This window comes from Actinomycetota bacterium, from assembly GCA_004297305.1.
GTDB lineage: Bacteria > Actinomycetota > Actinomycetes > S36-B12 > FW305-bin1 > FW305-bin1.
On the sequence record SCTR01000001.1, the window covers coordinates 1 to 57,470 of the forward strand.

The following is a 57,470-nucleotide window of genomic DNA, read 5'->3' on the forward strand; positions in this document are numbered from 1 at the left end:
TCCTGCTCACCGAATGGCGCGACTACCGCGACCTGGACCCCACCACCACCGCCACCTGGGTCACCCACCCCCGCATCCTCGACGCCCGCAACGCCCTGAACCCCCACACCTGGCGCACCGCCGGCTGGACCTACAAAGGCATCGGCCGCCCCTAACGCTGCAGCGCGGGCGACCGTGAGCCGAACTATCGTGCGAGCCGGAATAGCCTGAGGGAGAACGGGTGTCAGGCCGTCGCCGGTTTGGCCAGCGAGGCGACCCAGGCGCGGCTGGCGTCGTACGACGGCAGCAGACCGCGTTCGGCCGCCTCGGCCAGCGTCGGTGCGGCGGCGTCCTTGGCCGACAACACCGGCTCGAGGTCGGTGGGCCAGGCGATGCCGATCGCGGGGTCGAGCGGATGCACTTCGTGTTCGCGTTGCGGGGCGTACGGCGTACTGCACAGGTACACCACGGTCGAGCCGTCCTCTAGGGCGCAGAACGCGTGGCCGAGACCCTCACCGAGATAGATCGCGCGGCGATCGGTGGTGTCGAGCAGGACGGAGTCCCACTGGCCGAAGGTCGGTGACCCCACCCGGATGTCGACGACGACGTCGAGCACGGCACCGGCGACACACGTCACGTACTTCGCCTGGCCTGGCGGGACGTCGGCGAAGTGGATCCCGCGCAGGACCCCACGGGCCGAGACCGAGCAGTTCGCCTGCGCCAGTGAGAACTCGTGGCCCACGGCAGCGCTGAAGGACGGCGAGGTGAACCACTCGAGAAAAGCGCCTCGCTGGTCTCCGAACACCTGCGGGGTGACCGAATAGGCGCCCTCGACGGACAGCGCGGTGATCTGCACGGGCGGCAGGTTACTTTGCGTCCGGGCCGGCGAAACCCACCGGTCCCAGCCGGCGGCGGGCCAGGGCCTCGCCCTTGGCGACCGCGGTGTCCCGCAGTTCGAGCGCAAACGCGTCGAGCCGTTGTCGCAGTTGCTGATCGCTCACGGCCAGGATGCGGGCGGCGAGCAGGCCGGCGTTGCGCGCGTTCCCGATTCCGACGGTGGCGACCGGGACCCCCGCCGGCATCTGCACGATGGACAGCAACGAATCCAGCCCGTCGAGTCGTTCCAGCGGAACGGGGACGCCGACCACCGGCAGCGCGGTGACCGACGCGAGCATGCCGGGCAGGTGCGCGGCGCCGCCGGCACCGGCGATGATGACCGCCAGCCCACGGGCGGCCGCGTTGCGGCCGTAGGCGATCATCTCGTCGGGCATCCGGTGCGCCGAGACCACAGCGACCTCGTTGCCGATTCCCAACTCGTCGAGGGCAGCGGCGGCGGCGGACATGACGGGCCAGTCGGAATCGCTGCCCATGACGACGCCGACCACGGGCGAACCGGCCAGCGGGGAACGGTCATTCATCGATGACTCCGGTGAGGTAGTCCGCGGCGTGGTGCGCGCGGGCCAGCAGGTCGTCGAGCTGATCGCCGAGGACGGTCACGTGCCCGACCTTGCGGCCGGGCCGAACCTCCTTGCCGTACATATGGATCTTCAATTCGGGATCGCGTGCCAGGCAATGCAGGTACGCGTGGTACAGGTCCGGCTTGTCACCGCCCAGCACGTTGACCATCACGGCATACGGCGCGAGCATCCGCGGCGAGCCGAGCGGCAGGTCGAGCACCGCACGCAAATGATTCTCGAACTGGCTGGTCACCGCGCCTTCGATCGACCAGTGCCCGCTGTTGTGCGGGCGCATCGCCAGTTCGTTGACCAGCAGTTCGGTACCGGTGTCGAACAACTCCACCGCGAGCATGCCGACCACGCCGAGCGCGGCAGCGATCTGCAGCGCGATCTGCTGCGCGGCAGTGGCTCGCTCGGCCGGCAGCTGCGGACACGGCGCCACCACCTCGGTGCAGATCCCGTCGGTCTGCACCGTCCGCACCACCGGATAGGCGACGGCCTGACCGTGCGGCGAGCGTGCCACCTGCGCGGAGAGTTCACGGACGAACGGCACTCGCTGCTCGATCAGCCAACGGGCGCCCGGAGCCAGCGGGACGTCGTCAACCAGCGCGACCGCGGCAGCCGGGGAGTCCAGGGTCCACACACCGCGCCCGTCGTAGCCGCCGCGGGAGGTCTTGGCCACCACCGGCCACCCGGTGCGCTCGGCGAAGCCGACGATGTCCGCCGCCGAGGACGCCACGGTCCACGGCGGGCACGGCACACCGGCAGCCGCGAGCGCCTCCCGCATGACGACCTTGTCCTGGGCGTGCGCGAGCGCCGCCGGCCCGGGCCGCAGCACCACGCCCGCGGCGCTCAGGGCGGCGAGCTGATCCGGCGGTACGTGCTCGTGGTCGAAGGTGACCACGTCGCAGTCGCGGGACAGCGCCTGCAGCGCGACGAGGTCGTCGTGGCTGCCGATGACGACCTCGGGGATCACCTGGGCGGCGCTCTCCTGCGCCGACAGCGCGAGCACCCGCAGCCGCACGCTGAGCGCCTCGGCCGCGGGAGCCGTCATGCGGGCGAGCTGGCCGCCTCCGACGAGGCCGACGCGTGGCCAGCGACTCGTCATGGGCCGACCCTATCGACGGCCGGGACGTCGCAGGAATGTCGCAGAATCATGAGCGGCGGGTCGCGGGGCTGCCCGGCCCGGCCGGATCCCGTGCGTAGACTCGGCGTCCTCATGACCACCTCACCGCCGACCGGCCCCGCCGACGCGAATACCGACGACGGCGGCCACGGTCCGGTCGCCGCGTCCCCGGCGGCGAGTGGTCCGGCCGCCGGCCGGCCCGCGGCCGCCGCGAAACCCGCGCCCCGCTCGGCGGCGAAGAAGCCTCCACGGCTGGTGAGCATCGTCACCGACGGGGTACGCCGGATCGGGCACGAAGCGGCCAAGTTCGGTGTCGTCGGGATCGTGGCGTACATCGTCGATATCGGGCTGTTCAACCTGCTGCGCTACGTCGGCTCCGGCCATTTCTACGAGAAGCCGCTGACCGCGAAGGTGATCAGCACGGTCGTCGCCGCGACGGTCGCCTACCTCGGCAACCGGCACTGGACCTGGCGTCACCGGGAGCGGACCGGATTCGCCCGCGAATACACGCTCTTCTTCCTGTTCAACGGCATCGGGCTGCTCATCAGCGTGAGCTGCCTGTGGGTGTCGCACTACGCCCTGGGCCTGACCTCGGCGTTGGCGGACAACATCTCCGCCAACGTGATCGGCGTCGGGCTGGCCACCCTGTTCCGGTTCTACGCTTACCGCCGGTGGGTGTTCCCGCAAGCGGTGGGCGAGGACCTCGAAGCCGTCGAGCGCGACGCGGTCACGCCGTACTAGCCGCCGTCACGCCGTACCACCTGCTCGACCCGGTCACGCCGTACTGGCCACGAGCCCGCGGTCCTAGCAGTCAGTCTCGCCCTCCTGCGGAGCGACCGGCAGGAACAGTCCCAGCACCGGCGGCGCGGTCGACAGCAGCTCGAGCCGCCCGCCCTCCGCCTCGGCCAGCCGCCGTGCCAACGACAGTCCCAGCCCCTGGCCGCTCCCCGTCGTCACACCACGTTCGAAGACCCGGCCGCCGATCGCGGTAGCGATTCCCGGACCCTGGTCGGACACCTCGATCACGACCCATCCCGCGCTACGGCGGGTCCGCACCACGACGGTGCCCGCGCCGTGCTGCAACGCGTTGTCCACCAGCGCGGACAGCACCTGCGCGGCAGCCCCACCGCGGGCACGTGCCCGCAGCTCGGTGACCCCGGCCCGCAGCAGGGTGCGGCCCCGAGCCAGGTACAGCGGCGCCCACTCCCGAGCCACGCTGATCACCAGGTCGTCGACGTCGATCACCGCGTCGCCGGCCGCGGCCCCCTCCCGATGCAGCGCGACCAGGTCCGCCACGACGGCGGTCAGCCGCTCCACCTGACGTTGCGCCGCGGCAGTCTCCTCCCGCACGACTGTTGCGTCGTCAGCCTGCGCGGCCAGCTCCTCCAATCGCAGGCCGAGCGCCGTCAGGGGCGTCCGCAGTTGGTGGCTGACGTCCGACACCAGCCGCCGCTCCGCCTCGACCACCCGGGCCAGCCGCTCGTTGCTGTCCCGCAACCGTTCCGCGACGCGATCGACCTCGGCGATGCCAAACGTGGCCGGTGCCGGCACGACCGGGAAGGACCCCATGCTGGCCGCGACACGCTCGAGTTCGTCCAGCGCCGCGACGACCCGGCGGTCACGTCGGCGCGACGAGCCGACGACGTACGCCACCACCGCCCCGCTGACCAGCAGAATCGATCCGACGGCGACGTAGTACATCCAGACGCCGCTCAACCGGGCATACGCGGTCACCCGCGTGCCGTCGGTGGCGACCGCCTCGTGGGCGTACACCCGGCCGCCCTCGGCCTGCGTCGCCACGACCGTCCGGCCGTCGGGCAGTCGCACCACGACGTCGACGCCGGGACCGGCCACGGCCAGCAGGAAGGCCGCGGTGATCGGCGCGGAGCTCCGGGCTACCGGATCGGACAGCCGCGCGGTCACCGCGACGAGGACCCGGTCGGCCGCTGAGGTCGCGGAGTTCTCGCCGCGCCGCTGGACGTACAGCCCGGTCGCGATCATGCCCGCGACGATGAGCGTCACCACGACGGCGACGACTGCGGCTCGCTTCCTCATTGCTGCGCCAGCGCCTGCGGTTGGGCGGTCACAGCAGAGCCGTCGGAGGGGACTCGCCACTGCGGGTACGGCGACCCGACGGGGTCAACCCGTCGACGTCGAGGCGATACCCGATTCCCCGCACGGTCGTGATGACCGGATTGCCGCGCCGGCCCGGTTCCGCGCCGTACGCGAGCTTGCGCCGCAAGGCCGAGACGTGCACGTCGACGGTCTTCGTCGCCCCCGCCCACGTCACGTGCCACACGTCGTGGACGAGCTGCTCCCGCGAGATCGTCGTGCCGTGCTTGGTCGCCAGCACCAACAGCAGCTCGAACTCCTTGGGCGTCAAGGCGATCTCGTGGTCGCCGATACGCACCCGCCGAGCCGCCGGATCGATCCGCAGCAGTCCGGTCTGCACGACGTCCGGAGCGGTGGAACGGCGAACCAGGGCCCGCACGCGCGCCAGCAGTTCGGGCGTACGGAACGGCTTGCTCACGTAGTCGTCGGCCCCGGCGTCCAGGCTGACCACCAGGTCGGCGGGGTCGGCGCGGGCAGTCAGGATGAGGATGGCGATGTCGTCCCCGGCCCCCCGCAGCCGGCGGCAGACGTCCAGGCCGTCCATGTCGGGCAGGCCGAGATCGAGCAGGACGACGGCCGGGCGGGCCCGGCGAACGGCGGCCAGGGCGGCTCCCCCGGTGGCGACGACGGCTACTTCGTAGCCCTCGCGCTGCAGGACCCGAGTGAGCGGTACGGCGATGTCCGGATCGTCCTCGGCCAGCAGGACCCGCGTCACGGGCCGATGCTAGGACCGCTGCAGCCGGCTGTCCGCCAACGCACCGGTGGTCAGTTGTCCGGCGTCCAGCCGCCGCGACGCCGCCTCATTTCATCGTCCTCCTCGTGCAGCCGGTTGACCTCCCGCTGGATCGTCTCGACGCTGGGGACGTCGTTGATCACGAGGGGTTCGTCGCTGGCTGAGACCACAGACAGCCGGCCGTAGTTCAGGATCCGCCCCAGCACCGTGATGTCGAAGGACACGTTGTTCACCTTCGATAGCGGCATGTCGCGGCCCTGCCGGGCGATGAACCCGGTCCGCACGATGATCCGGCGGTTGGTGAAGACGTAGTCGGTGGTCAGCCAGTAGATGAACGGGCGGGCCGTCCACACGATGAGGATGAACACGGCGACGCCGAAGATCGCCCAGCGCCCGACCGACCGGACGGCGTCGCTGTCGGAGAACCAGTCGCCCCACTTGGTCCACAGGAACACGCCGACGAAGATCACGCCGAGGAGCCAGCACAGCGGCGGCAGCAGGGCGCGCCAGTGCGGCTTCATCTCGAACTCGATCGTCTCGCCCTCGCCCAAGAGCCGCGCCGGATAGCCCATGCGCGCATCGTGGCACGGACCCGCCACGCCGCGGGTCAGCCACGACAGCCCGCGGCAATCGGCTCAGTCAGGTCGGCCGGCTCAGTCGCTTGGCCGGCCTGGTCGCTCGGGCCGGCCCAGTCGCTGTGCCGGCCCAGTCGGTGCAGCCGCTCAGTCGGCCCGCAGGTGGACCACGTCGCCCGCGGCGACGACCACGGTGCTGCCGGCCGAGTCGACCAGCAGCGACCCGTCCCGGTCGAGGCCGACTGCGCGGCCACGAAGCGGCGGCGCCGCGGGACGGCTGACCTCGACCAGCACGCCGAGCGTGCGGCACGCGGCGAGGTACTCGTCGTGCAGCCCGCTGGCCTGCGCGTCGAAGTCGTGTGCAGCCCACTGCTCGTACGCCGTCAGCAGCGACGCGACGGCGGCGGCCAGCAGCTGTTCCCGCGGCAGCGGGCTGGCGCCGGCCAGGACCAGGGACGTGGCGGCGGGCACCGGCAACTCGTCGGCGCGCAGGTCGACGTTGATCCCGACACCGAGCACCGCCGCCACCGCCTCGGGCTCCGGCGCGGGCAACGCCTCGCAGAGGATGCCGCCGAGCTTGCGTTGCTGCCCGTCCTGTTCGACCACGAGATCGTTCGGCCATTTCAGGCCGACGTCCACCGCCGTCTCGGCCCGGACGGCGGCGGCGACCGCGACCCCGGTCAGCAGCGGCAGCCAGCTCCACGCCCGGGCCGGCAGCCCGGCAGGTCGCACCACCACGGAGAACAGCAGCCCCGAGGACGGTGGGCTGTCCCATCGCCGGTCCAGCCGGCCTCGGCCGGCCGCCTGATGGTCGGCAGCCACAACGGTGCCGGCAGCCGCGCCCGACCGGGCCGCCGCGGCGGCCTCGGTGTTGGTGGACCCGGTGCTGGCTAGCAGCCTCACCGGGATTCCGGCCCGATCCCGTGCGGCGAGCGCCTGACGCAGCGCCGTGGCGTCCAGGGGCGACCGGGGTGGCGGGGGCACGTCGCTAAGGTACGACCGACCGTCGAGAGGATGTCTGATGAGCGCGACCGCGCCCGATCCCACCGCACCGGATCCGCACAGCACCCGGGGCAAACTCGCCGAGCTGGACCGGCGACGCGACGAGGCGCAGGGTCGCCGCCAGGCGGCGATCGACAAGCAGCACGCGCGCGGCAAGCAGACGGCGATGGAGCGCATCCTCGCGCTGCTCGACGAGGGGTCCTTCCAGCAACTCGACGGCCTCGCCCGGCACCGGTCGTATGCCTTCGGGCAGGAGAAGAACCGGCCGTACGGCGACGGCGTGGTCACCGGCTACGGCACCATCGACGGCCGCCCGGTGTGCGTGTTCGCGCAGGACTTCACCGTGTTCGGCGGCTCACTCGGCGAGGTCTTCGGCGAGAAGATCGTCAAGGTCATGGACCTGGCGATGAAGACAGGCTGCCCGGTGATCGGCATCAACGACTCCGGCGGCGCCCGCATCCAGGAGGGCGTGGTCTCCCTCGGCCTGTACGGCGAGATCTTCCACCGCAACGTCCTGGCGTCCGGCGTCGTCCCGCAGATCTCGCTGATCATGGGTCCGTGCGCCGGGGGGGCGGTCTACTCGCCGGCGATCACCGACTTCGTCGTCATGGTCGACCAGACCTCCCACATGTTCATCACCGGTCCGGACGTCATCAAGACCGTCACCGGTGAGGACGTCGGATTCGAGGAACTCGGTGGCGCCCGGGCGCACAACACCCGTTCCGGCGTGGCGCACTACATGGGTCACGACGAGGCCGACGCGCTGGACTACGTGCGGGCGCTGCTGTCGTACCTGCCGAGCAACAACCTCGAACAGCCCCCGACGGTCGCTACCGCAGTCGATCTCGAGATCACCGACCACGACCGCGAACTGGACACCCTCGTCCCGGATTCGCCCAACCAGCCGTACGACATGCACAAGGTCATCGAGCATGTCTTGGACGAGGACGAGTTCCTCGAGGTGCAGCCGCTGTTCGCGCCCAACATCATCTGCGGGTTCGGTCGCGTCGAGGGCCGACCGGTCGGCGTCGTGGCCAACCAGCCCATGCAGTTCGCCGGCACCCTGGACATCGAGGCGTCGGAGAAGGCGGCGCGCTTCGTGCGCACCTGCGACGCGTTCAACCTCCCGGTCCTGACGTTCGTCGACGTACCGGGCTTCCTCCCCGGCACGTCCCAGGAGTGGAACGGGATCATCCGCCGCGGCGCCAAGCTGATCTACGCGTACGCCGAGGCGACCGTCCCCCTCGTCACGGTGATCACCAGGAAGGCGTACGGCGGCGCGTACGACGTCATGGGCTCCAAGCACTTGGGCGCCGACGTCAACCTCGCCTGGCCCACAGCGCAGATCGCGGTCATGGGGGCTCAGGGTGCGGTGAACATCCTCTACCGCAAGGAGATCGCCGAGGCGGCCGACAAGGAAGCGGCCCGGGCTCGGCTGATCACCGAGTATGAGGACCACCTGGCCAATCCCTACATCGCCGCCGAGCGCGGCTACGTCGACCGGGTGATCCATCCCCGGGAGACCCGCACGTCGATCATCCGCGCGCTGCGCACCCTGGCCACCAAGCGGGCGAACCTGCCGCCGAAGAAGCACGGGAACATCCCCCTATGAGCAGCGGAGACGAGCCGGGCCGGCCGGTGCTGCGGCTGGTCCGGGGGTCCGCGACGCCGGAGGAGATCGCCGCGCTCGTCGCGGTCGTGACGGCCGCCGCCCGCGCCCCGCAGCCCGAACCGGCAGCACCGGCCTCCCAGTGGGCGTCGCCGTGGCGCCAGGTGCGCAGGCCACTGCAGGTGGGACCTGCCGGCTGGTGGGCATCCACGCTGCCGAGGTGACGGGTCGCGGCGAGGCGTCCGTGCTTGTCCTCGCGAGCGCGTCACCGGCGCGTCTGGCCGTGCTTCGCGCGGCCGGGCTCGACCCGCTGGTCCGGGTGAGTTCCGTCGACGAGGCCGCGGTAACCGCGGCCGCCGATGCCGCCGTACGGCGTGACCCGCGCCGCTTGGTCGCCGTCCTCGCCGCCGCGAAAGCCGACGACGTGGCCGCGAGCGGCGCCGCCGATCCTGCGCTGGCCGGCAGTCTCGTCCTGGGCTGCGACTCCATGCTCGACCTCGCCGGCACGGCCTACGGCAAACCGGCGACTGCTCGCCTCGCGATCGAACGGTGGCGCGCGATGCGCGGCCAGCGCGGGCTGCTGCACACCGGGCACGCGCTGATCGACGTCGAGTCCGGTCGGCGGCGGGACGCCGTACGGTCGACCGTCGTCCGGTTCGGCTCCCCCGGTGATGACGAGATCGCGGCGTACGTCGCCTCCGAGGAGCCCTTGGCCGTCGCCGGCGCGTTCACCCTGGACGGCCTCGGCGCCGCGTTCATCGACGGCATCGACGGCGACCCGTCGAACGTGCTGGGCGTGTCCGTTCCATTGTTGCGCAGCATGTTTGCCGACCTGGGCCGCTCCTGGACCGCGGGCTGGCCCCGCCGATCGGCGTAACCGAGTCCGCGCAACTACCCGGTCAGTGACGAGGCAGTCAGCGGTGGCGGCCCGGCCGCAGCCGCGACACCGCCAGCAACACGGCACCGGCCACCAGCAGCGTGCCGGCCAGCAGTCCGGCGCCGAGTGCGCCGGAGCCACCGGTCTGCGGCAGCACCCCACCGGCCGCGGTCTGCGCGCCGCTCGGGGTCGCTGCCGCGCCCGACGTCTCACCTGAGGTCGGCACGACCGCTGGTGACGAGGACGTGGTCGGCACCACTGTGGCCGGCGCGGTCGTGGCCGGGGCGACCGGCGTGGCGGTGGTCGTGGTGCCCGAGGGAGTCGGCGTCGCCGTGCTCGTCGTCGCACTGGGAGTGGGGGTGGACGTGGCGGTCGGCGACGGTGTCGTGGCGGTCGGCGTGGGAGTCGGGCTCGGCTTTGGGCAGCACGTGCCCGACAGCGGCACGCTGCCGACGCTGCTGCCGGTGTGACCATCCGGCCACGCGGCGGAGACCGTGAGGGTGGCGACCTTCGACGTGCCCGGGACGGCGGTCTGCAGCACGGTGATAGTCGGGTACGTCGAACCCGTGGCGGCGGGGACCGGCGTGGCGGTGGCCGCGCTGCTGCCGATCCCGCTGAGCGTCGTCCCGCCCGGCGAGACACCCGTCGCCCAGACCGTGCCGGGCAGCGACCGGTGATTGGCCAGCGTCCAGGTCACGACATACGTACCCATGGTCTCGTCGCAGCTCGCGGTCCCGGAGATCGTGCCGCCGGCCGAGGCCGGCCCGGCCGTGAGCGCGACCGCGCCGACGGCGAGCAGCGGCGTAGCGAGCAAGGCGAGCCGACGAGCGGTGATGATGGTGGCCATGGATCCCGTCCTGACGTCATACCGGGGGGTGGGCGCAGGAACCGGTCCGCCGACGAGGGAAGGTCACCAGCAGGCGATGCCTGCGAGCGACCGAAGCCGACCCGGTCACGCACCAGCGAGGTTAAGCCCACGCTGTGCGACCACCCGTGACCCGTTCGGCGTGTCCGTCAATCACGCCGAGTATCGGACGAGATCGGGACGGCCCCCTCACGCGTCCACAACCACGATGAGCCGCTCCAACCGGAGCGGCTCATCGTGGGTCCTTGCACAGGCTCGCGTCAGCTGTGACGTCCCCCGGGCCGGCGAGCTGCCACCACGAGGCCGGCGCCGCCCAACAGCGCCCCGGCACCGATCAGCCCGACGGCGAGCGTCCCGGCCGAACCACCGGTCCGCGGCAGGGTGCCGGCGGCAGGTGTCGTCGTCGCCGGTGCCTCGGTCTGCGTGTCGGACGCGGCCGGCGTCGACTTCTTCGTCGGCGACGAGGTCGGGGACGTGGTCGAGGCGGTCGGCGTCGGCGTGATCACCGGTGCCACCGGCTGCGACGACGTCGGCGTCGGAGTCGGCGTGGTCGGCGTCGGGGTCGGCGTCACCTTGGTGCACGGCGTACCGGGCAGGGCGATGTCGCGCGACTCCGTACCCGACGGCGCGCCGTTGGGCCCGATCTCGTAGTCGATGGTGATCCCGGCCGAGGTCGACGTCCCGGGAATCCCGGACTGGACCAGCACGACCGAGCCGTCGCCGGGCGCCGTGGCGTGACCCGGGTTGATCGAGCCGCCGCCACGGACCGCGACCACGTCGCCCTGTCGGGCGACGTTCATGTCGTTGGTCAACGTCCAGGTGACGGTGTAGGTGCCGTCGGAGGTCACACACTCGGCGACGCCGGTGATGTCCCCTCGGTAGGCGAAGGCCGGCGCGGCGCTCAACGCGACGAAGGCGCCGGTCCCGACGAGGCCGGCGGCGACCGCGAAGATCGCGCGGCGGCTTGTCCTGCTGGTGGTCATCACTGGCTCCCTGAAGCTCGTGCGCTGGCGTCGCGTCCTCCGTGAGGAGGCATCCCGTGGTCCTGACCGCCCCGAGACCCCCACGACGACTGTTCGCGACCACGGTAGAGGTCACTGTCAGTCAGCAGAACCACGAGATCACTCGTCCTGCCGTCGGACGAACGTACGACTCAGCTGTCCCAATGGCCCAATGCACAACACAGCGTGAGCAGCAGTGTGACGGATCGCACCGCCGTACTGCTCCAGCCGGTCCGCCGGCGGTGGCCTGGCGCGGCGACGCCGTCCACCCGACATGACCGACCCGACACGATGCCGAAGCGCCCCGGATCCCTTCGGCGGCCCCCGCGTCGCTACAGTCACCCGGGGCCTGGCGGCGGTCCAGCGCCCGGATTCGACCCTGGCGCGAGCCGTCGCGCCAAGAGGAGCTCACGTGCAGAAGGTGCTCATCGCCAACCGCGGCGAGATCGCGATCCGGGTGGCGCGCGCGTGCCGCGACGCCGGTCTGGCCTCCGTCGCGGTGTATGCCGACCCGGACCGCGACGCGCAGCACGTCCGTGCCGCCGACGAGGCCTACGCCCTCGGCGGCGGGACCGCAGCCGAGAGCTACCTGGTCATCGACAAGCTCATCGACGTGGCCCGCCGCTCCGGCGCCGACGCCGTGCACCCCGGCTACGGCTTCCTGTCGGAGAACGCCGACTTCGCCCAGGCGGTCATCGACGCCGGGCTGACCTGGATCGGCCCGCCGCCGCAGGCCATCCGCGACCTCGGCGACAAGGTGTCGGCGCGCCACATCGCCACCCGCGCCGGCGCCCCGCAGGTGCAAGGAACCGCCGACCCGGTCAAAGACGCCGACGAGATCGTCGCCTTCGCCACCGAATACGGCCTTCCCATCGCGATCAAGGCGGCGTTCGGCGGCGGCGGCCGCGGCCTCAAGGTCGCGCGCACCATCGAGGAGATTCCCGAACTCTTCGACTCCGCCGTACGGGAGGCGGTCGCAGCGTTCGGCCGCGGCGAGTGTTTCGTCGAGCGGTATCTCGACCGTCCCCGTCACGTCGAGACCCAGGTGCTGGCCGACAGCCACGGCAACGTCGTGGTGGTGTCCACCCGCGACTGCTCCTTGCAGCGCCGGCACCAGAAGCTGGTCGAGGAGGCGCCCGCGCCGTTCCTGTCCGAGGCGCAGATCGCGGAGCTGTACCGCGCGTCCAAGGCCATCATTCGCGAGGCCGGCTATGTCGGCGCCGGCACGTGCGAGTTCCTGGTCGGGCAGGACGGCACGATCTCCTTCCTCGAGGTCAACACCCGGCTGCAGGTGGAACACCCGGTCAGCGAAGAGGTCGCCGGGATCGACCTGGTGCGCGAACAGTTCCGGATCGCCGCCGGCGAGCCGCTGGGGTACGACGATCCGCCGTTGCGGGGCCACTCCATCGAGTTCCGGATCAACGGCGAGGACCCCGGGCGCAACTTCCTGCCGGCTCCCGGAGTGCTCACGGTGTGGCGGGCGCCCAGCGGGCCCGGCGTACGGCTGGACGGCGGTTTCGTCGAGGGCGACGAGATCGGCGGCAACTTCGACTCGTTGCTGGCCAAGCTGATCGTCACCGGGGCCGACCGCAACCAGGCGCTGGCGCGGTCGCGCCGAGCCCTCGCGGAGTTCGAGGTCGACGGCATCGCGACCGCCATCCCGTTCCATCGCGCGGTCGTCGCCGACCCGGCGTTCGCGCCGCCGCCCGGCGTCCCGTTCTCGGTGCACACCCGCTGGATCGAGACCGAGTTCGACAACACGATCCCGCCGTACTCCGGCGCGGCCGTCGACTCCGACGAGGCCGCTGGCCGGCAGACCGTCGTGGTGGAGGTGGGCGGCAAGCGCCTCGAGGTGACCTTGCCGGCGAGCCTGGCCGTGGACACCGCGGCGCCGGCAGCCAAGACCGGTACCCGGCGCGGCGGGCGCAAGGCGGCCGGCGGCGCCTCGGGCGACGCCGTCGCCGCGCCGATGCAGGGCACGATCGTCAAGGTCGCGGTATCCGAGGGCCAGGCGGTCGAGGCCGGCGAGCTGCTGGTGATCCTGGAGGCCATGAAGATGGAGCAGCCGCTGAACGCCCACAAGGCCGGAGTCGTCAGCGGGCTGGCGGCCGAGGTCGGCGCCACGGTGACGACCGGCGCGGTGCTGCTGGAACTCAAGGACGCCTGAGGTACGCCGTTCCCCGGGCAGCCCGGTGCGGGGCCGCTCGGGCTAACGTGGACGGCGTGACCGTCCCGAGATCCACGTCCCGCCCGCCGCTGCCGGCAGGTCGCTACCGTGCTCGCCGGCGATTCGTGCTGCCCCGCTGGGCATTGCTGCTGGCCGTCCTGGCGGCACTGCTGCCGCTCGGCGGCGTCGCCGCCGCGACGACCACCGCCCCGAAACTCGACGCCGTGGTCGCGGCCCTGCGGGCCGATCCGGTCTACAACGATCCCGCTGCGCCGCAAGCACTCAGCCCGGCCGAGGCGAACCAGCTGCGCGATCAGATTCGGGCCTCCGGCGAGCCGATCCGGATCGCCGTGCTGCCGCAGTCGGTCGCGGCCGCCGCCGGCAGTCCCGACAACGTCGTCACTGCCCTGGGCCGGTCGCTGGGCGGGGTGGTCGCGGTCGTCGTCGGCACTGCGTTCCGCGCGGGGCCGTCCAACGCCGTGGTCACCGAGGCCGCGGACAACGCGTTCAACGACCACCGGCCGGACACGTTCGCGGTGCTGTCGGGATTCGTCTCCAACATCGACGACGCCGGTGCAGCAGCTGCCGCCGGCGGGACCTCGCGGGGCGTCGGCTGGGGCGGCCTGATCGTCCTGCTGGTCATCGTCGCCGTGGTGGCGGTGGTGGCCTACCTGCTGCTGCGGCGGGCGCGGCGGATCAGCGCCGCCCGGCTTGCCGAGGTCCGCGCCGTCGTCGACGAGGACGTCACCGAGTTCGGTGAACGGCTGGCCGGTCTCGATCTGAACGATCCGCGGCTCGACGACGCCGGCCGCGCCGACCTGGCCACGGCGTTGACCGCCTACGACCGGTCCAAGTTCGCGGTCGCCGCGATGCGCCGGCCGCAGGACGCCGCCGCGGTGACCACCGCCCTGGAGGACGGGCGGTACGCCGTGTCGTGCGTGACGGCGCGGCTGGCCGGGGAACCTGCGCCCGAGCGACGGCCACCGTGCTTCTTCGATCCACGCCACGGACCCAGCACCGAGGACGTCTCGTGGGCACCCGACGGTGGCGCACCCCGGCCGGTCCCGGCCTGCCGGGCGTGCGCGATCGCGGTGGCCGAGGGCATGCTGCCGGCCGCCCGCGAGGTCCCGGCCGGTGTCGACGGCGAACGGGTGCCGTACTGGCAGGCCGGCCGGCAGTACGCGCCGTACGCCGGTGGCTACTTCGCCAGCTTCGGCAACGTGCTGCCCGCCCTCATGATCGGAACCATGATGGGCAGCATGTTCCACAGCCCCGTCGTGATCAACAACGTCGACAACGGCGGCGGGGACGCGGCCGGCAACGACGGCGGCTGGGGCGGTGGCGACTGGGGCGGCGGGAGCGGCGGCTTCGGTGGTGGCGACCTCGGTGGTGGCGGCGGCTGGGGCGACTTCGGTGGCGGAGGCGGGGACTTCGGCGGGGGCGACTTCGGCGGGAACTGACGCGGCCGGTCTGCCACGTCGCCCGCTCGGCGGTAACGGCCTCCCCCGCCGCCGTCGATGCGACAGCCATGAGCTCGCTGTCGCGCCGTACCGTCCCGGCGGTCGTCCTGGCCTGGTCGGTCGCGGCCAGCTGCCTCGGCTCGGGCTCGTTCGCTGCGGCCGGCCCGCCGACCGCAGCCGCTGACGGCGGTTCGCCGAAGCTGGCGGCCGCCGTGCTGCTGCCGGCACGATCGGCCCCGTCCTCGGCGCCGTTGCCCGGTACGGCGTGCCCGGTGTTCCCCGCGGACAACGTCTGGCACGCCGACGTCCAGCGGCTGGCGGTCCACCCCCGGTCCCGGCAATGGCTGGCCGCGACCGGTGCCGGTAAGCGGCGGCTGCATCCGGACTTCGGGCCGTCGTACGGCGAACAGTCCGAGCCGTACGGCATCCCGGTCACCGTGGTCGGCGCCGGGCACGGGGCCGTCGGGGTCGACTTCGACTACGCCGACGAAAGCGACCGGCGCCCCTATCCGCTGGGTGACGACACGCGGATCGAGGGCGGCCGCGACGCCCGTGGCGACCGGCACGCGATCGTGGTCGACGCCACGACCTGCACCCTGTACGAGACCTGGGACACCCATCCCGGTTCGCCACGCTGGTCCGCCGGCTCCGGCGCGGTATGGGACCTGCGGTCGAATGCTTTGCGGCCCAAGGGATGGACGTCGGCTGATGCGGCCGGCCTGCCGATCCTGCCCGGCCTGCTGCGCTGGGACGAGGTGGCCGCAGGCAAGGTCGACCACGCGATCCGCTTCACCGCAAGTACGACGTCGCGGACCTTCGTGTGGCCGGCTCGGCACCAGGCCGGGGCGACGTCGGACAAGGCGTACCCGCCGATGGGCGCCCGCTTCCGCCTGAAGAAGTCGTTCTCGTTGCGGGGCTACTCCGCGCAGACGAAGGTCGTGCTGCGCGCCATGAAGCGGTACGGCCTGATCCTGGCCGACAACGGCTCGTCGTGGTATTTCCAGGGGACCGCCGACCCGGCGTGGCCGGACCACTTGATCGAGCAGCTCAAGCGTGTGCCGGCGAAGGCATTCGAAGCAGTGAACACCCGACCGTTGAAGGCATCCGCGGACTCCGGCCGCGTCAGGTGACCCGGCGAGGGCGCAGGATCATCCGCGGCGAAGCACCCCTTCGCGGTGCAACCGCCGAGCGGCCTCGCCGATCGTCCCGGTGAGACTCGGATACACGCTGAACGAGTGGGCGAACTGGTCCACGTTGAGGCGTTCTTCGACGGCGATGGCCAGCGGATAGATCAGTTCGCTGGCCCGCGGAGCGACGATCACTGCTCCCAGGATCGTCCCGGATCCCCTGCGGCAGAACAGCTTGACGAACCCGTCGCGGAACCCGAGCATCTTCGCGCGCGGATTGGTCGACAACGACATCAGGCAGGACACCGCATCCAGCCGGCCACTGGCCACCTCCGCCTCGCCGGCACCGACGGTGGCGATCTCCGGATCGGTGAACACGTTGGACGACACCGTCTTCAGTTCCAGCGGGTTCACCGCGTCACCCATCATGTGCCACACCGCGATCCGGCCCTGCATCGCCGCGACCGAGGCCAGCATGAGGACGCCGGTACAGTCGCCGGCGCCGTAGACGCCGCGCGCGGTAGTCCGGGACACCCGGTCCACGGTGATGAACCCGCGGTCGTCGGTGGCGACGCCGGCGCCGGCCAGCTGCAGGTCCTCGGTGTTGGGGATGGAGCCGACGGCCATCAGGCAGTGCGAGCCGGCCACGACCCGGCCGTCGGCGAGGTCGACCTCGACCCCGTCCCCGATCCGGCGGACCGCACGCGCCCGGGACCGGCTGAGCACCGTCATACCGCGGCGGGCGAACACGTCCTCGATGACGGTCGCGGCGTCGGGATCCTCGCCGGGCAGGACGAGGTCCCGTGAGGACACCAGGACGACGTCGGAACCCAGGGCGTTGTACGCCGACGCGAACTCCGCGCCGGTGACTCCGGAGCCCACGACGATCAGCCGCTCCGGCAGTGCCGGCAGGTCGTACACCTGCTCCCACGTCAGGATGCGTTCCCCGTCAGGCTCGGCGCCGGGGACGATACGTGGCCGGGCGCCGGTGGCCAGCAACACCATGTCCGCGGCGAAGGTCTGCTCGCCGTCGTCCCCGGTGACCACCACCCGCGACGGACCGTCGAGCCGGCCATGACCGGCCACGACCCGGACGCCTTCGTCGACCAGCCGGGCCCGGATGTCGTCGCTCTGCCGCGCGGCCAACGCCTTGACCCGCGCGTTGACGACGCCCAGGTCGACCCCGACCAGACCTGGGGTGGCGGGCGCGCCGCCGAGCCGGACGCCCAGTTCGCCGCTCTCGGCGGCCAGCGTCATCACCTCGGCGGTGGCGATCAACGTCTTGCTCGGCACGCAGTCGGTCAGCACGGCCGAACCGCCCACGCCGTCGGAGTCGACGAGCACCACGTCGCCGCCGAGCGCGGCGGCGACGATCGCGGCCTCGTACCCGCCGGGGCCGCCGCCGACGATCACCACCGAGGTCACGCCGACATTGTCGCGGGCCGCAGCGGCGCCCGGGGCAAGGACCCCTACGCTGCGGCTCATGGCGCTCTACGCGGCGTACGGGACGAATCTGTCCCCTCACACGATGGCCGTGCGCGCCCCGCACTCACCGGTCCGCGGGACCGGCTGGCTCGACGGCTGGCGGCTGACCTTCGGCGGTGAGGACCTCGGCTGGGACGGTGCGCTCGCCACCGTCGTCGAGGACTCCGCGGACCGGGTGTTCGTCGCGTTGTACGACGTGACCGAAGCAGACGAGCAGTCCCTGGACGACTGGGAAGGCCTGGAGATGGTCCGTTGGACCAAGATCCGGGTGCGGGTGTCCACTCAGGACGGCGAAGTCCTCGCCTGGCTGTACGTCCTGGATGCGTACGAGGGCGGCCTGCCGTCGGCGCACTACCTGGGTGTCATCGCCGAAGCGGCCGAAGCCGGTGGCGCGCCGGCGGACTACGTCGCCTGGGTGCAGTCGCGGCCGTGCCATTCCGGCGGCGCCTGACCGGACCGGTACTACCGTCGGGCGCCGTGACGCCGTCGCCCGATCCGGTCCGCGATCCGCCCGGTGCCGCACGAGCGGCTGCCGCCGCAGTCGCGGCGGCGACGGGGCAGGCCACCCACGACATCGCGGTGGTCCTCGGTTCCGGTTGGGGCGCAGCGGCAGACCCCATCGGAGAGCTGACCGCCGAACTCCCCGTCGACCAGCTGCCCGGCTTCGCCCGTCCCGCGGTCGGCGGACACCCGGGCACGGTGCGCAGCGTGCGGGCCGCCGACCGCCGCGTGCTGGTCTTCGTCGGCCGTACCCACCTGTACGAGGGCCACGGCGTCGAGTCCGTCGTCCACCCGGTGCGCACGGCGGTGGCCGCCGGGTGCGGCACCGTGATCCTGACCAACAGCGCGGGCAGCCTGGACCCGTCGTGGCCGCCGGGAACGCTGGCGCTCATCCGCGATCACATCAACCTGACCGGCGCGTCACCGCTGCGGGGCCCCGCGTTCCTCGACCTCACCGATCTGTACTCGGCGCAGCTGCGCCGGCTCTGCCAGCAGCTGGACCCGACCCTGGCCGACGGGGTGTACGTCGCCTTCCGCGGCCCGCAGTACGAGACCCCCGCGGAGATCGCGATGGTCCGCGCGATCGGCGGCCACCTGGTCGGCATGTCCACGGCGCTGGAGGCGATAGCGGCCCGCGAGGGCGGGGCCACCGTCCTCGGGCTGTCGCTGGTCAGCAACCTCGCCGCAGGACTGACCGGCGGCCCGGTGGATCACGCCGAGGTCCTCGCGGCGGGGGCGGCAGCCGCCGGCCGGGCCGGCGAGCTGCTCGCCCGGCTGGTCCTCGCCGTACCGACCGGCCACCGGTGATCGTGGGCGACCGGTACGCCTGGGCCGTCGACCACCTGGCCACGTCAGCTCGGCTGCGTGCGGGGACCGTGGTCGACGTCGGCCCGGCCGGCTTCGTGGTGTCCGACCCGACCGTCAGGCGCTCCCACGAGCGCAACCGGCTGGTCTGGACCGGGCCCGCCGGCGGGCCCGGGGCGAGCGCCGCGGACCTGCACCGGCACGCCGCGCGGCTGCTGGGCGCGGCCGGTGTGGGCCATCGCGAGATCCACGTGTTGGGCCCGGTCGAGCCGCCGGTCGTCGCCGAGTTCGCCGCGCTGCGCTACGCCCACGACGAGCAGTCACTGCTGGCCGCCGGGTCGCCGTACGACCTGCGCCGCGCCAACGAGCTGCACCCCGCGGCCGGTTGGACCACCGAGCTGCTCGCCGAGCCGGCGGTCGCCGAGTTCGCCGCGCAGCTGTGGCGCACGGAGTACGCGGTCGGCATAGCCGAGGACGAGATCGACGAACTCGTCGCCGGGCGGCTGCGGGCGCTGCGGTCGGGCACGATGACCAGCGTCGGGGTCCGCGGGCCCGACGGGGACGTCGTGGCCGCCGCGGACCTGCTCGGCCGCAACGGGGTCGCCGAACTCGACGCGGTCGCCGTCGATCGCCACTGGCGGGGCCGGGGCCTGGGCGACGCGTTGCTGACCGCCGCGCTGCAGCGGGCGCAGGACGCGGGGTACCGCGACGTCCTCCTGCTGGCCCTGGCGGACGACTGGCCTGCCGCCTGGTACCTCCGCCGGGGCTTCGTCCGCCTCGGCCCGGTGCACGCCTTCACCGCCGTCGCGGGGTGACCGGCCGGTGGACGGCCCGCAGACCTGCTGCTCACGCCACCAGGTCGTCAGCAGCCGTTGGCGAACTTCACCGTGTTCCAGGCCTGGGCGCCGGCGACCAGCGTCGCGGACCCGACCTGGCGGAATCCCCGGTCCAGGATGATCGCCCAGTGCGGCGCGGAGCGCCGGTACGCGTTGAAGATGGCCTTGGCGCCCGCCGTCGCCGGCTGCACCGCGATGTTCTCCCCCACCCGCGTCCAGCGGCAGCCGGCCTTCGAAGCGGTGGCACCGAGGGCCGGATCGTGCACCAGGGCGGTCGTGGTGGCGTTGACCATCGACCGCAGTGCGGCGGCGTGGGTCAGCGCGGCCACCACCCGCACCGGGCGCAGGCCACGGTCACGACGCGCGGCGTTGATGAGGCGCACCAATCGCTTGTCCCGCTTGGGTGCCGCGATCGGGGCGGTCACCGTCGCCACCGGGACGCCGGGCAGGTCCGGAACCGGCACCGCCGACCGATCGGTGCGCTGCGTGGCGTCCACCGCGCCGGTCGTGGCGGCCGGTCCGAGCAGGCCCGCGCCCAGCAGGGCGGCCAGGGCGACGACCGGGAGCAGGGCGGCGGTGAGGGGACGTCGGCGCTGCATCTGGAGGATGATGGACGGCCGGCGGCGCGGTGTCAGCCCCCTGCCCCCTCAACGGACGAAAATACGCCGATTCCGGTGTCGCGATCGTCACACCGAGTTTGTGGCGTACCCGGGCTTGATGACCCGGTCGATCAGTTCCAGTCGCTCGTCGAACGGCAGGAACGCGCTCTTCATAGCGTTGACGGTGAACCATCGGAGCCGGTCGACGCCGTAGCCGAAGGCCTCGGCGACTGCGACCAGCTCGGCCGTCATCGACGTCCCCGACATCAGGCGGTTGTCGGTGTTCACCGTCACCCGGAAACCCAGGTCGGTCAACAGCCCGAGCGGATGCTCGGCGATGCTGCGCACCACGCCCGTCTGCACGTTCGAGGTCGGACACAGCTCCAACGGGATCCGCCGATCGCGGACGTACGCCGCGAGCCGCCCCAGCACCGGTACGCCGGTCGTGAGGTCGCCGGTCGTGATGTCGTCGACGATCCGTACGCCGTGACCGAGCCGGTCGGCACCGCAGAAGGTGACCGCCTCCCAGATCGACGGCAGCCCGAAGCCTTCGCCCGCGTGGATCGTCACGTGGCCGCAGGCGCGGTGCATGACGTCGAACGCCGCGAGGTGCTGGCTGGGCGGGAAGCCCCGCTCCGCGCCGGCGATGTCGAAACCGGCCACGCCGTCGTCCCGGTATCGCACGGCCAGTTCGGCGATCTGGGTGGACCGCGCGGCGGTCCGCATCGCGGTCAGCAGGATCCCGGTGCGGATGGGGTGCCCTTCGGCCGCGGCGTCAGCGGCACCCTCGGCCGCCCCGGCCAGCACGGCCTCGACCACGTCGCCGAGTTCCAGCCCGGACGCCACGTGCAACTCCGGGGCGAACCGGATCTCGGCGTACACCACACCGTCGCGCGCCAGGTCCAGCGCGCATTCGGCGGCCACCCGGGCAAGCCCAGCACGGGTCTGCATCACCGCGACGGTGTGGGCGAAGGTCTCCAGATACCGCTCCAGCGACCCGGAATGTGCAGCGCCGAGGAACCAGCGGCCGAGCTCGTCCGGGTCCTCGGTCGGCAACTCCCGGTAGCCCACCGCCCGCGCCAGCTCCAGGACGGTCTGCGGTCGTAGCCCGCCGTCCAGATGATCGTGGAGAACGACCTTCGGCAGCGGCCGGACAGCGTCGGCGGTCAGCACCGCGGCTCCGTCGCCACCTAGACGACGGTACGCGATGGGCCGTATGCGCGGCGGCGGCTCTAGCATGCCGGGCATGACCGGAGCCGCACCCGGGACCGACGCGGTCGCCGCCGAGACCCTTCCCCTGGCCGGTGAGTTTCCCGCCGCCACCGACGAGCAGTGGCGAGCGCTGGTGACCGGCGTCCTCAGCCGGGGCAAGCCCGGGCTGGCCGACGATCCCGACGCCCTGGCCACGGCGTTTCGCCGCACCCTGGTCACGACCACCGCGGACGGCATCGAGATCGCTCCGCTGTACACGCGTGGTGACGACGATTCGCCTGACGCCGACTCCGGGCTGCCGGGGCTTTCGCCGTTCGTCCGCGGAGCGACCGCGACGGGCGCCGTCGTGGACGGCTGGGACGTCCGGGCACGTCACGGCGGGCCGGACCCGGCGGTGGTCAACGAGGAGATCCTCGCCGACCTCGCCGGGGGGGTCACGTCCCTCTGGTTGCGGCTCGGTCCCGACGGCAGCCGGCTCGCCGACCTGCCCCGGCTGTTGGACGGGGTCCTGCTGGACCTCGCCGGCGTCGTGCTGGATGCCGGCGAGGACTTCCCCGCGGCCGCCGCAGCACTGCGGGAGCACTGGGAACGCCGCGGCGTGACCCCCGACGTGGTCACCGGGTCGTACGGCGCCGACCCGATCGGCGTACTGGCCCGGACCGGCGATGCCGATCTGGACCGGCTGCTGCCGGCCGCCGCGGCGCTGGCCGTGCAGGCGGTCGCCGACGGCGGCGGGGTACGCGCGATCGTCGCCGACGGGTTGCCGTATCACGAGGCCGGCGGCAGCGACGCGGAGGAACTGGCAGCTGCGGTGGCCACCGGAGTTGCGTATCTGCGGGCACTGACGGACGCCGGGTTGAGCGTCGACGAGGCCTTCGGCCAGGTGGAGTTCCGACTCGCCACCAGCGCCGACCAGTTCCTCGGCATCGCCAAACTGCGCGCCCACCGCCGGTTGTGGGCTCGGGTGGCCGACGTCAGTGGCGCGACGGCGGCGGCCGGTGCGGCCCGCCAGCACGCGGTGACGTCGTCGGTCATGCTCAGCCGTCGCGACCCCTGGGTGAACCTGTTGCGCACCACCGTCGCGTGTTTCGCGGCCGGCGTGGGCGGCGCCGCGGCGGTGACCGTGGCCCCGTTCGACAGCGCGCTGGGGCGGCCCGACGCGCTCGGCCGGCGGATCGCCCGCAACACCTCGGCGCTGCTGCTGGACGAGTCCGGCGTGGGCCGGGTCGTCGACCCCGCCGGCGGTTCGCCGTACGTCGAGTCGCTGACCGACGCGCTCGCCGAGCGTGCCTGGCAGTTCTTCACCGAGATCGAGCGGCACGGCGGAATCGTTGCCGCGCTGCGCTCCGGGCTGGTCGCCGACCGGCTTGCGGCCACCTGGGCAGCTCGGACCGCCGACGTCGCCCGGCGGCGCATCCCGCTGACCGGGGTCAGCGAGTTCCCCGACATCGGCGAGACGCTGCTGCCGCGGGAACCGGTCGCCGCGACGGTCCGCGGTGGCCTGCCGCAGGTCCGGCTGGCCGACGGCTTCGAGGCGCTGCGCGACGCGGCGGACGCCACCGCCCAGCGCGGCGCCCGGCCGGCGATCTTCCTGGCCAACCTCGGCCCGGTGTCGGCCTTCACCGCACGGGCGACCTTCGCCAAGAACCTGTTCGAAGCCGGCGGGATCCACGCCGACGCGGGGACCGGCGGGGACGCCGCGGCGGTGGTCGCCCAAGCGCTCGCCGACGGCCCGCCTGCGCTGGTCTGCCTCTGTTCGTCCGACGCCGGGTACGCCGAGGCGGCAGCCACGGTCGCGCGCGAGCTGAAGGCCGCCGGCGTCGGCCGGGTCTACCTGGCCGGCCGACCGGCGGACGCCGATGCCTTGCGCGAGGCCGGCGTCGACGAGTTCGTCTACGCCGGCTGCGATGCCCTCGACGTACTGGCACGAGCCCTGGACAGTTGGGGAGCACACCGATGAGCACCATCCCGGAGTTCGGTGACGTCGAACTCGGCGCGACCGGCGGGTCGGACGACACCGCCGCCTGGCGGGCAGCCGCTGCCGCGGAGTCCGGCAAGGACGCCGACGAACTCGGCTGGCTTACCCCGGAGGACATTCTGGTCAAGCCGCTGTACACAGCGGCCGACCTCGCCGGGCTCGACTTCCTGCACACCTATCCGGGACTGCCGCCGTTCTTGCGTGGGCCCTACCCGACCATGTACGTCAATCAGCCGTGGACGATCCGGCAGTACGCCGGCTTCAGCACCGCGGCGGACTCCAACGCCTTCTACCGCCGCAACCTCGCTGCCGGGCAGAAGGGGCTGTCGGTCGCCTTCGATCTGGCCACCCACCGCGGCTACGACTCCGACCACCCTCGGGTGGCCGGCGACGTCGGCATGGCGGGCGTGGCGATCGACTCCATCCTGGACATGCGGCAACTGTTCGACGGGATTCCGCTGGACCAGATGTCGGTGTCGATGACGATGAACGGCGCGGTCCTGCCGATCCTCGCGCTGTTCATCGTGGCCGGTGAGGAACAGGGTGTGCCGCCGGAGAAACTCGCCGGCACCATCCAGAACGACATCCTCAAAGAGTTCATGGTCCGTAACACCTACATCTACCCGCCCGGCCCGTCGATGCGGATCATCTCCGACATCTTCGCGTTCACCGCGGCCCGGATGCCGAAGTTCAACTCGATCTCGATCTCCGGCTATCACATGCAGGAGGCCGGGGCCACCGCCGACCTGGAACTGGCCTACACGCTGGCCGATGGTGTCGAGTACATCCGGGCCGGTGTCGCCGCCGGCATGGACGTCGACCACTTCGCGCCGCGGTTGTCGTTCTTCTGGGCGATCGGCATGAACCTGTTCATGGAGGTCGCCAAACTGCGGGCGGCTCGGCTGTTGTGGGCGAAACTGGTCAAGGAGTTCTCGCCGCAGAGCACCAAGTCGTTGTCGTTGCGGACGCATTCGCAGACCTCGGGCTGGTCGCTGACCGCCCAGGACGTGTTCAACAACGTCGTGCGTACCTGCATGGAAGCGATGGCGGCGACCCAGGGTCACACCCAGTCGTTGCACACCAACGCCTTGGACGAGGCGCTGGCGCTGCCCACCGACTTCAGCGCACGGATCGCACGCAACACCCAGCTGTTCTTGCAGCAGGAGTCCGGGACCACCCGGGTCATCGACCCGTGGGGTGGCAGTTTCTACGTCGAGCGGCTGACCTACGACCTCGCGGCCAAGGCCTGGGCACACATCCGGGAGATCGAGGAAGCCGGCGGCATGACGCGCGCGATCGACGCCGGCCTGCCCAAGATGCGCATCGAGGAGGCCGCGGCGCGGACCCAGGCGCGGATCGACTCGGGCCGGCAGCCGGTCATCGGGGTCAACAAGTACCGGTTGACCACCCCGGAGACGATCGACGTACTCAAGGTGGACAACACCGCGGTCCGCACCCAGCAGGTGGAGAAGCTCCGCCGGCTGCGGGCCGAACGGGACACCGAAGCGACGCAGGCGGCGCTGGCCGCACTGACCGCCGCCGCGGCTGCGGCCCAGGCCGGCACCCGGGGGCCCGGGCTGGAGCAGAACCTGCTCGCCCTCGCCGTCGCCGCGGCCCGCGCGGGCGCCAGCGTCGGGGAGATGTCCGATGCGATGGAAGTGGTGTTCCAGCGGCACACCGCGGCCATCCATACGATCACCGGCGTGTACGAGCGCGAGGTGGGCGAGACCGCCGGCGTCCGGCAGGTCCGCGCCCGTGTCGAGGCGTTCGCGGCCGCGGAGGGCCGCCGGCCGCGAATCCTGGTGGCCAAGATGGGACAGGACGGTCACGACCGCGGCCAGAAGGTGATCTCCACGGCGTTCGCCGACCTGGGCTTCGACGTCGACGTCGGCCCGCTGTTCCAGACCCCGGCCGAAGTGGCCCGACAGGCCATCGACAACGACGTCCACGTCGTCGGGGTGAGCTCGCTGGCAGCCGGCCACCTGACCTTGGTGCCGCAGCTGCGCGACGAACTCGCCGCGTTGGGCCGGCCGGACATCGTCATCATCGTCGGCGGCGTCATCCCGCCGCAGGACGTGGACGTGCTCAAGCAGATGGGTGCCGCCGGGGTCTTCCCGCCCGGCAGCGTGATCACCGAGTCGGCGTTGGAGCTGCTGGACCAGCTCGAATCGCGCGCCCAGCACAGCGGCTGAGCCGCACCGAATGGCCTCACCTGTCGATGTCGACGCGCTGACCGTCGGCGTGCTGGCCAGCGACCGGGTGTCGGTGTCGCGGGCCATCACGCTGGTGGAGTCGCAACTGCCGGACCACCAGCAGGCCGCGCAGCAGCTCCTGGTCGAGTTGCTGCCGCATTCCGGTCGGGCACACCGGGTCGGCATCACCGGTGTCCCGGGCGCGGGGAAGTCGACGTTCATCGATGCGCTGGGCAGCCAGCTGACGGCTACCGGTCACCGGGTGGCCGTGCTCGCCGTCGATCCGTCCTCGACGCTGTCCGGCGGCAGCATCCTGGGCGACAAGACGCGGATGACCCGGCTGTCGACGGATCCGGCGGCCTTCATCCGGCCCTCGCCGAGTTCCGGAACGCTCGGCGGCGTCGCCCGCGCCACCCGGGAGTCCATCGTCGTGGTCGAGGCGGCCGGGTACGACGTGGTCCTGGTCGAGACCGTCGGGGTCGGGCAGTCCGAGACGGCGGTCGCCGGGATGGTCGACTGCTTCTTCGTCCTCATGCTCGCCCGTACCGGGGATTCGTTGCAGGGCATGAAGAAGGGCGTCCTGGAGATCGCCGACGTGCTGGCCGTGAACAAGGCCGACGGCGATCATCTGCGCGACGCCAAACGAGCCGCCCGCGAACTGGCCGACGTGCTGCGCCTGCTGCAGCCCGCTCACCCGCTGTGGCATCCGCCGGTGCTGACGTGCAGCGGCCTGAGCGGCGACGGCCTGCCGGAGGTGTGGGCCCAGATCGGCGAGCACCGCCGCCGCATGTCCGAGGCCGGCGAGTTCGACGAACGCCGCCGCCGCCAACAGGTCAGCTGGATGTGGGCGATGGTGGACGACCAGCTGCGCCGCACGCTGCACGAGCATCCGGCCGTCCGCGCAACCGCGCCGGGACTGGAGGCCGACGTACGCAACGGCACGATCACCGCGACACTGGCCGCCCAGCAGGTCCTCGCGACGTTCTGGCAGTAGCCGTCGCAAGACGCGCACCGGCGTGGCGCCCGAGCAGGTCCCCCAGCGCGACGCCGCTGACCGCTGCGGCCGTACGGCGTATCTGCAGCATCACACCCGCCCGCCGCGCCGCAGCTCTCGCACCGTCGGTAGCATTCGGTCGGATCGGGCCAGCGTCCCGGCCGGTTGTCCAGCCGCGGCGCGGCGTGCGACAACGAAAGCGCTCTACTCGGAGGCTTACCTGTGGCGACGGCCCGAGCCGGGACCCTCTACCGCGGGCACGAGGGCATGTGGTCCTGGGTCGCCCATCGCATCACCGGGGTCGCGGTCTTCCTCTTCCTGCTGGTCCACGTCCTCGACACGGCACTGGTCCGCGTTTCGCCTGACACGTACGACGAAGTCATCGCGACGTACAAGACGCCGATCGTCAATCTCCTGGAAGTCGGTCTGGTCGGCGCGGTGCTCTTCCACGCGCTCAACGGCCTTCGGATCATCGCCGTCGACTTCTGGGCGAAGGGCCCGCGCTATCAGAAGCTGATGCTGCGGGTGATCACGGTGATCTGGTTGGTGGTCATGATTCCCGGCATCTACTTCATGCTGAAGCACACCGTGATGGCGGTCTTCGGGAGCGCGTCGTGAGTGTCCAGGAGTCCGGCCAGCTCGGTGCCCCCCGCACCCCGGCGCGCAACCGCCAGCGCAGCAATTTCGAGCTCTACTCCTGGTTGTTCATGCGGGTGTCCGGCCTCGTGCTGGTGTTCCTGGTCCTGGGACATCTGCTGATCATGAACGTCCTCGACGGCGGGGTGCAGCGGATCAACTTCGCGTTCGTCGCCGGCCGCTGGGCGTCGCCGTTCTGGCAGGTGTGGGACCTGCTCATGCTCTGGCTGGCGATGTTGCACGGCACCAATGGTCTTCGGGTGGTCGTCAACGACTACGCCGAGCGTGACGCGACCCGGTTCTGGCTGAAGATGCTGCTCTACGTCGCCGCCGCCTTCACGATCATCCTCGGGACTCTCGTCATCTTCACCTTCGACCCGTCGATCGGCTGAGGCAGACATGCAGGAGCACAAGTACGACGTCGTCATCGTGGGCGCCGGCGGCGCCGGCATGCGGGCGGCGCTCGAGTCCGGCAAGCGGGTCCGCACCGCCGTGCTCACCAAGCTGTACCCGACGCGGTCGCACACTGGCGCGGCGCAGGGCGGCATGTGTGCCGCGCTGGCCAACGTCGAAGAGGACAACTGGGAGTGGCACACCTTCGACACGATCAAGGGCGGCGACTACCTGGTCGACCAGGACGCCGCGGAGATCATGTGCAAGGAGGCCATCGACGCGGTCCTCGACCTCGAGAAGATGGGGTTACCGTTCAACCGCACGCCTGAGGGACGGATCGATCAGCGCCGGTTCGGCGGGCACACCCGCAACCATGGCGAAGCGGCCGTACGTCGCGCGTGCTACGCGGCCGACCGCACCGGCCACATGATCCTGCAGACGCTGTACCAGAACTGCGTCAAGCAGGGCATCGAGTTCTTCAACGAGTTCTACGTGCTGGACCTGCTGCTCAACGACGGTCGGACCGCAGGCGTCGTGGCCTACGAGCTCGCCACCGGTGAGATCCACGTCTTCCGGTCCAAGGCAGTCATCTTTGCCAGCGGTGGATTCGGCAAGGTCTTCAAGACCACGTCCAACGCGCACACCCTCACCGGTGACGGCATGGGCATCGTGTGGCGCAAGGGCCTGCCGTTGGAGGACATGGAGTTCTACCAGTTCCATCCGACCGGGCTGGCCGGCCTCGGCGTCCTGCTGACCGAGGGCGCACGCGGCGAAGGCGGCATCCTGCGCAACGCCTCCGGCGAACGGTTCATGGAGCGGTACGCGCCGACGATCAAGGACCTCGCACCACGCGACATGGTCGCCCGCGCCATGGTCCAGGAGGTTCGCGAGGGCCGTGGCGCCGGGCCGCACCGCGACTACGTCTACCTCGACCTCACCCATCTGCCGGCCGAGCAGATCGAGTCCAAACTCCCGGACATCACGGAGTTCTCGCGTACCTACCTCGGCGTCGATCCGATCACCGAGCTGGTCCCGGTCTTCCCGACGGCGCACTACGCCATGGGCGGCATCCCGACCAACGTGCAGGCCGAGGTACTGCAGAACAACACCGACATCGTGCCCGGGCTGTACGCCGCCGGCGAATGCGCCTGCGTGTCGGTCCACGGCTCAAACCGGTTGGGCACCAACTCCTTGCTGGACATCAACGTCTTCGGCCGCCGGGCGGGCATCGCCGCGGCGGAGTTCGCGGCCACCGCGCCGCTGGTCGAGCTTCCCGCCGACCCGGCCGCGGCAGTCGAGACCCTGGTCGACGGCCTGCTCAGTTCGACCGGTGGCGAGCGGGTCGCGGTGCTGCGCAAGGCCATGCAGGAGACGATGGACCTCAACGCGCAGGTCTACCGCACCGAGGCGACCCTCAAGCAGGCGCTGTCGGACGTGCAGGGCCTGCGGGAGCGCTACCGCAACGTCTCGATCATGGACAAGGGCCAGCGCTACAACACCGACCTGCTCGAGGCGGTCGAGCTCGGCTTCCTGCTCGACCTCGCCGAGGTCCTGATCACCGGAGCGTTGGAGCGCAAGGAGTCTCGCGGCGGCCACGCCCGCGAGGACTACCAGGCACGCGACGACGTCAACTTCATGCGCCACACCATGGCCTACCGGGAAGAGACCGCCGACGGCCGCACCAGCATTCGGCTGGACTACAAGCCGGTGACCGTCACCCGCTACCAGCCGATGGAGCGAAAGTACTGATGAGCGCGCCCGTTCTCGAACACCAGCCGCCGGCGACGGCGGCACCGGTCACCAGCGACGTGACGGTCCGGATCCGGCGGTACAACCCGGAGACCGACCTTGAGCCGCACTGGGAGGACTACGTCGTCCCGTGCTTTCCCACCGACCGCGTGCTCGACGCGCTGAACAAGATCAAGTGGGAGGTCGACGGGACGCTGACGTACCGCCGCTCCTGCGCGCACGGCATCTGCGGGTCCGACGCGATGCGGATCAACGGCCGTAACCGGTTGGCGTGCAAGACCCTCATGAAGGACCTCGACATCACCAAGCCGGTGCACGTCGAGGCGATCAAGGGTCTGCCGCTGGAGAAGGACCTCGTCGTCGACATGGAGCCGTTCTTCGCGGCCTTCCGTGACGTCATGCCGTTCCTCATCACCGAGGGCAACGCGCCGACCCGCGAACGGCTGCAATCAGCCGAGGACCGCGCCGTCTTCGACGACACCACCAAGTGCATCCTGTGCGCGGCCTGTACGACGTCCTGCCCGGTGTTCTGGACCGACGGCCAGTACTTCGGCCCGGCGGCCATCGTCAACGCCCACCGGTTCATCTTCGATTCTCGTGACACCGGCGCGGAGACCCGGCTGGAGATCCTCAACGCGAAGGAGGGCGTGTGGCGCTGCCGTACGACCTTCAACTGCACCGAGGCGTGCCCCCGCGGGATTGAGGTCACCAAGGCGATCCAGGAAGTCAAGCGGGCGCTGCTGTTCCGCCGCGTGTGACCGGCGGCGGCTGACCGGCCGCGGGTTACCCTGGCCGGCGATGCCTGCCCGCCGCCTGTCGCCCCGCCTTGCCGCGGTCGTACTGCTGCTGGCTGCCACCGGCCTGGCGTCACCGGCCGACGCCCTCCCCAGCACCGCCGCCAGCGGCACCGTCGTCAAGGGCACCGTCCTCAACAGTGCCTCCATCAGCGGGACGGCCGTCCCCACGACCGATCCGGGTCCCGTCGTGCCCGGGAGCACCGCCCCCAGCGAGACCGTCGGCGGAGCCGCGCTGGGAAGCCGGGGCCTCGTCGTGCACTACCGGCCCGGCGCCGCGCCGCTGCCGCCGGTCGCGGCGCGGGCCTGGGTGCTGGCGGACGCGACCACCGGCCAGGTCCTCGCGGCGAAGAACGCCCACGACCAGCTCCGCCCCGCCAGCACGCTGAAGACGCTGACTGCCCTCACGCTGCTGCCGCGACTCGATCCGGCCATGGTCTACACCGCCCGCGACACCGATACCCACGCCGAGGGCAGCCACGTCGGCATCGTCAGCGGCGCGACGTACACCGTGGCCGACCTGTGGAACGGCCTGCTGCTGCCCAGTGGGAACGATGCGGCGTCGGCGCTGGCCAACGCGTACGGCGGCGTCGGCCCGACGGTCACGGCGATGAACGCCGAGGCCGCGCGGCTACAGGCGCGTGACACCCACGCAGTCAACCCGAGCGGGCTGGACGCCGACGGGCAGTACACCTCGGCGTACGACCTCGCGTTGATCGCACGCGCCGGCCTGGCACTACCGGCGTTCGCCGACCACGCCAAGAAGGTGTCCGCGGACTTCCCGGGCAAGCCGGCCCGACCGGGCAAGCCTCGCCGTACCTTCAAGATCTACACCCAGAACCGCCTGCTGCTGAGCGGCTACAAGGGCGCCATCGGGATCAAGACCGGGTGGACGACGCTGGCGCACCGGACCTTCGTGGGCGCTGTCAGCCGTGGTGGACGGACGTACGTCGCCGCCCTCATGGTCATCGGTTCGGCCAGCCACCTCGCCGCGGAGTCGTTGTTCGACTGGGCCTTCGCCCACGCCGACCAGGTGGATCCGGTCGGCGTCCTGGTCGACCCACTGCCCGCCGGACCCACGCCGGGCCCGACGGCCGATGCCGGTCACGACAGCGGCGGCACAGCGCCGGTAGCGGCTGCCGGGGTCGTGGCCAGCCCAGCCGGTTCGGAGCCCTGGCGCACCGGGCTGAGCTGGCTGCTGGTGACCGTCGCCGTGGTCGGCACCCTGGCCGTCGGACTGCGTGCCCGCGTCCTGCTGCGCCGCCGCCGCAACCCCGGTCCGCGTTAGCAGGCCGGCAACGCGTTGGCGGGCAAGCCGAACACGAAACCGCGCCGCGGCCGCCAGACCCCGTCCGACCCGTGCTCGTAGAGGCTGAAGCCCTCGACGGTGAACCGTGCCGCGTAGCCACGCAGCGCGACTTCCGCGTCGTCCAGCGTCGCCTCACCGACGTCGTGCGCCACGGTGACGTGCGGGTGGTACGGGAACTCCAGCGTGCGGCGCAGCGGCCCGTCGCGTACCGCCGACTCGAGCTTCTCGCAGCCCTCGGCGCCCTCGACCAGCCGGACGAAGACGACCGGCGACACCGGCCGGAACGTCGCGGTGCCGGCCAGCTGGATGTCGAACGGCGCCGCTGCGGCAGCGACCGCGGCCAGGTGCGCCTCGATCGCCGGCACCCTCGCGGGGATCGCCGTCAGCGGCGGCAGCAGCGTGATGTGTGCCGGGATCGAATGCGCCAGCCGGTCGCCGAACCGTTCGCGCCACGCCTCCAGCTCGCCGGCGTACGGCTCCGGGACGGCGATGGCGACGCCCAGCGTGCAGCGCGGCACGGGCGTCATGACGCGGCAGCAGGCACGAAGCCGACCCGGTCGTGGACGGCGGCCAGGGTCGGTGCCGCGACCGCACGCGCCTTCGCCGCACCCAACGCCAGTAGCCGGGTCAGTTCGGCCGGATCGGCCAGCAGCTGCGCGGTCCGCGCCTGGTACGGCTCGACGAAGGCCAGCACCGCGTCGGCCACGTCCTGCTTGAGGGCGCCGTACAGCCGGCCGTCGTAGCCGTCGACCAGTGCCTCCACGGAACTGCCGGTCAGCGCCGAGAGGATGGTCAGCAGGTTGGATACGCCGGGCTTGCCGACGGGGTCGAACCGGATCCGCGTCTCGCTGTCGGTGACCGCGCTCTTGATGCGCTTCTCGATCTGCTTCAACGGATCCAGCAGGACCAGGTTGCCCGCCGGCGACGACTTGCTCATCTTCGCCGTCGGGTCCTGCAGGTCCAGGATCTTGGCGGTGTCCTTGACGATGTACGCCTCGGGCACCGTGAAGGTGCTGCCGTACGTCGCGTTGAATCGTTGCGCCAGATCGCGAGTCAGCTCCAGGTGCTGGCGCTGGTCCTCGCCGATCGGCACGGCCTCGGCCTGGTAGGCGAGGATGTCCGCGGCTTGCAGGATGGGGTAGCCGAACAGGCCCACGGTGGCGCGGTCGCCGCCCTGCCGGGCGGCCTTGTCCTTGAACTGGGTCATCCGGCTGGCCTCGCCGAAGCCGGTGAGGCACTGCAACACCCAGCTCAGGCCGGTGTGCTCGGGCACGTGGCTCTGCACGAAGACCGTGGCCCGTTGCGGGTCGATGCCCATGGCCAGCAACTGCGCGTACGACGCCAGCGTGCGGCGGCGCAGCAGCTGCGGGTCCTGCGGCACGGTGATCGCGTGCAGGTCGCCGACGAAGTAGAACGCGTCGTGGTCGTCCTGCAGGGCGACCCACTGCCGCAACGCCCCGAGGTAGTTGCCCAGCTGGAAGCTGTCCGCGGTGGGCTGGATGCCCGAGAGGACCCGGGGGCGTGTGGTCGGTTCCGGCATGGCCGCCATTGTGCCGCCCCGGCTGCCGAACTCCGCGTAGCCGGGCGGGCTACGGCAGCGGCGCGACCCGGACCCGCGCCACCCGACGCCCGTCCAGTTCGGTGATCGTGAGCCGGTAGCCGTCGTGGTCGACGACGTCGCCCTCGGCCGGCAGGTGGCCCAGGCTGGCCATCGCGAAGCCCGCGACGGTCTCGTACGGCCCTTCCGGCAGCACCACACCGGTCTCGTCGGCGAAGTCGTCGAGGTTGAGCAGCCCGTCGACCTCGATAACCCCCCCGAGGGTGCGGCGGGAATGGTGGTCGTCGGCCACGTCGTACTCGTCCCGGATGTCGCCAACGAGTTCCTCGACGAGGTCCTCCAGCGTGACGATGCCGGCGGTGCCGCCGTACTCGTCGACGACGATCGCCAGATGCTGCCCGGCCCGGCGCATCTCGGTGAGGGCAGGGATCACCCGCTTGCTGCCCGGCAGCATGAGGACGTCGCGGGCGAGTTCGCCGACGCGGATCGACCGGTCGACCACGCCCGGCGACAGCACGTCGCGGATGTGGACGAACCCGACGATGTCATCGGCGGAGTCGCGGTAGACCGGATAGCGCGAGTGGGGTTGCCCGGACACCGTGCGGGCAACGGCGAACACCGGCGTGGCGGCGTCGAGGAACTCCACCTCGGTGCGGGGCAGCATGACCTCGCGCAGTTCGCGGTCGCCGGCGGCGAACACGTCGTCGATGAGTTCACGTTCCTCGGCCGACAGGTCCTCGTGCGCGGCGACCATGCCGCGCAACTCCTCACCGGAGATCGACTCCTTGGCTGCCGACGGATCGCCGCCGAACAGCCGGACGACCACGTTGGTGGACACCGACAGCAGCAGGATGAACGGCCGGGAGATACGCGCGAGCCAGTCGACGGGCCCCACCACGAACAGCGCAACCGTCTCGGCCCGTTGCAGCGCAAGGCGCTTGGGCACCAGCTCGCCCAAGACCAGCGACACGTAGGCGATGACCAGCGTGACGGCGATGAACGCCACCGTGCTGGCCAGGCCCTCACTCAGCCCGATCCCGACCAGGGCCGGGGTCAGCGCCGGAGCGATCTGCGCGGCACCGAAACCGGCAGAGACGAAGCCCGCCAGCGTGACGCCGACCTGGACGGCGGCCAGGAACCGGTTGGGTTCGGAGACCAGCCGCCCGACCCGTCGGCCACGGGCACCGCGGGTCTCGGCCAGTCGGGCGACCTGGGCCTCGCGCAGCGAGACCAGGGCGATCTCAGCGGCGGCGAAGAACCCGCCCACCAACACGAACAACAGGACCAGCAACGCGCTGACGAGGACCTCGTTCACCGCAGAAGGTCCCCGCCGGGTCTATGGCAGCCGTCGGACATGCGGCCCAGGGTAGTGGGCCGCATGTCCGCAGGACCGCTCCAGCGGACTGCTCAGGCCATCGCCTTCTGCAGATTGGCGTCGATCGCGTCGAGGAACGCCTCGGTGGTCAGCCAGGGTGCGTCGGGGCTGATGAGCAGGGCCAGGTCCTTGGTCATCTCGCCGGACTCCACGGTCTGCACGCAGACCCGCTCGAGGGTCTCGGCGAACGCCGTGACCTCCGGCGTGCCGTCCATCTTGCCGCGGTACGCCAGACCCTGCGTCCACGCGAAGATCGAGGCAATCGGGTTGGTCGAGGTGGGCTTGCCCTGCTGGTGCTGCCGGTAGTGACGGGTGACGGTGCCGTGCGCGGCCTCCGCCTCCACCGTCTTGCCGTCCGGTGTCATCAGCACCGACGTCATGAGGCCGAGCGAACCGAAACCCTGTGCCACGGTGTCGGATTGCACGTCGCCGTCGTAGTTCTTGCAGGCCCAGACGTAGCCGCCTTCCCACTTCAGCGCCGCGGCGACCATGTCGTCGATGAGGCGGTGCTCGTAGGTGATACCGGCCGCGGCGAAGTCCGACTTGAACTCGGTCTCGAACACCTCGGCGAACAGGTCCTTGAACCGGCCGTCGTAGGCCTTGAGGATGGTGTTCTTCGTCGACAGGTACACCGGCAGGCCGCGGTCGAGGCCGTAGCGCATCGAGGCCCGGGCGAAGTCCCGGATCGACTCGTCGAGGTTGTACATCGCCATCGCGACGCCGCCGCCGGGGAAGTCGAAGACGTTGAGCTCGACCGGCTCTCCGCCGTCTTTGGGCGCGAAGGTCAGCGTCAGCGTGCCCTCGCCGGGGACGACCAGGTCCGTGGCGCGGTACTGGTCGCCGAACGCGTGACGGCCGATGATGATGGGCTTGGTCCAACCCGGGACCAGCCGGGGGACGTTGCTCATGACGATGGGCTCGCGGAAGATCACACCGCCGAGAATGTTGCGGATGGTCCCGTTGGGGGACTTCCACATCTTCTTCAGCCCGAACTCCTCGACCCGCGCCTCGTCCGGCGTGATGGTGGCGCACTTGACGCCGACGCCGTACTGCTGGATCGCATGAGCGGAGTCGATCGTGACCTGGTCGTCGGTCGCGTCCCGGTTCTCGATCGACAGGTCGTAGTAGCGAAGGTCGACATCGAGGTACGGCAGGATCAGCTTGTCCTTGATGAACTGCCAGATGATGCGGGTCATCTCGTCGCCGTCGAGTTCGACGACCGGGTTGGCGACCTTGATCTTGCTCACGCTGATCCTTTCGAGTGCCGGACTGTCGGACGGAACGGTCAGATGAGGCCGAGGGCGGCCACGGCCTCGCGCTCCTCGGCGAGCTCGGCGACCGAGGCGTCGATACGAGCGCGCGAGAAGTCGTCGATCGCCAGGTCTGGGACGATCTCCCAGTCCCCGCCGGACGACGTCACCGGGAAGCTGGCGATGAGGCCCTCCGGTACGCCGTACGACCCGTCCGAGGCCACCGCCGCCGACGTCCAGTCACCGGCCGGAGTGCCCAGCACCCAGTCGTGGACGTGGTCGATGGCGGCGTTGGCCGCCGACGCCGCCGAAGACGCCCCGCGCGCGTCGATGATCGCCGCGCCCCGCTTGGCCACGGTCGGGATGAACTCCGACTCCAGCCACGTCTGGTCGCCGACGACCTCGGCGGCGTTGCGGCCACCGACGGTGGCGTGGAAGAGGTCGGGGTACTGCGTCGCGGAGTGGTTGCCCCAGATGGTCATCCGCTGGATGTCCGTCAGCGGTGCGCCGGTCTTCTTCGACAACTGCGCCAGAGCCCGGTTGTGGTCGAGCCGGGTCATCGCGGTGAAGCGCTGCCGGGGCACGTCGGGCGCGTGCGACGCGGCGATGAGGGCGTTGGTGTTGGCGGGGTTGCCGACGACGAGCACTCTGACGTCGGCGGCGGCACCGGCGTTGATCGCCTCGCCCTGCGGCTTGAAGATCCCGCCGTTGGCCGACAGCAGGTCGCCGCGTTCCATCCCCGCCGTCCGCGGCCGGGCGCCGACCAACAGCGCGACGTTGACTCCGTCGAACGCGGTCTTGGCGTCGTCGGTGATGTCGATGCCGGCCAGCAGCGGGAACGCGCAGTCGTCGAGTTCCATGGCCGTGCCTTCGGCCGCCTTGACCGCGGCGGGAATCTCCAGCAGGCGCAACCGGACTGGCGTGTCCGGTCCGAGCATGGCGCCCGAGGCGATACGGAACAGCAGGGCGTAGCCGATCTGGCCGGCGGCGCCGGTGACGGTGACGGTGACCGGGGGCTGGACCATGGGGCTTCTCCTTCACGCAGCGCGGTCGGTGGACCGAAGCGCACGCGGTGGGTTCGTTGCCGGGTGCGGGGGCGCGGGCGGCGTGCCCGGGCGGGCGGCGACCCGACGAGGAACCTCTCGACGTCGAGATATCGCCCGAGGCGAGCGTAGTGGAGCCCGGCCGGACTCCCCGCGGCGGGGCCAGGTCGCCAGCGCCGCCGGATCGTTCAGTTGGGCGGCGGTACGGCGAAGGTCAGCACGGTCAGCAATCCGGCCAGCACACCCAGCACCGCGAGGTCAACGTGACGCGAGCGGACCGCCAGCAGCCCGGCGTCCCGGCTGGGCAGCAACAGCCGCAGGAAGAACGCCAGCCAGACGCTGGCGGACAGCAGCAGGGCGCCGCGCCGGAAGTGGTCGAGGGTCAAGATGCCCAGCGCGGTGACCATGACGAGCAGGACGACGGTGATCGGCCACTGCCGCAGCAGGGCAGGCAGCCCACGTCGCTTGGGGTGCAGCGGCCGGACGTTGTCGACCGGGCCGTCCGGCACGGCTAGCCCTGCCGCTCAGCGGCCTCGACGACGTTGGTGAGCAACATCGCGCGGGTCATCGGGCCGACCCCGCCGGGATTGGGTGCGACGAAACCGGCGACCGCGGCGACCGCCGGGTCGACGTCGCCGCGCAGGCCCTCGTCGGTGCGGGTCACGCCCACGTCGAGCACCGCGGCGCCGGGCTTGACCAGGTCGGCGGTCACCAGGTGCGGGACGCCGGCCGCGGCCACGATGATGTCGGCGCGCGCCAGGTGGCCGGCCAGGTCACGAGTCCCGGTGTGGCACAAGGTGACCGTGGCGTTCTCGCTGCGTCGGGTCAGCAACAGGCCGAGGGAGCGGCCGACGGTGACCCCGCGGCCGATCACGACGACCTCGGCACCGTCGAGGGGAACGTCGTACGCCCGGAGCAAGGCGACGATGCCCCGCGGCGTACAGGGCAGCGGCGCGTCGATGCCCAGCACGAGCCGGCCCAGGTTCACCGGATGTAATCCGTCGGCGTCCTTGCCCGGATCGATGAGTTCCAGCGCCCGATGCGGGTTCAGGGCCGCCGGCAGCGGCAGCTGCACGATGTAGCCGGTGCACGCGGGATCGGCGTTGAGCCCGGTGATGGCGGCCTCGACGTCGGCCTGGGTCGCCGTGGCGGGCAGGTCGACCCGGATCGACGCGATGCCGACCTCGGCGCAGTCGCGGTGCTTGCCGGCGACGTAGATCTGGCTGCCCGGGTCGTCGCCGACGAGCACGGTGCCCAGCCCGGGTCGCACGCCACGCGCGACCAACGCCGCAACACGGGCGGCGAGGTCGGCCTTGCACGCTGCCGCGGTGGCTTTGCCGTCGAGAATCGTCGCCGTCACGGCGCGCAGTCTGGCACGCCGCTACGGTGCCGTCCGTGCCCCGACCGCGGGTGGTCCTCGTCCACGGCGCCGCCACGACGCCGGCGATCTGGGCACGGCTGGTGCCGCTGCTGCAGCCCTACGACGTGGACGTCGAAACTCCGTCGCGACCGGCCAGCGGCGACCTCGATCAGGAGGTGGCGGCGCTCGCCGGCACCGCCCGCGACTCGATCGTGGTCGGGGTCGGCGGTGGTGCGACGCTCGGACTGGCGCTGTTGCAGCAGGGCGTGCAGATGCAGGCAACCCTGCTGCACGAGCCGGCCGCAGGATCGCTGGCCCCGGGACTGCTGGACCACGTGGCGGCCGGGTACGCCGCCGACGGCGTCGCCGGGTTCGGCCGGGCGCTCTACGGCCCGTCGTGGACACCCGACATGGCACCGACCGACCCGGCCGCTGTCGGCCGCGACCTGCGGATGTTTCGCCGCTTCGAGCCGGAAGCCGTTGCAGCGCTTCCGGATCCGGCGGTCCTGACCGTGGGAGAGTTCTCGCCGCCGGCGCGTCACGAGGCGTCGGCGGCGCTGACCGCGGCGCTCGGGATCCGGACCGAGATCCTCGCCGGCTGTTCCCATTTCGTGCAGTGGGACGCCCCGGCGGTCCTCGCTACGGCCATCGGTGCGCTGCTCGTCGGCACCTGAGGTGAGTGCGGGGCAGCGCCTCCCCGATGTCGTGCGGCGACAACGCCGCGAACCGGCCGTCTTAGTCGCCGCCGAACTGGCCCGTCTCAGTGGAAGAAGTGCCGGGAGCCGGTGAAGTACATCGTGATCCCGGCCGCCTGTGCTGCCCACACGACCTCGTCGTCGCGGACCGAGCCACCCGGCTGGACGACAGCGCGCACACCCGCCCCGGTCAGTACTTCCAGCCCGTCGGGGAACGGGAAGAACGCGTCGGACGCCGCGACCGCGCCGCGGGCCCGGTCCTCACCGGCGCGGGCGACCGCCAGTCGCGCGCTGTCGACCCGGTTCACCTGGCCCATACCGACGCCCACCGCCGCTTCGTCCACGGCGAGCAGGATCGCGTTGCTCTTCACCGAACGGCAGGCGCGCCAGGCGAAGACGAGATCCCGCAGCGTCGCCTCGTCGGCCGGTTCGCCGCACGCCAACGTCCACGTCGCGGGGTCGTCGCCGGGCGCGTCGAGCCGGTCGGTGCCCTGCATCAGCAGCCCGCCGGAGATCGGACGGATCTCCACCGGCGCGGTGGCGGCCCCGGCACTCAGCCGGAGCAGCCGAAGGTTCTTCTTCTGCCGCAGGAGGTCCAGCGCATCCGGTTCGAAGTCGGGGGCGACGATCACCTCGGTGAACACGTCGGCGACCTGTTCGGCCAGAGCCAGCGTCACCGGCCGGTTCGCCGCGATGACACCGCCGTACGCCGACACCGGATCGGTGTCGTTGGCCTTCCGGTGCGCCTCGGCGATGTCGCTGCCGACGGCGATCCCGCACGGATTGGCGTGCTTGATGACGGCCACGGCCGGCTGGGAGAAGTCGTAGGCCGCGCGACGCGCGGCGTCGGCGTCCACGTAGTTGTTGTAGGACATCTCCTTGCCGTGCAACTGCTCGGCGTGTGCCAGGCCCGGCTGCAGGCCCCGATACAGGGCCGCACCCTGGTGCGGGTTCTCGCCGTACCGCAGCACCGCGGCCCGCTCCCAGGATGCGCCGGCCCACGCCGGGAACGGCGAGGAGGAGTCGGCGGCGACGACGCTGCCCATCCAGGACGCCACCGCGATGTCGTACGACGCGGTGTGCCGGAACGCCTCCACGGCGAGCTCCTGCCGCGCGCGCAAGGTGAAACCACCCGCTCGAACGGCCTCGAGCGCATCGTCGTAGTACGCCGGCGACACCAGGACGGCGACGTTCGCGTGGTTCTTCGCCGCGGCGCGCACCATCGACGGTCCCCCGATGTCGATCTGCTCCACGCACTCCTCGGCGCTGGCGCCGGACGCCACCGTCTCGTTGAACGGGTAGAGGTTCACCACCACCAGTTCGAACGGCTCGATGCCCAGCTCGGTCAGTTGCTGCCGATGGCTGTCCAGCCGCAGGTCGGCCAGCAACCCCGCGTGCACCCGCGGATGCAACGTCTTCACCCGGCCGTCAAGGCATTCCGGGAACCCGGTCAGTTCGGCGACCCCGGTCACCGGGACACCGAGCGCGGCGATCCGGGCCGCCGTCGAACCGGTCGACACGATCTGCACCCCGGCCTCGTGCAGCCCCAGGGCGAGGGTGTCCAGGCCGGTCTTGTCGTACACCGAGATCAGCGCGCGGCGAACGGGAAGCGTCGTCATGGCAGGGTCGCCCTTCGTCCGGTAGTGGCGGCGCCGTGGACCACGAGCCGGGCCACGACGTCGACGAGCAGGCGTCGTTCGACGGTCTTGATGCGCTCGTGCAAGGACGCTTCGTCGTCGTCTGGTTCTACCGGAACGGCCGCCTGGGCCAGCACCGGTCCGGTGTCGACGCCGGCGTCGACCAGATGGACGGTGGCGCCGGTGACCTTGACCCCGTAGTCCAGCGCGTCCCGGACGCCGTGAGCACCGGGAAACGCCGGCAGGAGTGCCGGGTGCGTGTTCACCACCCGGCGGTCGTACGCCGCGAGCACCGCCGGACCGAGGATCCGCATGAATCCCGCGGACACCACCAGGTCAGGGCGGTGCGCCAGCAGTTCCTCGCGCAGCGCCGCATCCCAGGCCGCCCGGTCCGGGTGCTGGCCGGGGGCGACCACGAACGTCGGAAGACCGGCCGCGCGAGCCCGTTGCAGCCCGGCGATGCCGTCCCGGTCGGCACCGACCGCGACCACCGACGCCGGATAGCCGGCGTCGGTGGTCGCGTCGAGCAGGGCTTGGAGCAAGGTGCCCGAGCCGGACACCAGCACGACGACGCGAGCCCGTTCGGCCGGCCTGTCCGGGCTCACGCTCGCTTGCACGGGGCGGGAGCCTACCGGCCTGGCCGACGCGGCCGCCGTCAGCCAAGACAGCAACCCGGCCGCCCCGCAGGTGGGACGGCCGGACCGCACCTCAAGGGGCAATCTGCTCGCGATTCGCCTGGCGGTAGATGTGGGCGGTGAACAGTGCGGCGAAGGGCAGCACCACGAGCGTCAGCAGGCCGAAAAGGACCCCACCGAGAATGCCCGCGACGATGTTGATCAACGCTGCCAACAGCACCGGGACGAAGTTCTTCGTGACCGCATTGAAGCTGCTGCTCAACGCCGCTGACACGCCGTAACCCTTGTCCAGGGCGTAGAACGTCGAGAACTGGAAGAGGAAGATGACGATGATCCCGGGAATGATCAGCAGAATCAGGCCGAGGACCGAGAGCAGGCCGTAGACGATCGCCACGACGATGTAGGCGCCGAGGTGCTCGGTACTGGTGAAGTGCGAGAACGACGGGGTCTCCCCAAGGGTCGCCTTCAGCGCGGCGCGATAGACGCCGATCGAGACGAGGGCGACCACGATCGCGAAGACCAGCCCGACGATGATGCTGACGGTCAACGACTTTCCGATGCTGGTCGCGCAGATGTCGACCAGCCGGCCGTTCTCGACCCGGATATCGCCGACGTCGCAGCCGTAGACGGCGCGGGTGATGATGTTGTTGAAGACGTACTGCAGAATCCGCGCGACGACGACGATTCCCGCCAGCACGAGGAAGACCACGGCGTTCTGGCCGAACTTGTTGATCGCCCAGCTGAAAGCGGCACCCACGTCCACGCCGGTCTGCGGGCCGGTCGGGTAACCACCCGGCGGCGGCGCGGCATAGCCGGGGGGCGGCGGATAGCCACCTGCGGGCTGACCGGGCGGCGGGTAGCCGCCGGCTGGCTGCGGCGGGGGCGGGTAACCACCGGCCGGTGGGACCGCGGGGTCCTCGGGCTGGCCGGGGGGCGGCGGGGTCTCGGACACGGTGATGCCTCCTCAAGAGCCGGGACCGGCCCAGTGGCGGGCCCGGTGGGGTCCGATCATGGCGAACAGTGGGCCCCGATGGCAGCCCGCCGCTCCGCTGCGTTCAGCCCCGCTCCCAGAACCAGCCCAGCCAGGACCCTCGGGACTCGCTGGCCTCTCCTCCGTCCGAGCGTCGCGAACGCCACGTCGCGACGACACCGGCGGCCAGCGCCCCTGCGCCGGTGAGCCCGGCCGCCGCCAGGCCGCAGGCCCACCACGACGGTCCCAGCTCGACCATGCGCCCGGCGCCGACCGAACCGGCGCCCAGCGCGGTCAGGCCGGCGACCATCACGCCGCTGAGAGCGCCCACCGCGAGCAGATCGGTCACCACCAGCGGGGCATCCGGCTGCCGGGCGCCGGTACGGCGAACCACGACGAACCCGCCGATCATCCCGGCTGCCAGCGGGACCAGCAGCAGAACGGGCGCCCACCCCGGGATCTGGTCGGGAACTGCTGCCAGCACGGGAAGTCCCGGTACCGGACCGGTCTGCGACCCCGCCACGGACACCGCCGTACCGATTCCGACGGTGAATCCGGGTCCCAGCAGAAAGGCCATGGCCCACACCGCGATGACCGGCAGATACGCCAGCTGCAGCACGGCGACCAGCACCCCGCCGACTGCCCCCGGCGCCAGCACCCGGGCTGCGTCACCCACGGCGCCGCCGTGCGTCGCGATCACCACCGCGGCCAGCAAGGCACCGGCCGCCAGCAGCACTCCGACGGTGGCGGCGGCCCCCGCTAGGACGTGGCGCAGCGTGGCCGGCAGCGCCGCGATCCACCGCCGGCCGCCGGTGCCGCGCAGGACACCGCTGCCCCAGCCGACGACGGCGACGAGCAGTCCGGCGACGAAGGCGCTCGGCACGTCCGGGGCCGGCCCGACCAGGCCTGCGACGCCGGCGACGATCGCCGCGAGCAGGGCGTACATCACCGCCCCGGCCGCCACCAGCAGCGTGACGTCCCCGCCCGCACTGACCGCGCACCGGCGGGCGGCCCAGCGCCCGGCGCGGTGCAGCAGCAACAGCGGGACGACGGCGAGCCCGAGCGGTAGCAACGACCAGGTGCCCTCCGGAAGCACCACGGGGGCACGGTGCGCCGTCAACCACGCAGCGCCCGCGGCGCCCAGCGCCTGGTCCCAGCTGACGGTCAGGTGGGGCGAGGCAACCCAGGCGACAAGGACCAACGCTCCGATGGCGGCCAAGCCCGCGGCGGCCGCCCACGCGGTGCCGACCAGCGCCGCGGCACCGATGCCACGGGCCACCCGCCGCGACACAGCTGCCGGGCCCGGCAGTGCAACCCCACCCGGCCGAGCCGTCCGTCCGGACACGGCAGCAGAGGACGGCGCGGTCCGACCCGGTGCGGTCCGACCCGGTGCCATGCGCCGCGGTGGGGCCGTCGCCGGCGCGGGGATGGGGACGACGACGGTGGCCCGTTCGGCCGTCCCATCGCGACGCGGCTCGCTGGAGGTTCGATCGGTACGGCGGACGTACTGTGGCGCAGCCGAATCCGGCGTATCAGCGTCGTCGGGTGCCGGTAGGCGGGCGGGCTGGCTCACCTGCCCAGGGTGTCAGCCGGGACGGCCGTGGCCCGGCATCGCCACGCGCGCCCGGCATCGCCGTACGCGCCTGGCGCCTCACGAGGAGGTCATCAGCTCCCGCATGAGCCGCGCGGTCTCGCTCGGCGTCTTGCCCACCTTGACCCCGACCGCCTCGAGGGCGTCCTTCTTCGCCTGGGCCGTGCCGGCCGAACCGGACACGATCGCGCCGGCGTGGCCCATCGTCTTGCCCTCCGGCGCGGTGAAGCCGGCGACGTAGCCGACCACCGGCTTGGTGACGTGCTCGGCGATGTACGCCGCGGCCCGCTCCTCGGCGTCGCCGCCGATCTCGCCGATCATGACGATGGCGTCGGTGTCGGGGTCGGCCTCGAACGCGGCCAGGCAGTCGATGTGGGTGGTGCCGATGACCGGGTCGCCGCCGATGCCGACGGCGGTGGAGAAGCCGATGTCGCGCAGCTCGTACATCATCTGGTAGGTCAACGTGCCGGACTTCGACACCAGGCCGATGCGCCCGGCCTTCGTGATGTCACCGGGGATGATGCCGGCGTTGGACAGCCCGGGGCTGATCAGGCCGGGGCAGTTCGGTCCGATGATCCGGGTCGTCCCCGCGTTGGTCGCGTACTGGAAGAACCAGGCCGTGTCGTGGACCGGCACACCTTCGGTGATCACGACGACGAGCGGGACGCCGGCGTCGACCGCCTCGACGACCGCGCCCTTCGTGAACCGCGGGGGGACGAACACGACGGACACGTCCGCGCCGGTCGCCTTGACCGCCTCGCCGACCGACCCGAACACCGGGATCGAGCGCCCCTGCGCGTCGACCGACTGCCCGCCCTTGCCGGGCGTGACGCCGGCGACGATGTTGGTGCCCGACGCGAGCATCCGGTTGGTGTGCTTCGTGCCCTCGGACCCCGTGATGCCCTGCACGAGCACCTTGGAGTCGGCAGTAAGGAAGATCGCCATCGTCAGGCTCCCTGGGACGCCAGCTCGGCCACCCGGCGGGCGGCGCCATCCATCGTGTCGACCATCTCGATCAGGTCGTGTTCGGCCTCGTCGAGAATGCGGCGGCCCTCGGCCGCGTTGTTGCCGTCCAGCCGGCAGACCAGCGGCTTCGTGATCGCCTCACCGCGCGACTCCAGCAGGGCCACCGCCTGCACGATGCCGTTGGCGACCGCGTCGCAGGCGGTGATGCCACCGAAGACGTTGACGAAGACAGCGCGCACCTGCGGGTCGGACAGGATGATCTCCAGACCGTCGGCCATGACCTGCGCCGAGGCGCCGCCGCCGATGTCGAGGAAGTTCGCCGGCTTCATGCCGCCGAACTCCTCGCCGGCGTACGCGACGACGTCGAGGGTGCTCATGACCAGGCCGGCACCGTTGCCGATGATCCCGACCTCGCCGCTGAGCTTGACGTAGTTGAGGCCCTTCTCCTTGGCCCGCTGCTCCAGCGGGTCGTCGGCGCCCCGGTCGATGAGTACCTCGTGGTCGGGATGCCGGAAGTCGGCGTTCTCGTCGAGGCTCACCTTGCCGTCGAGCGCCAGCACCACCCCGTCGGGCGTCTTCACCAGCGGGTTGACCTCGACCAAGGTCGCGTCCTCGGACACGAACACGGTCCACAGCTTCTGCAGGACCGCGATGACCTGCGTCCGGACGTCGCCGGTGAAGCCGGCGGCGTCGGCGATCTGGGCTGCCTTCGCCTCGTCGACTCCGGTGATCGCGTCCACGGCGATCCGGGCGAGCGCCTCCGGACGCTCGACGGCGAGCTGCTCGATCTCCATGCCGCCTTCGACGCTGGCCATCGCCAGGTAGGTGCGGTTGGCCCGGTCGAGCAGGAAGGAGACGTAGTACTCGGTCTCGATGTCCGACGCCAGGGTCACCAGCAGCGTCTTGACGACGTGGCCCTTGATGTCCAGCCCGAGGATGCCGGCGGCCTTCTCGCGCGCCTCGTCCGGGTTGGCGGCGAGCTTGACGCCGCCGGCCTTGCCCCGACCGCCGACCTTGACCTGCGCCTTGACGACGACGGCGGCGCCGATGCCCGCTGCGGCGTCAGCCGCGGCGTCCGCCGTGGTGACGACCTGTCCCGGTGTCACCGGGACACCGTGCTTGGCGAACAGGTCCTTGGCTTGGTACTCGTACAGATCCACGAATCTGCCGCCCTCACGATCGGGTCTCGGTCGGGCTGCACCCTAGCGACGAACCCCGACGACGTGGCGCCGGGGTCACCTCATCGACCGCCGCGAAGGCACCCCGGCGATAGCCGACCGCGTCACAGCCCGGGGCCTCCACGACAGTCGACCGCGTCGCAACCCCGCGTCTCGACTGCAGTCGACCGCGTCACAGCCCGGCCGCAGGCCTGGCGCGGCAACGGTGACCTCGGGTAGGAACGGCCCGCCGCACACTCCGCCGGCCGTCGGCGGGACACCTGCCCGACGGACAACAGCCGACGGGCCGGCGGCTGGCAGGCGGGGGCAACCGACGGAGCACAGGGAGAGGTGAGCGCGTGGGCCAGGCAGGTCTGGCTCCGCTGCCGCCCTGGCCGCGCCGCCGTTCCCTGCTGGCCCCCGCGCGCCGGCGGCGCCGCGGCAAGCAGGCCCTGGTGATCACCGGGGCCCTGGTCGCCCTCCTCATCGTGATCGGCGCCCGCCCGGCCGACCCGGCCGCCGCCGAGCCGATCCCGGCTCCGGCACAGGCCGCGGCGACCGTCGATCCCGCGGCCGTCGCCGCGGCGGCCGAGGCACATCGCCGAGCGCTGCTCGCCGCTGCGCTCGGCGGGGGGACGCAGTTCGTGTGGCCGGTGCCCGGTGCGCCGCTGAGCGCGCGTTACGGCGAGACGGGGCCGATGTGGGCCCACCGGCATACCGGCCTGGACTTCAACGGCCACTGGGGCGATCCGGTCCTGTCGGTGGGCGACGGCCGCGTCGTGACGGTGACGGTCCACCCGGCGTACGGGAACCTCGTCATCGTCCGCGCGGCCGACGGCGCGCAGCTCTACTACGCGCATCTGTCCTCGACCGCGCGGCGGATCCGGGCCGGCGCACTCGTGCAGGCCGGCCAGGAACTCGGCCGGGTCGGGGCGACCGGCAATGCCGAAGGCGCCCACCTGCACCTGGAGGTCCGGGTCGGCGGGATACCGACGGATCCGGCCGAATACCTGTGGGGAGGCCACCCGGGAACTCCCGCACCCGCGCCGGGCTGGGCCCGCGAGGTGTACGGCGGATAGTCCGCTCAAGCCGTACGCCGAAAGTCCGTCGGGCCGTACGACGAAATCCCTCGAGCCGTACGGCGCGAAGCCGGTGGGCGGCAGCCGACGCCGCCGGCCGTCAGAGTTTCTCGACCGGCGCGTAGCGCAGCAGGAGCCGCTTCACGCCCTCGCTGCCGAAGTCGATACTGGCCTCGGCCCGCTCGCCGGTACCGAAGGTCGACACGACGGTGCCGAGGCCGAACTTCTGGTGCACAACGCGTTCGCCCGGCTCCAGTGACACCACGGCGCGGTTGCCCGGCGACGACGCACCGGGTCGCGCCGCGGCGGCCGCCAGCGCCGGCGCGGCCCCGAATCCCCCCTGCGACGGTGGCCGGATGCTGCCGCCGGGCGTCGACGCGACCGGGTCGCTCCGGCGCCAGTCGAGCAGTTCCGCGGGAATCTCGTCGAGGAAGCGCGAGGGCGGGTTGTACTGCGGCGCGCCCCAGGACGCCCGTACGACGGCCCGCGACAGATACAGCCGCTCCCGGGCACGAGTGATACCGACGTAGGCCAGCCGGCGTTCCTCCTCCAGCTCACGTGCGTCGCCCAGCGACCGCAGGTGCGGGAAGACGCCGTCCTCCATGCCGGTGAGGAAGACGACCGGGAACTCCAGGCCTTTCGCCGTGTGCAGCGTCATCAAGGTGACCAGGCCGCCGTCGGCATCGGGGATCTCGTCGGCGTCGGCGACCAGCGCGACGCGTTCCAGGAAGTCCGCCAACGTGGCGTCGGGAGCGGTGGCCTCGAACTCGGCGGCCACGGACTCCAACTCGGCGAGGTTCTCCACCCGGGTCTGGTCCTGCGGGTCGCTCGACGCCTGCAGTTCGGCGAGATAGCCGGTCTGTTCCAGGACCGCGCGCAGCACCCCGGACGGCGGCGTCCCGGCGGCCACCAACTCCCGCAGCCCGGCGATCAGCCGGGCGAACGTCTGGATCTGCGTCAGGGACCGGGTCGCCAGCCCACCGACCTCGGCGGCCCGGTCGACCGCCGCGCCGAACGCGATCCGCTCTCGCTCGGCGAATGCCTCCAGGAACGCCTCGGACCGGTCGCCGATACCGCGACGTGGCACGTTGAGGATGCGTCGCATCGACACGTCGTCGGCGGGGTTGGCCAGGATCCGCAAGTACGCCAACGCATCCCGGACCTCACGTCGATCGTAGAAGCGTTGCCCGCCGACCACCCGGTACGGCAGACCGACCCGGATGAAGACCTCCTCGAACGCGCGGGACGCCGCATTCGTCCGGTAGAACACGGCGACCTCGGCGGGCACGGCCTGGCTGGCGTCGGTGAGCCGGTCGATCTCCCCCGCGACGAAGGCGGCCTCGTCGTGCTCGTCGTCGCCGACGTACACCGCGACCGGTTCGCCGGCACCCGACGCGGTCCACAGCCGCTTGGCCCGCCGGTTCTCGTTGCGAGAGATGACCGCGTTGGCCGCGGACAGGATCGTCTGGGTCGAGCGGTAGTTCTGTTCCAGCAGGATCGTCGTCGCGTCCGGGTAGTCCTGTTCGAACTCGACGATGTTGCGGATCGTCGCGCCGCGGAAGGCGTAGATCGATTGGTCGGCATCACCGACGACGGCGAGTTGCGCCGCCGGCACGCCGTCCTTCCCGGTCCCGACCAGTTCGCGGACCAGGACGTACTGCGCGTGGTTGGTGTCCTGGTACTCGTCGACCAGGACGTGGCGGAATCGCCGGTGGTAGTGCTCGGCTACGTCAGGGAACAGTTGCAGCACAGCGACAGTTGCGCCGATCAGGTCGTCGAAGTCGAATGCGTTGGCCCGCTGCAGCCGGCGCTGGTACTCCGCGTAGACCTCCGCGACGACCCGTTCGGAGTCGTTGGTGGTCCGGCGCGCGAAGGTCTCGTGATCGACCAGCTCGTTCTTCGCCGCCGACACCTGATTGAGCATCGACCGGGGCGTGAACCGTCGCGGGTCGAGGTCGGCGTCGCGCACCACGAGGGTCATCAGCCGCTGCGAGTCGGCCTGGTCGTAGATGGAGAACGAGGAGGACACGCCCAGCCGGGCGGACTCACGACGCAGGATCCGGACACAGGCGGAGTGGAAGGTCGACACCAGCATCGCGCGGGCACGACCGCCGACGAGGTCGACGACCCGCTCGCGCATCTCGCCGGCGGCCTTGTTGGTGAACGTGATCGCGATGATCTCCGCCGGTTTGGCATCGCCGGTGGCCAGCAGGTGCGCGACCCGCCGCGTCAGCACGCGGGTCTTGCCGGAGCCGGCCCCGGCGACGATCAGCAGCGGTGACCCGCGGTGCTCGACGGCCTCCCGCTGCTGCGGATTGAGGTCGGCGACGAGCGCCTCGGGGTCGAGCACCGGGGCAGTCTAGGAGCGCGGCGGCACCTCAGCTGACGGTGACGACCCGCTTGCTGGAGGCCGCGACCACGGCGCCGCCCACCGTCGCCACCGCGCGGTAGGTGATCGTCTGCGGACTGGGGGCGATGACCTGCATCGACCAGCGGCCGCCTGCCGGCACGGTGGTCCCGAGCGGCGTCCAGCTGCGGCCGATCAACCGTTGCCGGCTCACCGTCGCCCCGCTCGGCAGCGCTTTGGCCTTGCCGGACAACGAGATGGCTGCGCCGGTCGAGACCGTGGCCGGAGCGACGAGGGTGAGCAAGGGGGCGCCCTTGCGCACGACGCGGACGGTGACCTCGTTCGACCAGGCCAGCACCTTGCCGTTGCGGTGCAGCAGCGCGACCCGGTACACCATCGTCCGCGGCGACGGCGCGGTCGTGGTCATCGCCCAGCTGCCGCCGGTCGGCTTGATCGCCGCCCCCGCCGGCCGCCACGCGCCACCTGCCTTCAGGTACCGCCGGACGGTGACCTTCTTGCCGCCGATGGCCGAGCCGGCCAGCTTGATCTTGCCGCCGGTGCGGACCGCCTCCGGCCCGGTCGCGGTGATTGCTCGAGTGCTGAGAGCGGACAGGCCGGCTCCGCCGGCGGGTGGGGCGACCGGGGTCAGCCCCATACCGGTCAACCGCAGCCAGGCGTCGCCGGCGTCGACCGCCGCGGTGAGCATCCCGTCGGGGCCGAGCGGCACGGTGACCGTCGTACCGGGTCGGCCGACGACGGCCGAGCCGGACAGCGCCGAGGAGAGGGTGAGGGTCGCCGGCGCGTTCGGGGTGAAGCCGTCGACCCGGACGGTGAGCCCCCAGACCTGACCGGCGGGCGCGGGACCGGGCTGCGCCACGAGCACCTTGAGCGGGGCCTGCTGGGCGACCCGGCACGGTGTTGCGGCCAGCGTGCCCTCGCCGGTCGTCGTGTCCAGCAGCGACCCGGCCGCCGCCCGGCTGGCCGCCGGGCCGGCTGGGCAACTCGGCGCGGTGACGGCCTGGCCGGACCAGAACGACGTCAGGCCGCTCGCACCGTCCCAGGACAGCGACAGGTGCACGTGGTTGCGGTGGCAGTCCGTCGCCCACGCCGCGGTGGCACGGGCGGCCGACGTACACGCCTTGCCGCCCTTGACCAGCGGGTCCCAGCCGGTGGTGCCGGCGACGGTCGCGGCGCCCCGGGTCGGGTCGTACGAGCGCCACATCAGGTTGTCCCACCCGATGTACATGACGCCCAGTCGCCGGGCGTTGCCGGCCGGTACGCCGCTGGCGTCCGGCCCGAGCAGCCACGACAGGAAGCTCTCGGCGACGGCCTTCTGGTCCGGCTTGGTCACGTCGACCATCCAGTCCAGCGCGCGGCCTTCCTTGTGCTCGCTCTGGCCGCCGGACGAACAGTTGCGCAGGATCTGCACACTGCTGCTGCCGAACCCGGGAATGGTCCCGTACGTCTGCAGGAGAAGGTCTTTGAGCCGTTGCGTCCCGGTCGGCACGACCGACGTGCAGATCGTCTGGCCCTGGTACGCAGCGGAGTTGTCGACCGTGACCGGCAGCACCACCCCGGCCGGTGTGGCCGGGGTGGCCGGGACCATGGCCGCCGAGGCCGCCCCCTGGCCGGCCACGACGACCGCGACAGCCAGGACCGCCGCACCGGTGACGCCGACAAGAGTTCGAGGCCGGCGCGTTCGCCCCGGTGACAGCCATGGCATGCCACTTCATCGGCACGAATCAGGGCCGGATGTAGCAGGCAGAACCCATTCGCACGAATAACACCGGTGTCATTAAGCCGGGTTTCGGGTGTCTGGCACGATCCTGCGCCGGAGGTGGCGCAGATGACGTCAATGCAGGTCGGGGTGGTCTTCCCGCAGACCGAGATCGAGGCCGACGCCGGTGCCATCCGGGCGTACGCCGAGGGCGTCGAGTCACTCGGCTTCCGGCACGTGCTGGCCTACGACCACGTCCTCGGTGCCGATCCGGCAGCGCATCCGGGCTGGAGCGGCTTCTACGACGTGAATGCGACGTTCCACGAACCGTTGGTGCTGTTCGGGTTCCTGGCCGGCGTCACCTCGCTGGACCTGGTCACCGGCGTGGTGATCCTGCCGCAACGGCAGACGGTGCTGGTCGCCAAGCAGGCCGCCGAGGTGGACCTGTTGTGCGGCGGCCGGTTGCGGCTGGGCGTCGGACTCGGCTGGAACGTCGTGGAGTACGACGCGCTGGCGAAGGACTTCACGACGCGAGGCCGGCGGCTCGACCAGCAGATCGAACTCATGCGCCGGCTGTGGACCGAGCGCAGCATCACCGCGACGGATACCGACGAGCGCGTGGTGGGTGCGGGACTGGCCCCGCTGCCGGTCCAACGACCGATCCCGATCTGGTTCGGCGGCAAGTCCGCGGCGGCGTGCCGGCGCATCGGCCGGATTGGCGACGGGTGGATCCCGAATCTGACGCCCGGCCCGGAACTGGCGGCCGGGTGGGACGTCGTGGTCGCAGCAGCGGAAGCTGCCGGACGTGACCCGGCCGCCATCGGCCTGGAGGGCCGCATCAAGTGGACCGGCGACGAGGACTGGTTCGCCGCGGAGGCGCAGCGGTGGGCAGACGCCGGCGCCACCCACCTGTCGGTCGACACGATGTCCGCCGGTCTCGGACCGGTAGACGGCCACCTGGCGGCACTGTCGGCCGCGGCGAAACTCCTGCAGCTGACCGCACCGCGAAACTGACGAGCCAGCACGTTCACCGGCGGGAACTGACTGCACCCGCGGCTGACCACGCCGAAACTCGCCGGGCCGAGATACTCGCTGCGGGCTACAACAGCCGCCGCGCGGATGCCCACCGGGCCAGTTCGCGGCGGTCGGACAGTTGCAGTTTGCGCAGCACGGCGGACATGTGGGTCTCCACGGTCTTGACCGACACGACCAGTTCGCGCGCGACCTCCCGGTAGGTGTAGCCGCGAGCGATGAGCCGCATGACATCGCGCTCGCGCGGGGTCAACCGGTCGAGTTCGGCGTCACTGTCGGCGGCGGCGCCGGTAAAGGCGTCCAGCACGAAACCGGCCAGCCGAGGTGAGAACACCGCGTCACCGTCGGCAATCCGCCGTACCGCGTCGAGCAGTTCCGGGCCGGCGACCGATTTCGTGACGTAGCCGCGGGCCCCACCGCGGACAGCGCCGATGACGTCCTCGGGGGCGTCGCTGACGCTCAGCGCGAGGAAGCGGGTGGTGGGCAGTTCGGCGGCGCAGGCATCGAGCACGGCACGGCCGTCCCCGCCCGGCAGGTGGATGTCGAGCAGGACCACGTCGGGCCGGGTGGCGCGCACCACCTGGATCGCGGTGCCGACGTCGCCGGCCTCCCCCACGATGTCCACTGCCGCACCGAGTTGCGCCCGGACACCCGCGCGGACCAGGGCGTGGTCGTCGACCAGCACCACGCGCAGTGGCGGCGTCGTCATGGCCGGCCCGCCCCGCCGGGAGCCGGGGCGAGCCGGGGCAGCTGCAGCGCGACCTCGGTCCCCTCGCCGAGGGCCGAACGGATGGCGGCGCGGCCACCGATGCGCTCCATCCGCCCCACCACGGATTCCCGGACCCCGAGCCGGTCAGCCGGGACCGCGGCGAGGTCGAACCCCGGGCCGCGGTCGCGGACGTAGACGTCGACGGCCCGTTCGCCTACCTCGGCGTACACCGAAATGGGGCCATCCCGTCCGGCGTGCTTGGCCGCGTTGACCATCGCCTCCCCCACCGCCTGGACGAGGACGACCAGGTCGGCGTCCAGCCGGGCCTCCCCGACCACCACGACGTCCAGCGGGACGCCGTACGACGCCTCCACCGCCCCGGCGGACTGCTGCAACGCCGCCCCGAACGTCGTCGCGGGGTCGCCGCCGGGGGTGTACAACCACGTCCGCAACGCCCGTTCTTCGCTGCGCGCCAACCGGATGACCTCCTGCGGATCTGCGGCGTTCCGCTGGATCAACGTCAGGGTCTGCAGCACCGAGTCGTGGACCTGGGCGGCCACCTCGGCCCGCTCCTCGCTGCGGATACGGGCCCGTCGTTCCTCGCCGAGTTCCTGCCACCGCGCATGCAGCCACGGGAACGCGACGATCGCGATCCCCGCGACGAGCAGGATCGCGGCCAGCAGCGCCCGCCCGGCCTCGCCCAGCCCGGCACGGCCGACGAGGACCCCGGCGATGCCCAGCACCACGAGCAGGATGCCGACCACGCTGCGCCACCCGATGACCGGCCGCCCGGCCGCGGCGGTCTGCCGGGCCGCGCCGGCGGTCAGCCGGCGCCAGCGCGCGCGCTGCGCTTCGTCGGACTGCCGCCAGACCAGCGCGACGCCGACTCCGGCGACGACCAGCGGTACCGCGAGCCCGTCGACCACGGGAACTCCGATGGCGGCAAGGAACAGCAGCACCCCGATCGCGACCGCTCCCAGCGCGAGTAGCCGGGTGAGCTCGGCGTCGTCGGCCGACCGCGCAGGACGCCCGGCCGGCTCGGCGCCGCCCGGCCCCTCCCGGTGGCCCAACGGGATCACGGCCCAGTACGCGGCGTACAGCACGACGCCGAGGCCACCGACGAAGGTGAGGGCCACGAAGCCGGCCCGGACCGAGGCGACCGGCCACCGCAGATGCTCGGCGAGCCCGCGGGCCACGCCGGCGATCAGCCGGCCGTCGGGGGCGCGGTAGACCCGCGGCGTGGCGGCGACGTCGGTCACGCCGACGATCCTGCCGTGCCAGGGCGGCGGCCACATCGGGGACGAATCAGGGTGCTGCCCTGATGTGCCTCGGTGGCCGCAAGCGCCACCCTCGTCGGCATGAGCGATGCCTACGCCGCCCCGCCGCCGGGCGGACCGGACCCGAACCCGCCGTTGCCGCCTCCCGTGCCGCCGCCGCGGCCACCGTTGCGGCGCAGCACCTCCGACCGCGTGCTGGGAGGCGTGTGCGCCGGGGTGGCCCGGACGCTGGGGGTGGATCCGGTCATCATCCGGGTATTGGTTGCCGTGCTGACCGTCCTCGGCGGTGCCGGGGTCGTGCTGTACGTCATCGGCCTGCTGGTCATTCCGGAGGACGGGGCGCAGCAGAGCGAAGGCCAGCGACTGCTGTCCGGGCGAGCGAACGCCACGACGATCACGTGGCTGGCCATCGGCGCCGCCGTCCTGGTGCTGCTGGCCTTCGGCGGGACGTTCGGCCCGTGGGGATTCGGTTGGGGCGGACCGCATCTGGGCGGTCCGTTGATCGGCCTGGCCGTGATCGGCCTGGTCGTCTACCTGCTGTCGCGCCGTAGTGGTCCGGCCGCCGCGGCGCCCAGCGTCGACCCCGGACCGACCACCCCGCAGGGTTACGCCTACGGCTGGACCGGCACCTACCGGCCGACCCTGCCCGACGCCCCGCCGGTCACGGATACCGACCCGGTGCAGACCGGCGGAGCGCCGACGGTCTCCGAAGCCGTACCGCCGCTCGTCCTGCCGCCCACTGCGGGGCCGCCGCCGGTCCTGCCGCCCACTGCGGGGCCGACGCCAGCCGGCTCGCCGCGTCCGGTACGGCGGGAACCGTCGTACCTCGGCCTGGCGACGCTCAGCCTGGCCGTCGTCGTCGCCGGGATCCTCGTCCTGCTCGACCGCAGCGGCGCGTTGGCGGTCCCCGCCGGTGTGGTGCTGGCCGCCTCCCTCGGCGTGCTGGGCCTCGGGCTGCTGGTCGGGGCCGTGGTGGGCCGGGCGCGTTGGCTGGTCTGGCTCGCGGCGCCGCTGGCGCTGCTCACGGCCTGCGCCGTCGCCCTGCCGACCGGCGTGCGTTTCGGTGACGGGATCGGCCAGCGGACCTGGCGACCGACCACGGTTGCGCAGGTCGAGCAGGAATACTCCCTCGGCATCGGCAACGCCACCCTCGACCTCGCCGCGTTACCGGCGGACGCCACCGGGCAGCTGCGGGTCACGGCCCGCCAGGGCATCGGCCGGCTGCTCGTCATCGTGCCGAACGACGCGCGGGTGGAGATCGACGCCGAGGTCGGCGCCGGCGTCCTGACGGTGCCCGGGGAATCCGAGCGGAACGGTTCGGGGCTGGAGGTCACGACGACCGTCGATCCGGTGGTGACCCCGCCCGCGACGCCGCCGGCCAGCACCTCCGTGACGCCACTGACCATCGACCTCGACGCGACCTTGGGCGCCGGAAACCTGGAGGTACGCCGTGAAGCGTCATGACCTCGACGTGTTCTCGCTCATGGCCGGTCTGCTGTTCGTCGTTCTCGGCGGCGGGTACGCCCTGGCCGCGGCCACCGAAACTCATCTGGATCCGCGCTTCGTGCTGCCGGCTGCCTTGGTAGCCCTCGGGGTCGGCGGACTGGTCGGGTCGGTGGTGGGCGCCCGCCGACGGCGTGACTCGATTCCGTCGCCGGACGCGATGCCGTCGTGATCGGGCCGCGAATCGCGGCCCGATCACCGGCGGAGATTGCTCAGTTCGTGTCGTAGCCGTAGAGACTGCCCGGCTTCTTGGCGAGGGGAAGCTGCAACTGGGCGTACTCCTCGCTTCCCTCGTGGGTCCCGATCCATTTGTTGAAATCGCGGTCGAGGTGGGCCAGCCCTTCCCACGCCATTCCGTAGCCGACACCGGCGTGGTCCTCGAACAGCCTCTTCCAACGGTCGGTCATGGCACGACGCTGGAGACGCAACGACAGTTCCGAGTACGTCGCCAGCTGATGCGCGAGCTCCAGCGCACGGGGCATCAAGTCCGCTTGGGGCGCCTTTGTGATCTGACGTACTGCCGGGCCCCGATCAGCCGACGAGTCGGCGCTGTCGAAGGTCAGCCGGCAGGGCTCCGAGGTCGACTACCCAGTCGAGGCAGTTGGCCTCACCGCGCCAGTGCCTCCTCGCGCGGCAATCAGGGACCTGCTGCACTGTCCTGATGGGCAGTACCACCCGGTCGAAGGCACGCCCATTTGTTCAGCACGAAGCGGCGACTCTTCCTGCATCAGCCTGAGCTCCTAACCCCTACGCAAACTGCCAACTTCCCCGGAACTGCTAGTTGACGAGATCGTGGTCGAGCAGACCCGGTGGCAGGGCGAAGATATCGCCCTGCCACCGACTAGTCTCAGGGAAGAAGCGAATGAGTCCTGTTTGCAGGACTCGAGTCCAGTGCCCGACGATGTCGACAAGAGTCCCTTCGATGTCGTGAACCGGTCGGAGGCCGTCCACCCAGTCGAGTCGCTTGATCGAAGGATGAGCGACCTGCCGCCCCAGTTCCACGACGAGTTCGCCGCCACTGCCGAGAGGTTGTGCGAGCGGGAGCCACTCACGTCGGTAGCGGGATTCAACGCCGCCAACAGTCTCGAAGAGTCCATCGGCCGCCAAGTCACTTGCAACAGCCCAAAGGTCCTTCCGCCATCTCAAGGCATCCGCCAGCGAGAGTCCAACCAGGCCGCTGCCCGGTAGCGCCCATTGGGGAGAAGCTGAGCCATCGGCCCAGCAATACCACTCCACAACATCGTCGCACGGCACTAAACCAGAATCGGTCAACTGCGCCCTAATGTCCTCCGCCGAGAGTCCCGGCCGCATCAAGACGTCGCCCGAAGGCGCACCCAGACCGCTCCACAGACTGGACCATTTTGCCAGCGCCACAGTGAGGTCGCTCACGGTTAAGTCCTAGTTGTTACACACATAGGTGCCTCTCGGGGCTGCCGATCCGACCATGGGGACTACTAAGAATGGAGTGCCCGGAGGGTTCGCCTCTCCGCTGACCAATCCGCAGGCTTGCACGAAGCTACCGAAGTGGCCTCCGTGCGACTGGTTGGCAACCTTGTAGATCTTTGGGACGATCCTCAAGTCGGCGCCAGGGCCACTCTCGAGCACCTGCATATATCGGGGATTCATCACAGGGACATCGGCGTGAGCGACGGACGCAGCACCTTCGGCTCCGAGTTCGCTCTGCGCCACTAGTTGATCAAATCTGAGTTGTGTAGGTCCGCCGGAAGTCCGCCCGTGTCCCGCTCCCACCGATTCGTCTCGGCAGAGAAGCGCACGAGGCCTGTGCGAAGGACGCGGATCCAATGCCCGACGACATCGGCAAGAGAGCCCGCGATGTCGTGAACCGGTCCATAGCCGTCCGCCCAGTCGAGGCGCTTGACGGCTGGATGGGCCACTTGCCGGTCCAAGACCACCACAAGATCACCACCACTACCGACCGGCCGCGCCAGTGGCAACCACTGTCGTCGATAGAGCGACTCGACACCGCCGCTGTCGTC

General features: G+C 71.6%; 56 protein-coding genes (1 of these 56 running past the window's edge). 24 read left to right on the plus strand and 32 right to left on the minus strand.

The genetic code is table 11. From position 1 onward, the window contains the following. The coding region (locus EPO13_00005; protein ID TAK71260.1) for a UDP-glucose 6-dehydrogenase at positions 1-155 on the plus strand (155 nt) is incomplete at its 5' end. Between the two features lie 68 nt (positions 156-223). On the opposite strand, the gene rfbC is transcribed toward EPO13_00005, so the two are convergent. From rfbC to EPO13_00020, 3 genes are read right to left on the minus strand one after another with little or no spacing between them, the layout of a single operon-like run. Further along, positions 224-835: a dTDP-4-dehydrorhamnose 3,5-epimerase gene (rfbC, locus tag EPO13_00010; protein TAK71261.1), complete on the minus strand. Its 612-nt coding sequence runs from the start codon at positions 833-835 to the stop codon at positions 224-226. Positions 836-845: 10 nt separating this feature from the next. Continuing rightward, complete coding sequence (gene purE, locus EPO13_00015; GenBank protein TAK71262.1) at positions 846-1,397, minus strand: 5-(carboxyamino)imidazole ribonucleotide mutase; 552 nt, start codon at positions 1,395-1,397, stop codon at positions 846-848. Then, positions 1,390-2,544: a 5-(carboxyamino)imidazole ribonucleotide synthase gene (locus EPO13_00020; GenBank protein ID TAK71263.1), complete on the minus strand. Its 1,155-nt coding sequence runs from the start codon at positions 2,542-2,544 to the stop codon at positions 1,390-1,392. Before EPO13_00020 ends, purE begins: the two co-directional genes overlap by 8 nt. Before the next feature lie 270 nt (positions 2,545-2,814). On the opposite strand from EPO13_00020, the gene EPO13_00025 reads away from it, so the two are divergent. Beyond that, positions 2,815-3,303: a GtrA family protein gene (locus EPO13_00025; GenBank protein TAK71339.1), complete on the plus strand. Its 489-nt coding sequence runs from the start codon at positions 2,815-2,817 to the stop codon at positions 3,301-3,303. A gap of 63 nt (positions 3,304-3,366) precedes the next feature. On the opposite strand, the gene EPO13_00030 is transcribed toward EPO13_00025, so the two are convergent. From EPO13_00030 to EPO13_00045, 4 genes are all read right to left on the minus strand, one after another. Continuing rightward, positions 3,367-4,617 (minus strand): HAMP domain-containing histidine kinase, encoded by a 1,251-nt coding sequence (locus EPO13_00030; protein TAK71264.1) that lies wholly within the window; start codon positions 4,615-4,617, stop codon positions 3,367-3,369. Positions 4,618-4,645: 28 nt separating this feature from the next. Continuing rightward, on the minus strand, positions 4,646-5,389 hold the full coding sequence (locus EPO13_00035) for a response regulator transcription factor (protein ID TAK71265.1): 744 nt from the start codon (positions 5,387-5,389) through the stop codon (positions 4,646-4,648). Positions 5,390-5,439: 50 nt separating this feature from the next. Next, entirely contained in the window at positions 5,440-5,979 is a 540-nt protein-coding gene (locus tag EPO13_00040; GenBank protein ID TAK71266.1) for a PH domain-containing protein, read from the minus strand. A gap of 150 nt (positions 5,980-6,129) precedes the next feature. Further along, positions 6,130-6,966 carry a biotin--[acetyl-CoA-carboxylase] ligase gene (locus tag EPO13_00045; protein TAK71267.1) on the minus strand — a complete coding sequence of 279 codons (837 nt, stop codon included), beginning with the start codon at positions 6,964-6,966 and terminating at the stop codon, positions 6,130-6,132. A gap of 37 nt (positions 6,967-7,003) precedes the next feature. Here EPO13_00045 and EPO13_00050 point away from each other — a divergent pair, with 37 nt between their 5' ends. From EPO13_00050 to EPO13_00060, 3 genes are read left to right on the plus strand one after another with little or no spacing between them, the layout of a single operon-like run. After that, complete coding sequence (locus EPO13_00050; GenBank protein TAK71268.1) at positions 7,004-8,596, plus strand: acyl-CoA carboxylase subunit beta; 1,593 nt, start codon at positions 7,004-7,006, stop codon at positions 8,594-8,596. Beyond that, positions 8,593-8,817: an acyl-CoA carboxylase subunit epsilon gene (locus EPO13_00055; GenBank protein ID TAK71269.1), complete on the plus strand. Its 225-nt coding sequence runs from the start codon at positions 8,593-8,595 to the stop codon at positions 8,815-8,817. The genes EPO13_00050 and EPO13_00055 overlap by 4 nt, the downstream gene beginning before the upstream one ends. Before the next feature lie 20 nt (positions 8,818-8,837). Next, a complete protein-coding gene (locus EPO13_00060; GenBank protein TAK71340.1) occupies positions 8,838-9,470 on the plus strand; it encodes a septum formation inhibitor Maf in 633 nt (210 codons plus the stop codon). Between the two features lie 37 nt (positions 9,471-9,507). On the opposite strand, the gene EPO13_00065 is transcribed toward EPO13_00060, so the two are convergent. Next, positions 9,508-10,317 (minus strand): hypothetical protein, encoded by an 810-nt coding sequence (locus tag EPO13_00065; GenBank protein TAK71270.1) that lies wholly within the window; start codon positions 10,315-10,317, stop codon positions 9,508-9,510. Positions 10,318-10,595: 278 nt separating this feature from the next. Continuing rightward, positions 10,596-11,318: an LPXTG cell wall anchor domain-containing protein gene (locus tag EPO13_00070; protein TAK71271.1), complete on the minus strand. Its 723-nt coding sequence runs from the start codon at positions 11,316-11,318 to the stop codon at positions 10,596-10,598. A gap of 430 nt (positions 11,319-11,748) precedes the next feature. On the opposite strand from EPO13_00070, the gene EPO13_00075 reads away from it, so the two are divergent. From EPO13_00075 to EPO13_00085, 3 genes are all read left to right on the plus strand, one after another. Then, entirely contained in the window at positions 11,749-13,503 is a 1,755-nt protein-coding gene (locus EPO13_00075) for a biotin/lipoyl-binding protein (GenBank protein ID TAK71272.1), read from the plus strand. 56 nt (positions 13,504-13,559) lie between these two features. Next, on the plus strand, positions 13,560-14,963 hold the full coding sequence (locus tag EPO13_00080; GenBank protein ID TAK71273.1) for a hypothetical protein: 1,404 nt from the start codon (positions 13,560-13,562) through the stop codon (positions 14,961-14,963). 68 nt (positions 14,964-15,031) lie between these two features. Then, positions 15,032-16,093, plus strand: coding sequence for a hypothetical protein (locus tag EPO13_00085; GenBank protein TAK71274.1), 1,062 nt, complete (start codon positions 15,032-15,034; stop codon positions 16,091-16,093). Positions 16,094-16,111: 18 nt separating this feature from the next. On the opposite strand, the gene EPO13_00090 is transcribed toward EPO13_00085, so the two are convergent. Then, positions 16,112-17,575, minus strand: a complete 1,464-nt coding sequence (locus EPO13_00090) for an NAD(P)H-quinone dehydrogenase (protein TAK71275.1) — start codon at positions 17,573-17,575, stop codon at positions 16,112-16,114. On the opposite strand from EPO13_00090, the gene EPO13_00095 reads away from it, so the two are divergent. From EPO13_00095 to EPO13_00105, 3 genes are read left to right on the plus strand one after another with little or no spacing between them, the layout of a single operon-like run. Beyond that, positions 17,574-18,026, plus strand: coding sequence for a gamma-glutamylcyclotransferase (locus EPO13_00095; protein ID TAK71276.1), 453 nt, complete (start codon positions 17,574-17,576; stop codon positions 18,024-18,026). The genes EPO13_00090 and EPO13_00095 overlap by 2 nt on opposite strands. A 26-nt stretch (positions 18,027-18,052) precedes the next feature. Further along, on the plus strand, positions 18,053-18,883 hold the full coding sequence (locus EPO13_00100) for a purine-nucleoside phosphorylase (GenBank protein ID TAK71277.1): 831 nt from the start codon (positions 18,053-18,055) through the stop codon (positions 18,881-18,883). After that, positions 18,880-19,695, plus strand: coding sequence for an N-acetyltransferase (locus tag EPO13_00105; GenBank protein ID TAK71278.1), 816 nt, complete (start codon positions 18,880-18,882; stop codon positions 19,693-19,695). The genes EPO13_00100 and EPO13_00105 overlap by 4 nt, the downstream gene beginning before the upstream one ends. 47 nt (positions 19,696-19,742) lie before the next feature. Here EPO13_00105 and EPO13_00110 read toward each other — a convergent pair whose 3' ends face one another. Beyond that, on the minus strand, positions 19,743-20,315 hold the full coding sequence (locus EPO13_00110) for a CAP domain-containing protein (protein TAK71279.1): 573 nt from the start codon (positions 20,313-20,315) through the stop codon (positions 19,743-19,745). Between the two features lie 87 nt (positions 20,316-20,402). Continuing rightward, positions 20,403-21,554 carry an adenosine deaminase gene (locus tag EPO13_00115; protein ID TAK71341.1) on the minus strand — a complete coding sequence of 384 codons (1,152 nt, stop codon included), beginning with the start codon at positions 21,552-21,554 and terminating at the stop codon, positions 20,403-20,405. A gap of 7 nt (positions 21,555-21,561) precedes the next feature. Here EPO13_00115 and EPO13_00120 point away from each other — a divergent pair, with 7 nt between their 5' ends. The 8 genes from EPO13_00120 to EPO13_00155 all read left to right on the plus strand — a co-directional run bounded on the left by EPO13_00120 (position 21,562) and on the right by EPO13_00155 (position 31,551). Beyond that, the gene (locus EPO13_00120) at positions 21,562-23,487 is read left to right on the plus strand and encodes a methylmalonyl-CoA mutase (GenBank protein ID TAK71280.1); all 1,926 of its coding nucleotides are present in this window, start codon (positions 21,562-21,564) and stop codon (positions 23,485-23,487) included. Then, on the plus strand, positions 23,484-25,697 hold the full coding sequence (locus EPO13_00125; protein ID TAK71281.1) for a methylmalonyl-CoA mutase: 2,214 nt from the start codon (positions 23,484-23,486) through the stop codon (positions 25,695-25,697). The genes EPO13_00120 and EPO13_00125 overlap by 4 nt, the downstream gene beginning before the upstream one ends. Positions 25,698-25,707: 10 nt before the next feature. Next, entirely contained in the window at positions 25,708-26,691 is a 984-nt protein-coding gene (meaB, locus tag EPO13_00130) for a methylmalonyl Co-A mutase-associated GTPase MeaB (protein ID TAK71282.1), read from the plus strand. Positions 26,692-26,913: 222 nt separating this feature from the next. Then, the gene (sdhC, locus tag EPO13_00135) at positions 26,914-27,309 is read left to right on the plus strand and encodes a succinate dehydrogenase, cytochrome b556 subunit (GenBank protein TAK71283.1); all 396 of its coding nucleotides are present in this window, start codon (positions 26,914-26,916) and stop codon (positions 27,307-27,309) included. Continuing rightward, the gene (locus EPO13_00140) at positions 27,306-27,719 is read left to right on the plus strand and encodes a succinate dehydrogenase (GenBank protein ID TAK71284.1); all 414 of its coding nucleotides are present in this window, start codon (positions 27,306-27,308) and stop codon (positions 27,717-27,719) included. Before sdhC ends, EPO13_00140 begins: the two co-directional genes overlap by 4 nt. A 7-nt stretch (positions 27,720-27,726) precedes the next feature. Then, positions 27,727-29,469 carry a succinate dehydrogenase flavoprotein subunit gene (locus EPO13_00145; GenBank protein TAK71285.1) on the plus strand — a complete coding sequence of 581 codons (1,743 nt, stop codon included), beginning with the start codon at positions 27,727-27,729 and terminating at the stop codon, positions 29,467-29,469. Further along, on the plus strand, positions 29,469-30,227 hold the full coding sequence (locus EPO13_00150) for a succinate dehydrogenase iron-sulfur subunit (protein ID TAK71286.1): 759 nt from the start codon (positions 29,469-29,471) through the stop codon (positions 30,225-30,227). Before EPO13_00145 ends, EPO13_00150 begins: the two co-directional genes overlap by 1 nt. A 40-nt stretch (positions 30,228-30,267) precedes the next feature. After that, a complete protein-coding gene (locus EPO13_00155; GenBank protein TAK71287.1) occupies positions 30,268-31,551 on the plus strand; it encodes a D-alanyl-D-alanine carboxypeptidase in 1,284 nt (427 codons plus the stop codon). On the opposite strand, the gene EPO13_00160 is transcribed toward EPO13_00155, so the two are convergent. The 7 genes from EPO13_00160 to EPO13_00190 form a co-directional block, all read right to left on the minus strand. Then, complete coding sequence (locus EPO13_00160) at positions 31,548-32,090, minus strand: 2'-5' RNA ligase family protein (GenBank protein TAK71342.1); 543 nt, start codon at positions 32,088-32,090, stop codon at positions 31,548-31,550. The genes EPO13_00155 and EPO13_00160 overlap by 4 nt on opposite strands. A gap of 5 nt (positions 32,091-32,095) precedes the next feature. Further along, entirely contained in the window at positions 32,096-33,121 is a 1,026-nt protein-coding gene (gene trpS / locus EPO13_00165) for a tryptophan--tRNA ligase (protein TAK71288.1), read from the minus strand. A 40-nt stretch (positions 33,122-33,161) separates the two neighbouring features. Next, complete coding sequence (locus EPO13_00170; protein ID TAK71289.1) at positions 33,162-34,445, minus strand: HlyC/CorC family transporter; 1,284 nt, start codon at positions 34,443-34,445, stop codon at positions 33,162-33,164. 92 nt (positions 34,446-34,537) lie between these two features. Then, positions 34,538-35,752 (minus strand): NADP-dependent isocitrate dehydrogenase, encoded by a 1,215-nt coding sequence (locus tag EPO13_00175; GenBank protein ID TAK71290.1) that lies wholly within the window; start codon positions 35,750-35,752, stop codon positions 34,538-34,540. Positions 35,753-35,790: 38 nt separating this feature from the next. Next, a complete protein-coding gene (locus EPO13_00180) occupies positions 35,791-36,780 on the minus strand; it encodes a malate dehydrogenase (protein TAK71291.1) in 990 nt (329 codons plus the stop codon). 206 nt (positions 36,781-36,986) lie between these two features. Next, on the minus strand, positions 36,987-37,205 hold the full coding sequence (locus EPO13_00185) for a DUF3017 domain-containing protein (protein TAK71343.1): 219 nt from the start codon (positions 37,203-37,205) through the stop codon (positions 36,987-36,989). A gap of 104 nt (positions 37,206-37,309) precedes the next feature. Beyond that, positions 37,310-38,158: a bifunctional methylenetetrahydrofolate dehydrogenase/methenyltetrahydrofolate cyclohydrolase gene (locus tag EPO13_00190; GenBank protein TAK71292.1), complete on the minus strand. Its 849-nt coding sequence runs from the start codon at positions 38,156-38,158 to the stop codon at positions 37,310-37,312. Between the two features lie 26 nt (positions 38,159-38,184). Between EPO13_00190 and EPO13_00195 the strand changes: the two genes are divergently transcribed. Further along, positions 38,185-38,832 (plus strand): alpha/beta hydrolase, encoded by a 648-nt coding sequence (locus EPO13_00195; protein ID TAK71293.1) that lies wholly within the window; start codon positions 38,185-38,187, stop codon positions 38,830-38,832. 86 nt (positions 38,833-38,918) lie between these two features. Here EPO13_00195 and purH read toward each other — a convergent pair whose 3' ends face one another. From purH to EPO13_00225, 6 genes are all read right to left on the minus strand, one after another. Then, positions 38,919-40,472, minus strand: a complete 1,554-nt coding sequence (gene purH, locus EPO13_00200; GenBank protein TAK71294.1) for a bifunctional phosphoribosylaminoimidazolecarboxamide formyltransferase/IMP cyclohydrolase — start codon at positions 40,470-40,472, stop codon at positions 38,919-38,921. Next, positions 40,469-41,149 (minus strand): phosphoribosylglycinamide formyltransferase, encoded by a 681-nt coding sequence (locus EPO13_00205; protein TAK71344.1) that lies wholly within the window; start codon positions 41,147-41,149, stop codon positions 40,469-40,471. The genes purH and EPO13_00205 overlap by 4 nt, the downstream gene beginning before the upstream one ends. 49 nt (positions 41,150-41,198) lie before the next feature. Continuing rightward, a complete protein-coding gene (locus tag EPO13_00210; protein TAK71295.1) occupies positions 41,199-42,077 on the minus strand; it encodes a hypothetical protein in 879 nt (292 codons plus the stop codon). Positions 42,078-42,180: 103 nt separating this feature from the next. After that, complete coding sequence (locus EPO13_00215) at positions 42,181-43,374, minus strand: hypothetical protein (protein ID TAK71296.1); 1,194 nt, start codon at positions 43,372-43,374, stop codon at positions 42,181-42,183. 372 nt (positions 43,375-43,746) lie between these two features. Then, positions 43,747-44,631, minus strand: a complete 885-nt coding sequence (gene sucD, locus EPO13_00220) for a succinate--CoA ligase subunit alpha (GenBank protein TAK71297.1) — start codon at positions 44,629-44,631, stop codon at positions 43,747-43,749. 2 nt (positions 44,632-44,633) lie between these two features. Next, positions 44,634-45,812 (minus strand): ADP-forming succinate--CoA ligase subunit beta, encoded by a 1,179-nt coding sequence (locus EPO13_00225; GenBank protein ID TAK71298.1) that lies wholly within the window; start codon positions 45,810-45,812, stop codon positions 44,634-44,636. A 356-nt stretch (positions 45,813-46,168) separates the two neighbouring features. Between EPO13_00225 and EPO13_00230 the strand changes: the two genes are divergently transcribed. Continuing rightward, positions 46,169-46,888, plus strand: a complete 720-nt coding sequence (locus EPO13_00230) for a M23 family metallopeptidase (protein TAK71299.1) — start codon at positions 46,169-46,171, stop codon at positions 46,886-46,888. A 100-nt stretch (positions 46,889-46,988) separates the two neighbouring features. Here the strand turns inward: EPO13_00230 and pcrA are convergent, their stop codons facing one another. Continuing rightward, positions 46,989-49,238 carry a DNA helicase PcrA gene (pcrA, locus tag EPO13_00235; GenBank protein ID TAK71300.1) on the minus strand — a complete coding sequence of 750 codons (2,250 nt, stop codon included), beginning with the start codon at positions 49,236-49,238 and terminating at the stop codon, positions 46,989-46,991. Positions 49,239-49,266: 28 nt separating this feature from the next. Next, positions 49,267-50,958: a hypothetical protein gene (locus EPO13_00240; GenBank protein TAK71301.1), complete on the minus strand. Its 1,692-nt coding sequence runs from the start codon at positions 50,956-50,958 to the stop codon at positions 49,267-49,269. A 132-nt stretch (positions 50,959-51,090) separates the two neighbouring features. Here EPO13_00240 and EPO13_00245 point away from each other — a divergent pair, with 132 nt between their 5' ends. Continuing rightward, positions 51,091-51,966 carry an LLM class F420-dependent oxidoreductase gene (locus tag EPO13_00245; protein ID TAK71345.1) on the plus strand — a complete coding sequence of 292 codons (876 nt, stop codon included), beginning with the start codon at positions 51,091-51,093 and terminating at the stop codon, positions 51,964-51,966. Between the two features lie 85 nt (positions 51,967-52,051). Here the strand turns inward: EPO13_00245 and EPO13_00250 are convergent, their stop codons facing one another. Next, positions 52,052-52,693 (minus strand): response regulator transcription factor, encoded by a 642-nt coding sequence (locus EPO13_00250; GenBank protein ID TAK71302.1) that lies wholly within the window; start codon positions 52,691-52,693, stop codon positions 52,052-52,054. Then, complete coding sequence (locus tag EPO13_00255) at positions 52,690-53,988, minus strand: ATP-binding protein (protein TAK71303.1); 1,299 nt, start codon at positions 53,986-53,988, stop codon at positions 52,690-52,692. The genes EPO13_00250 and EPO13_00255 overlap by 4 nt, the downstream gene beginning before the upstream one ends. Before the next feature lie 63 nt (positions 53,989-54,051). Between EPO13_00255 and EPO13_00260 the strand changes: the two genes are divergently transcribed. Together EPO13_00260 and EPO13_00265 are read left to right on the plus strand one after the other, a co-directional pair. Beyond that, the gene (locus EPO13_00260; GenBank protein ID TAK71304.1) at positions 54,052-55,434 is read left to right on the plus strand and encodes a PspC domain-containing protein; all 1,383 of its coding nucleotides are present in this window, start codon (positions 54,052-54,054) and stop codon (positions 55,432-55,434) included. Then, positions 55,421-55,645: a hypothetical protein gene (locus EPO13_00265; GenBank protein TAK71305.1), complete on the plus strand. Its 225-nt coding sequence runs from the start codon at positions 55,421-55,423 to the stop codon at positions 55,643-55,645. Before EPO13_00260 ends, EPO13_00265 begins: the two co-directional genes overlap by 14 nt. Before the next feature lie 40 nt (positions 55,646-55,685). Here EPO13_00265 and EPO13_00270 read toward each other — a convergent pair whose 3' ends face one another. The 3 genes from EPO13_00270 to EPO13_00280 form a co-directional block, all read right to left on the minus strand. After that, positions 55,686-55,880 (minus strand): hypothetical protein, encoded by a 195-nt coding sequence (locus EPO13_00270; GenBank protein ID TAK71306.1) that lies wholly within the window; start codon positions 55,878-55,880, stop codon positions 55,686-55,688. A gap of 370 nt (positions 55,881-56,250) precedes the next feature. Next, complete coding sequence (locus EPO13_00275) at positions 56,251-56,862, minus strand: hypothetical protein (protein TAK71307.1); 612 nt, start codon at positions 56,860-56,862, stop codon at positions 56,251-56,253. A 299-nt stretch (positions 56,863-57,161) separates the two neighbouring features. Then, a protein-coding gene (locus EPO13_00280) for a hypothetical protein (GenBank protein ID TAK71308.1) crosses the window boundary here: on the minus strand, positions 57,162-57,470 show its 3' portion. The gene runs 303 nt beyond the window's last position; only the last 309 of its 612 coding nucleotides appear in the window; the start codon falls outside the window, past its right edge; its stop codon occupies positions 57,162-57,164.

Coding starts and splice junctions, on each gene's coding strand:
- EPO13_00020 (TAK71263.1), bottom strand. CDS start 2,544: ATGACGAGTCGCTGGCCACGCGTCGGCCTCGTCGGAGGCGGCCAGCTC.
- EPO13_00095 (TAK71276.1), top strand. CDS start 17,574: ATGGCGCTCTACGCGGCGTACGGGACGAATCTGTCCCCTCACACGATG.
- EPO13_00155 (TAK71287.1), top strand. CDS start 30,268: ATGCCTGCCCGCCGCCTGTCGCCCCGCCTTGCCGCGGTCGTACTGCTG.
- meaB (TAK71282.1), top strand. CDS start 25,708: ATGGCCTCACCTGTCGATGTCGACGCGCTGACCGTCGGCGTGCTGGCC.
- EPO13_00250 (TAK71302.1), bottom strand. CDS start 52,693: ATGACGACGCCGCCACTGCGCGTGGTGCTGGTCGACGACCACGCCCTG.
- EPO13_00040 (TAK71266.1), bottom strand. CDS start 5,979: ATGGGCTATCCGGCGCGGCTCTTGGGCGAGGGCGAGACGATCGAGTTC.
- EPO13_00260 (TAK71304.1), top strand. CDS start 54,052: ATGAGCGATGCCTACGCCGCCCCGCCGCCGGGCGGACCGGACCCGAAC.
- EPO13_00085 (TAK71274.1), top strand. CDS start 15,032: ATGAGCTCGCTGTCGCGCCGTACCGTCCCGGCGGTCGTCCTGGCCTGG.
- EPO13_00240 (TAK71301.1), bottom strand. CDS start 50,958: ATGCCATGGCTGTCACCGGGGCGAACGCGCCGGCCTCGAACTCTTGTC.
- EPO13_00150 (TAK71286.1), top strand. CDS start 29,469: ATGAGCGCGCCCGTTCTCGAACACCAGCCGCCGGCGACGGCGGCACCG.
- EPO13_00245 (TAK71345.1), top strand. CDS start 51,091: ATGCAGGTCGGGGTGGTCTTCCCGCAGACCGAGATCGAGGCCGACGCC.
- EPO13_00255 (TAK71303.1), bottom strand. CDS start 53,988: ATGTGGCCGCCGCCCTGGCACGGCAGGATCGTCGGCGTGACCGACGTC.
- EPO13_00065 (TAK71270.1), bottom strand. CDS start 10,317: ATGGCCACCATCATCACCGCTCGTCGGCTCGCCTTGCTCGCTACGCCG.
- EPO13_00070 (TAK71271.1), bottom strand. CDS start 11,318: ATGACCACCAGCAGGACAAGCCGCCGCGCGATCTTCGCGGTCGCCGCC.
- sucD (TAK71297.1), bottom strand. CDS start 44,631: ATGGCGATCTTCCTTACTGCCGACTCCAAGGTGCTCGTGCAGGGCATC.
- EPO13_00270 (TAK71306.1), bottom strand. CDS start 55,880: ATGACCGACCGTTGGAAGAGGCTGTTCGAGGACCACGCCGGTGTCGGC.
- EPO13_00125 (TAK71281.1), top strand. CDS start 23,484: ATGAGCACCATCCCGGAGTTCGGTGACGTCGAACTCGGCGCGACCGGC.
- EPO13_00120 (TAK71280.1), top strand. CDS start 21,562: ATGACCGGAGCCGCACCCGGGACCGACGCGGTCGCCGCCGAGACCCTT.
- EPO13_00055 (TAK71269.1), top strand. CDS start 8,593: ATGAGCAGCGGAGACGAGCCGGGCCGGCCGGTGCTGCGGCTGGTCCGG.
- EPO13_00090 (TAK71275.1), bottom strand. CDS start 17,575: ATGAGCCGCAGCGTAGGGGTCCTTGCCCCGGGCGCCGCTGCGGCCCGC.
- EPO13_00030 (TAK71264.1), bottom strand. CDS start 4,617: ATGAGGAAGCGAGCCGCAGTCGTCGCCGTCGTGGTGACGCTCATCGTC.
- EPO13_00185 (TAK71343.1), bottom strand. CDS start 37,205: ATGGTCACCGCGCTGGGCATCTTGACCCTCGACCACTTCCGGCGCGGC.
- EPO13_00115 (TAK71341.1), bottom strand. CDS start 21,554: ATGCTAGAGCCGCCGCCGCGCATACGGCCCATCGCGTACCGTCGTCTA.
- purH (TAK71294.1), bottom strand. CDS start 40,472: ATGACGACGCTTCCCGTTCGCCGCGCGCTGATCTCGGTGTACGACAAG.
- trpS (TAK71288.1), bottom strand. CDS start 33,121: ATGGCGGCCATGCCGGAACCGACCACACGCCCCCGGGTCCTCTCGGGC.
- EPO13_00050 (TAK71268.1), top strand. CDS start 7,004: ATGAGCGCGACCGCGCCCGATCCCACCGCACCGGATCCGCACAGCACC.
- EPO13_00145 (TAK71285.1), top strand. CDS start 27,727: ATGCAGGAGCACAAGTACGACGTCGTCATCGTGGGCGCCGGCGGCGCC.
- purE (TAK71262.1), bottom strand. CDS start 1,397: ATGAATGACCGTTCCCCGCTGGCCGGTTCGCCCGTGGTCGGCGTCGTC.
- EPO13_00180 (TAK71291.1), bottom strand. CDS start 36,780: ATGGTCCAGCCCCCGGTCACCGTCACCGTCACCGGCGCCGCCGGCCAG.
- EPO13_00110 (TAK71279.1), bottom strand. CDS start 20,315: ATGCAGCGCCGACGTCCCCTCACCGCCGCCCTGCTCCCGGTCGTCGCC.